This is a genomic window from Halomonas beimenensis, from assembly GCF_002549795.1.
In the GTDB taxonomy this organism is placed as follows: Bacteria; Pseudomonadota; Gammaproteobacteria; order Pseudomonadales; family Halomonadaceae; genus Halomonas; species Halomonas beimenensis.
This window is the reverse complement of record NZ_CP021435.1, coordinates 3934297-3990298: the sequence shown is the minus strand read 5'-3', so window position 1 is coordinate 3990298 and position 56002 is coordinate 3934297. Positions and strand designations below refer to the sequence as shown.

Annotated in this window: 53 protein-coding genes and 1 tRNA gene (1 of these 54 cut by a window edge); 32 read left to right on the top strand and 22 right to left on the bottom strand. The window is 67.6% G+C overall.

The window, feature by feature from the left end; translation table 11 throughout:
* The first annotated feature begins 103 nt into the window (after positions 1–103).
* The 3 genes from BEI_RS18540 to BEI_RS18530 all read left to right on the top strand — a co-directional run bounded on the left by BEI_RS18540 (position 104) and on the right by BEI_RS18530 (position 2130).
* A complete protein-coding gene (locus tag BEI_RS18540; protein ID WP_097790887.1) occupies positions 104–1264 on the top strand; it encodes an NAD(P)/FAD-dependent oxidoreductase in 1161 nt (386 codons plus the stop codon).
* A 139-nt stretch (positions 1265–1403) separates the two neighbouring features.
* Positions 1404–1709 (top strand): HU family DNA-binding protein, encoded by a 306-nt coding sequence (locus BEI_RS18535; RefSeq protein WP_379802359.1) that lies wholly within the window; start codon positions 1404–1406, stop codon positions 1707–1709.
* Between the two features lie 64 nt (positions 1710–1773).
* The gene (locus BEI_RS18530; protein ID WP_097790886.1) at positions 1774–2130 is read left to right on the top strand and encodes a hypothetical protein; all 357 of its coding nucleotides are present in this window, start codon (positions 1774–1776) and stop codon (positions 2128–2130) included.
* Between the two features lie 145 nt (positions 2131–2275).
* Here the strand turns inward: BEI_RS18530 and recG are convergent, their stop codons facing one another.
* Both recG and BEI_RS18520 read right to left on the bottom strand, forming a co-directional pair.
* Complete coding sequence (recG, locus tag BEI_RS18525) at positions 2276–4357, bottom strand: ATP-dependent DNA helicase RecG (RefSeq protein WP_097790885.1); 2082 nt, start codon at positions 4355–4357, stop codon at positions 2276–2278.
* Positions 4354–5274: a hydrogen peroxide-inducible genes activator gene (locus tag BEI_RS18520; protein WP_097790884.1), complete on the bottom strand. Its 921-nt coding sequence runs from the start codon at positions 5272–5274 to the stop codon at positions 4354–4356. Before BEI_RS18520 ends, recG begins: the two co-directional genes overlap by 4 nt.
* A gap of 101 nt (positions 5275–5375) precedes the next feature.
* Between BEI_RS18520 and BEI_RS18515 the strand changes: the two genes are divergently transcribed.
* Complete coding sequence (locus BEI_RS18515; protein ID WP_097790883.1) at positions 5376–6248, top strand: SDR family oxidoreductase; 873 nt, start codon at positions 5376–5378, stop codon at positions 6246–6248.
* Between the two features lie 21 nt (positions 6249–6269).
* Here the strand turns inward: BEI_RS18515 and BEI_RS18510 are convergent, their stop codons facing one another.
* From BEI_RS18510 to BEI_RS18455, 12 genes are all read right to left on the bottom strand, one after another.
* On the bottom strand, positions 6270–6770 hold the full coding sequence (locus BEI_RS18510; RefSeq protein WP_097790882.1) for an acyloxyacyl hydrolase: 501 nt from the start codon (positions 6768–6770) through the stop codon (positions 6270–6272).
* Positions 6752–7294: an RNA 2',3'-cyclic phosphodiesterase gene (thpR, locus tag BEI_RS18505; RefSeq protein ID WP_097790881.1), complete on the bottom strand. Its 543-nt coding sequence runs from the start codon at positions 7292–7294 to the stop codon at positions 6752–6754. Before thpR ends, BEI_RS18510 begins: the two co-directional genes overlap by 19 nt.
* A gap of 68 nt (positions 7295–7362) precedes the next feature.
* Positions 7363–7752, bottom strand: coding sequence for a RidA family protein (locus BEI_RS18500; RefSeq protein ID WP_097790880.1), 390 nt, complete (start codon positions 7750–7752; stop codon positions 7363–7365).
* Positions 7753–7833: 81 nt separating this feature from the next.
* Positions 7834–9966, bottom strand: coding sequence for a RelA/SpoT family protein (locus BEI_RS18495; protein WP_097790879.1), 2133 nt, complete (start codon positions 9964–9966; stop codon positions 7834–7836).
* 66 nt (positions 9967–10032) lie between these two features.
* Positions 10033–10293: a DNA-directed RNA polymerase subunit omega gene (gene rpoZ, locus BEI_RS18490; RefSeq protein ID WP_097790878.1), complete on the bottom strand. Its 261-nt coding sequence runs from the start codon at positions 10291–10293 to the stop codon at positions 10033–10035.
* 85 nt (positions 10294–10378) lie between these two features.
* Positions 10379–11011: a guanylate kinase gene (gene gmk, locus BEI_RS18485; protein WP_097790877.1), complete on the bottom strand. Its 633-nt coding sequence runs from the start codon at positions 11009–11011 to the stop codon at positions 10379–10381.
* A gap of 129 nt (positions 11012–11140) precedes the next feature.
* Positions 11141–12136: a glutaminase B gene (glsB, locus tag BEI_RS18480; protein WP_227644523.1), complete on the bottom strand. Its 996-nt coding sequence runs from the start codon at positions 12134–12136 to the stop codon at positions 11141–11143.
* Between the two features lie 52 nt (positions 12137–12188).
* Complete coding sequence (locus BEI_RS18475) at positions 12189–13655, bottom strand: alanine/glycine:cation symporter family protein (RefSeq protein WP_097790876.1); 1467 nt, start codon at positions 13653–13655, stop codon at positions 12189–12191.
* 334 nt (positions 13656–13989) lie between these two features.
* The gene (locus BEI_RS18470; RefSeq protein ID WP_097790875.1) at positions 13990–15423 is read right to left on the bottom strand and encodes a sigma-54-dependent transcriptional regulator; all 1434 of its coding nucleotides are present in this window, start codon (positions 15421–15423) and stop codon (positions 13990–13992) included.
* A complete protein-coding gene (locus tag BEI_RS18465; RefSeq protein WP_227644522.1) occupies positions 15420–17141 on the bottom strand; it encodes a transporter substrate-binding domain-containing protein in 1722 nt (573 codons plus the stop codon). The genes BEI_RS18470 and BEI_RS18465 overlap by 4 nt, the downstream gene beginning before the upstream one ends.
* A gap of 207 nt (positions 17142–17348) precedes the next feature.
* Positions 17349–18992, bottom strand: a complete 1644-nt coding sequence (locus tag BEI_RS18460; RefSeq protein WP_097790874.1) for an RNA-binding domain-containing protein — start codon at positions 18990–18992, stop codon at positions 17349–17351.
* A gap of 147 nt (positions 18993–19139) precedes the next feature.
* A complete protein-coding gene (locus BEI_RS18455; RefSeq protein WP_097790873.1) occupies positions 19140–20003 on the bottom strand; it encodes a YicC/YloC family endoribonuclease in 864 nt (287 codons plus the stop codon).
* Between the two features lie 283 nt (positions 20004–20286).
* Here BEI_RS18455 and rph point away from each other — a divergent pair, with 283 nt between their 5' ends.
* Complete coding sequence (gene rph, locus BEI_RS18450) at positions 20287–21024, top strand: ribonuclease PH (RefSeq protein WP_097790872.1); 738 nt, start codon at positions 20287–20289, stop codon at positions 21022–21024.
* 73 nt (positions 21025–21097) lie between these two features.
* On the opposite strand, the gene BEI_RS18445 is transcribed toward rph, so the two are convergent.
* Positions 21098–21865, bottom strand: a complete 768-nt coding sequence (locus BEI_RS18445) for an exodeoxyribonuclease III (protein ID WP_097790871.1) — start codon at positions 21863–21865, stop codon at positions 21098–21100.
* Between the two features lie 91 nt (positions 21866–21956).
* On the opposite strand from BEI_RS18445, the gene pyrE reads away from it, so the two are divergent.
* From pyrE to rep, 4 genes are all read left to right on the top strand, one after another.
* A complete protein-coding gene (gene pyrE / locus BEI_RS18440) occupies positions 21957–22637 on the top strand; it encodes an orotate phosphoribosyltransferase (RefSeq protein WP_097790870.1) in 681 nt (226 codons plus the stop codon).
* An 81-nt stretch (positions 22638–22718) separates the two neighbouring features.
* Positions 22719–23273, top strand: a complete 555-nt coding sequence (locus tag BEI_RS18435) for a YfaZ family outer membrane protein (RefSeq protein WP_097790869.1) — start codon at positions 22719–22721, stop codon at positions 23271–23273.
* 85 nt (positions 23274–23358) lie between these two features.
* Complete coding sequence (gene trmL, locus BEI_RS18430) at positions 23359–23916, top strand: tRNA (uridine(34)/cytosine(34)/5-carboxymethylaminomethyluridine(34)-2'-O)-methyltransferase TrmL (protein ID WP_227644520.1); 558 nt, start codon at positions 23359–23361, stop codon at positions 23914–23916.
* The gene (rep, locus tag BEI_RS18425) at positions 23913–25970 is read left to right on the top strand and encodes a DNA helicase Rep (RefSeq protein ID WP_097790868.1); all 2058 of its coding nucleotides are present in this window, start codon (positions 23913–23915) and stop codon (positions 25968–25970) included. The genes trmL and rep overlap by 4 nt, the downstream gene beginning before the upstream one ends.
* 185 nt (positions 25971–26155) lie before the next feature.
* On the opposite strand, the gene BEI_RS18420 is transcribed toward rep, so the two are convergent.
* A complete protein-coding gene (locus BEI_RS18420; RefSeq protein ID WP_227644519.1) occupies positions 26156–26914 on the bottom strand; it encodes a c-type cytochrome in 759 nt (252 codons plus the stop codon).
* Positions 26915–27148: 234 nt separating this feature from the next.
* Here BEI_RS18420 and BEI_RS18415 point away from each other — a divergent pair.
* Positions 27149–27225 (top strand) — tRNA-Arg (locus BEI_RS18415).
* Positions 27226–27308: 83 nt separating this feature from the next.
* A complete protein-coding gene (locus BEI_RS18410) occupies positions 27309–28052 on the top strand; it encodes a sulfite exporter TauE/SafE family protein (protein WP_097790867.1) in 744 nt (247 codons plus the stop codon).
* A gap of 67 nt (positions 28053–28119) precedes the next feature.
* On the opposite strand, the gene iolB is transcribed toward BEI_RS18410, so the two are convergent.
* From iolB to BEI_RS18395, 3 genes are read right to left on the bottom strand one after another with little or no spacing between them, the layout of a single operon-like run.
* Positions 28120–28923 carry a 5-deoxy-glucuronate isomerase gene (iolB, locus tag BEI_RS18405; RefSeq protein WP_097790866.1) on the bottom strand — a complete coding sequence of 268 codons (804 nt, stop codon included), beginning with the start codon at positions 28921–28923 and terminating at the stop codon, positions 28120–28122.
* A gap of 39 nt (positions 28924–28962) precedes the next feature.
* On the bottom strand, positions 28963–29958 hold the full coding sequence (gene iolG, locus BEI_RS18400; protein WP_097790865.1) for an inositol 2-dehydrogenase: 996 nt from the start codon (positions 29956–29958) through the stop codon (positions 28963–28965).
* A gap of 48 nt (positions 29959–30006) precedes the next feature.
* Positions 30007–30870, bottom strand: coding sequence for a MurR/RpiR family transcriptional regulator (locus BEI_RS18395; RefSeq protein WP_097790864.1), 864 nt, complete (start codon positions 30868–30870; stop codon positions 30007–30009).
* 203 nt (positions 30871–31073) lie between these two features.
* Between BEI_RS18395 and BEI_RS18390 the strand changes: the two genes are divergently transcribed.
* The 11 genes from BEI_RS18390 to BEI_RS18340 all read left to right on the top strand — a co-directional run bounded on the left by BEI_RS18390 (position 31074) and on the right by BEI_RS18340 (position 46392).
* Positions 31074–32012, top strand: coding sequence for a sugar ABC transporter substrate-binding protein (locus BEI_RS18390; protein ID WP_097790863.1), 939 nt, complete (start codon positions 31074–31076; stop codon positions 32010–32012).
* Between the two features lie 53 nt (positions 32013–32065).
* Positions 32066–33196, top strand: a complete 1131-nt coding sequence (locus BEI_RS18385; protein ID WP_097790862.1) for an ABC transporter permease — start codon at positions 32066–32068, stop codon at positions 33194–33196.
* 1 nt (position 33197) lies between these two features.
* Positions 33198–34052 (top strand): ATP-binding cassette domain-containing protein, encoded by an 855-nt coding sequence (locus BEI_RS18380; protein WP_097790861.1) that lies wholly within the window; start codon positions 33198–33200, stop codon positions 34050–34052.
* A 64-nt stretch (positions 34053–34116) separates the two neighbouring features.
* Entirely contained in the window at positions 34117–34914 is a 798-nt protein-coding gene (locus BEI_RS18375) for a TIM barrel protein (protein WP_097791153.1), read from the top strand.
* A gap of 97 nt (positions 34915–35011) precedes the next feature.
* A complete protein-coding gene (locus BEI_RS18370; protein WP_097790860.1) occupies positions 35012–36964 on the top strand; it encodes a bifunctional 5-dehydro-2-deoxygluconokinase/5-dehydro-2-deoxyphosphogluconate aldolase in 1953 nt (650 codons plus the stop codon).
* The gene (gene iolD / locus BEI_RS18365; protein WP_097790859.1) at positions 36961–38808 is read left to right on the top strand and encodes a 3D-(3,5/4)-trihydroxycyclohexane-1,2-dione acylhydrolase (decyclizing); all 1848 of its coding nucleotides are present in this window, start codon (positions 36961–36963) and stop codon (positions 38806–38808) included. The genes BEI_RS18370 and iolD overlap by 4 nt, the downstream gene beginning before the upstream one ends.
* Before the next feature lie 80 nt (positions 38809–38888).
* Positions 38889–39791: a myo-inosose-2 dehydratase gene (iolE, locus tag BEI_RS18360; protein WP_097790858.1), complete on the top strand. Its 903-nt coding sequence runs from the start codon at positions 38889–38891 to the stop codon at positions 39789–39791.
* Between the two features lie 57 nt (positions 39792–39848).
* On the top strand, positions 39849–41351 hold the full coding sequence (locus BEI_RS18355; protein WP_097790857.1) for a CoA-acylating methylmalonate-semialdehyde dehydrogenase: 1503 nt from the start codon (positions 39849–39851) through the stop codon (positions 41349–41351).
* A gap of 78 nt (positions 41352–41429) precedes the next feature.
* Positions 41430–42554, top strand: a complete 1125-nt coding sequence (locus tag BEI_RS18350; protein ID WP_097790856.1) for a Gfo/Idh/MocA family protein — start codon at positions 41430–41432, stop codon at positions 42552–42554.
* 144 nt (positions 42555–42698) lie between these two features.
* Complete coding sequence (locus BEI_RS18345) at positions 42699–44447, top strand: formate--tetrahydrofolate ligase (RefSeq protein ID WP_097790855.1); 1749 nt, start codon at positions 42699–42701, stop codon at positions 44445–44447.
* A gap of 214 nt (positions 44448–44661) precedes the next feature.
* Positions 44662–46392, top strand: coding sequence for a GGDEF domain-containing phosphodiesterase (locus BEI_RS18340; RefSeq protein WP_097790854.1), 1731 nt, complete (start codon positions 44662–44664; stop codon positions 46390–46392).
* Positions 46393–46512: 120 nt separating this feature from the next.
* Here the strand turns inward: BEI_RS18340 and BEI_RS18335 are convergent, their stop codons facing one another.
* The 3 genes from BEI_RS18335 to flgA all read right to left on the bottom strand — a co-directional run bounded on the left by BEI_RS18335 (position 46513) and on the right by flgA (position 47997).
* On the bottom strand, positions 46513–46962 hold the full coding sequence (locus BEI_RS18335; protein ID WP_097790853.1) for a flagella synthesis protein FlgN: 450 nt from the start codon (positions 46960–46962) through the stop codon (positions 46513–46515).
* Entirely contained in the window at positions 46959–47249 is a 291-nt protein-coding gene (gene flgM, locus BEI_RS18330) for a flagellar biosynthesis anti-sigma factor FlgM (protein ID WP_097790852.1), read from the bottom strand. The genes BEI_RS18335 and flgM overlap by 4 nt, the downstream gene beginning before the upstream one ends.
* A gap of 100 nt (positions 47250–47349) precedes the next feature.
* Positions 47350–47997: a flagellar basal body P-ring formation chaperone FlgA gene (gene flgA, locus BEI_RS18325; RefSeq protein ID WP_227644518.1), complete on the bottom strand. Its 648-nt coding sequence runs from the start codon at positions 47995–47997 to the stop codon at positions 47350–47352.
* Positions 47998–48218: 221 nt separating this feature from the next.
* On the opposite strand from flgA, the gene flgB reads away from it, so the two are divergent.
* The 10 genes from flgB to flgK form a co-directional block, all read left to right on the top strand.
* Positions 48219–48632: a flagellar basal body rod protein FlgB gene (gene flgB / locus BEI_RS18320; RefSeq protein ID WP_097790850.1), complete on the top strand. Its 414-nt coding sequence runs from the start codon at positions 48219–48221 to the stop codon at positions 48630–48632.
* 15 nt (positions 48633–48647) lie between these two features.
* The gene (gene flgC, locus BEI_RS18315; protein ID WP_097790849.1) at positions 48648–49055 is read left to right on the top strand and encodes a flagellar basal body rod protein FlgC; all 408 of its coding nucleotides are present in this window, start codon (positions 48648–48650) and stop codon (positions 49053–49055) included.
* Positions 49056–49059: 4 nt separating this feature from the next.
* A complete protein-coding gene (flgD, locus tag BEI_RS18310) occupies positions 49060–49758 on the top strand; it encodes a flagellar hook assembly protein FlgD (RefSeq protein WP_097790848.1) in 699 nt (232 codons plus the stop codon).
* A gap of 60 nt (positions 49759–49818) precedes the next feature.
* Positions 49819–51084 carry a flagellar hook protein FlgE gene (flgE, locus tag BEI_RS18305; protein ID WP_097790847.1) on the top strand — a complete coding sequence of 422 codons (1266 nt, stop codon included), beginning with the start codon at positions 49819–49821 and terminating at the stop codon, positions 51082–51084.
* Positions 51085–51100: 16 nt separating this feature from the next.
* Complete coding sequence (locus BEI_RS18300) at positions 51101–51847, top strand: flagellar basal body rod protein FlgF (protein WP_097790846.1); 747 nt, start codon at positions 51101–51103, stop codon at positions 51845–51847.
* A gap of 23 nt (positions 51848–51870) precedes the next feature.
* Entirely contained in the window at positions 51871–52653 is a 783-nt protein-coding gene (flgG, locus tag BEI_RS18295; RefSeq protein WP_097790845.1) for a flagellar basal-body rod protein FlgG, read from the top strand.
* A 28-nt stretch (positions 52654–52681) separates the two neighbouring features.
* Complete coding sequence (locus BEI_RS18290) at positions 52682–53371, top strand: flagellar basal body L-ring protein FlgH (RefSeq protein ID WP_097790844.1); 690 nt, start codon at positions 52682–52684, stop codon at positions 53369–53371.
* A gap of 10 nt (positions 53372–53381) precedes the next feature.
* On the top strand, positions 53382–54494 hold the full coding sequence (locus BEI_RS18285; protein ID WP_097790843.1) for a flagellar basal body P-ring protein FlgI: 1113 nt from the start codon (positions 53382–53384) through the stop codon (positions 54492–54494).
* Positions 54494–55516: a flagellar assembly peptidoglycan hydrolase FlgJ gene (gene flgJ, locus BEI_RS18280; protein ID WP_097790842.1), complete on the top strand. Its 1023-nt coding sequence runs from the start codon at positions 54494–54496 to the stop codon at positions 55514–55516. Before BEI_RS18285 ends, flgJ begins: the two co-directional genes overlap by 1 nt.
* A gap of 83 nt (positions 55517–55599) precedes the next feature.
* Positions 55600–56002 carry the 5' end (the start) of a flagellar hook-associated protein FlgK gene (flgK, locus tag BEI_RS18275; RefSeq protein ID WP_097790841.1) on the top strand. Its footprint extends 1256 nt past the window's final position, so only the first 403 of its 1659 coding nucleotides appear in the window; it begins with the start codon at positions 55600–55602; its stop codon lies off the right edge, out of view.

The following is a 56002-nucleotide window of genomic DNA, read 5'->3' as shown; positions in this document are numbered from 1 at the left end:
CATCCAATCCAGGGGGCGGCTAGTGTACCATGTCGCGCCGAGACGCCATCCCGTGGCGGCCGTCCGATAACGGCCCGTCGCGTCCCTCTCAGCGAGGAAGCCCATGACCGCTCCCCTGACCATCATCGGCTCCGGCATGGCCGGGCTTGGCCTGGTGCGCCAGGTCCGGGCCCTGCAGCCCGAGCGCCCCATCACCCTGATCACCGCCGACGGCGGCGAGGACTATTCCAAGCCGCTGCTCTCCACCGGCTTCGCCAAGCGGCTGCCTCCCGAGCGCCTGGCCGCCCGGGATGCCCTGGAAGTCGCCGAGACGCTCCGGGTGGTGATGCGCACCCACACGCGGGTCGACGGCATCGACCCCGTGGCGCGAACGCTCGCCATCGGCGCCGAACGACTGCCCTATGGCGAACTGGTGCTGGCCACCGGCGCCGTCCCCGAGCCGCCCTTCGCGATTCCCGAGGCGGTGGCCGACCGGGTCCATACCATCAATGACCTCGACGATTACCGGACCTTTCACGGGGCCCTGGCGGCCCTGGGACGTCCGGCGCGGGTCGCGATCGTCGGTATCGGGCTGGTGGGCTGCGAATTCGCCAACGACCTGGCCGCCGGAGGTCATCGGGTCGAGCTGGTCGCCCCGGAAGCGGCCCCCCTGCCCAGGTTGTTGCCCGAACCCTTGGGACGTGCCCTGGGCGAGGCCTTCGTCGAGGCCGGCATCCGGCTCCATACCGGCCGCCTGGTCCAGGAGCTGGCGGCCATCGGCAGTCGGGTCGGGCTGGCCCTGGACGACGGCACGGCCCTGGAGGCCGATCTGGTGCTGGTTGCCACCGGCCTGAGACCCCGCAGCCAGCTGGCGGCGGCGGTGGGCGTCGCGGTGGGGCCGGCGGGGATTCACACCGACCGCCATCTCGCCACCTCCGTGCCCGGCATCCATGCCCTGGGGGATGTGGCCTGCGTCGACGGTCTCAATGCCATGTACGTCCAGCCGCTTCAGGCCGGCGCCAAGGCGTTGGCCCGGACCCTGGCAGGCACGTCGACCCCGGTGAGCTACGGTCCCTGGCCGGTGCTGGTCAAGACCCCGTTGCTGCCGGTGGTCTCGCTGCCCCCGACCTCGCCCCCGGACCGCTGGCGGATCGAGGGGGAGGGGCGGGACCTGAGCGCCCTGGCCGAGGATCAGGACGGACGTTTGATCGGATTTGCGTTGACAGGCGCCTGCGTACGTCGGAAAGTCGAACTGGCGCGGGCTGCACCGCCGTTGCTAGGCTAGTGTCGTCAACGACGGCGCCCCCGGCGTTGCCACGTCATTCGCATATCGCCGCGACCTGGGCCTGGCGGCCATGGCAAGGGGCCGTATGCGAGTGATGTCTCATCTCCGACCCAGCGAACAACAAGCGGCCGATGGGACCATCGGCCGGAAGTCACACCAGGAGGGCTGTATGCGCAAACCAGAACTCGCCGCGGCGATCGCCGAGCGTGCCGATCTTTCCAAGGACAAGGCCAGCCAGGTGCTGAACGTCATCCTCGACGAAATCACCGGCAGCGTCTCCGATGGCAAGGACGTGTCACTGATCGGTTTCGGCACCTTCACCGTGCGCGAGCGTGCCGCCCGCACCGGCAAGAACCCCCAGACCGGCGAACCCCTGACCATTCCGGCCAGCAAGACCGTGGCCTTCAAGCCGGGGAAAGGGCTCAAGGACGCCGTCACCAAGTAGGACGACCCGCGGCCCGCCCGGGCGGGCCGTGATGATCACTTCCCTTCCCACGGACGGAATCGCGATGAAGCTGCGACTGATGCTCTGGGTGCTGGGCGTGCTGCTCAAACGGGCCCTGAAGCGCAAGGCCGCCTTCCGCGAGCGCCTCGCCGAACTGCGCTCCCTCGACTGGGGCATCGGCACCGAGGACCTCCGCATCGCCCGACACTACCGGATGGCCCCCCAGGGCATCGAGACGGGGCCCGGCCTGCCGGTGGACCTGGACCTGGAATTGCGCTTCGAGGACGTCGACAGCGCGATCCGCATACTTCGCAAACCCACCCAGAAGGCCTTCCTCGACGGCATGATGGCCGGCCACGTGCGCCTGGTCGGCGACGCCGGCGACCTGCAGAAGCTGCAGAGCCTGCTGCGGCATCTGTAGCGCTGAGCTACAAGCTACAAGCGCCGAGCTACAAGGAATCCCCTTGTAGCTTGCCCCGGTCGCTTACACTGCTTTGCAGCTTGCAGCTTGCAGCTTGCAGCTTGCAGCTTGCAGCTTGCAGCTTGCAGCTTGCAGCTTGCAGCTGTCAGACCTGTCCATACCGCCCCGCTTCCTCGCCCAGCCAGCGGCGAATCAGCGGTCGGCTGGCCTCGGGATGCTGAGCCAGCAGGGCCTCGGCCAGCGGCGAGACCCGGGGCAGTAGGTCGGCGTCGCGTTCCAGGTCGGCGATCTTCATCTGGGCCAGGCCCGTCTGTCGGGTGCCCAGCACCTCGCCGGGCCCGCGCAGAGCGAGATCCTCCTCGGCGATGCGGAAGCCGTCGGTGGTCTCGCGCATCACCGTCAATCGCCGCCGGGAGGATTCCGACAGGGGCGGATGGTAGAGCAGCACGCAGAAGCTCTCGGTGGCACCGCGGCCCACCCGGCCGCGCAGCTGATGGAGCTGGGAGAGCCCGAGACGCTCGGGGTTTTCGATGATCATCAGGCTGGCGTTGGGCACGTCCACCCCCACCTCGATGACGGTGGTGGCCACCAGCAGGTCCAGCTCGCCTTCCTTGAACGCCGTCATCACCTCGGCCTTCTCGCCGGGTTTCATGCGGCCGTGAACCAGGCCGATGGCCAGCTCCGGCAACGCCTCGACCAGCTCGTCCCGGGTCGCCTCGGCGGCCTGGCACTGCAGGGCCTCGGATTCCTCGATCAGGGTGCACACCCAGTAGGCCTGGCGGCCCTCGGCACAGGCATGGCGGATGCGGGACACCACCTCGGGGCGGCGCTCGTCGGGCACCACCACCGTCTTCACGGGGGTCCGGCCGGGCGGCAGCTCGTCGATCACCGACACGTCCAGGTCCGCATAGGCGCTCATCGCCAGGGTGCGGGGAATGGGGGTGGCGGTCATCACCAGCTGGTGGGGGGTCAGTCCGCCGGCCTCGCCCTTCTCCCGCAAGGCCAGGCGCTGGTGGACGCCGAAGCGGTGCTGTTCGTCGATGATCGCCAGCCCCAGTCGCTGGAAGTGCACGTCGCCCTGGAAGAGCGCATGGGTGCCCACCACCATCTGTGCCCGGCCGTCGAGGATCGCCGCCTTGGCGTCGAGCCGAGCCTTGCCCTTGAGCTTGCCGGCCAGCCAGGCCACCTCGATCCCCAGTGGTGCGAACCAGGCCTGGAAGGCCCGGTAGTGCTGTTCGGCGAGGATCTCGGTGGGGGCCATGATGGCCGCCTGGCAACCTCCGGCGATGGCCGACAATGCCGCCATGGCCGCCACCACCGTCTTGCCCGACCCCACATCGCCCTGGACGAGGCGCAGCATGGGGCGCTCGCTCGCGAGGTCGGCGCGGATCTCGTCCAGCACCCGGCGCTGGGCGCCGGTCAGCGAGAAGGGCAGCTGGGTCAGGAAGCGGGCCTGCAGGCCGCGGCCATCGGGCAGCGGCGGGGCACCATCCTCCTGGATGCGCAGTCGGACCTCGCGCAGGCTCAGCTGGTGAGCCAGCAGCTCTTCCAGGGCCAGGCGCCGGCCGGCCGGATGACGACCCTCGGCCAGGGCCGTGGGGTCGGTCTCCGGCGGGGGATGGTGCAGCACGCTCAGGCAGTGGTGCAGCTCGGGCAGCTCGAAACGGCGCCTCAGCGACTCGGGAAACCACTCCGGCAGCGCCTCGGGGGCCGCCTCGAGCCGGGCCAGGGCCTGGTCGATCAAGGCGCGCAGGCGTGCCTGGTGCAGCCCCTCGGTGGTCGGGTAGATCGGGGTGAGGTGATCCTCCATCGGTGGCGCGCCCTCGCCGATCAGCCGGTATTCCGGGTGGTACAGCTCCAGGCCGGTGGCGCCGGCCCGGGCCTCGCCGAAGGCGCGCACCCGCGTCCCCGCACGGAACTGCTGCTGCTGGGCCGGGGAGAAGTGGAAGAAGCGCAGGCTCAGGATGCCGGAGGCGTCGCGCAGGCGCACCAGCAGGCTGCGTCGGCGGCCATGGACCACCTCGGCGGCCATCACCTCGCCCTCCAGCACGGCCTCGTCGCCGGACCGCAGGGTGGCAATCGGCGTGATGCGGGTGCGGTCCTGGTAACGCAGCGGCAGGTGGAACAGCAGGTCGGCGACGCTGGCCACGCGCAACCGGGCCAGCTTGGTGGCCAGCGCCTCGCCGACGCCCTTGAGGTCCGTGACGGGGGCGTCGAGGTCGCTCATGCCGATTCGGGCTCGGCTGCGCGGCAGTGCGCGATGGCCTCGGTGACGGCGTCGATGGCCTGGGGGCGCGGAAAGCTCGCCCGCCAGGCGATGGCCACGGTGCGGCTCGGCCCCGGGGGCGAGAAGGGGCGGCTGATCAGCAGGCCGCTCTCGTAGTGGCCGGTGCCGACGGCCGAATGCGGCAGCACGGTGATGCCCAGGCGCGAGGCCACCATGTGGCGAATCGTCTCCAGCGAGCCCCCCTCGGCGGTGAGGGTGTTGTGGGGGCTGTTGAGCTTGTGGCTGATCGCCGGGCAGGCCTCGAGGATCTGGTCGCGGAAGCAGTGGCCCTCGCCGAGCAGCAGCAGCCGCTCCTTGAGCAGGTCCTCCTTGTCGATGCTCTCGCGCGCCGCCCAGGCATGGTCGGCCGGCATCAGTACCTCGAAGGGCTCCTCATAGAGGGGCTTGGTCACCACGTCGGTCTCGGTGAAGGGCAGGGCCACGATGATGGCGTCGAGCTCCCCGCTGCGCAGCTTGCGGCGGAGGTCGCCGGTGAAGCCTTCCTCGATGTACAGCGGCATCTGCGGAGCGAGGCGCGTCAGCTCCGGCACCAAGTGCGGGAAGAGGTAGGGGCCGATGGTGTAGATGGCGCCGAGGCGCAAGGGGCTCGCCAGCTGGTCGCGGCCGGCGGTGGCCAGTTCCTTGATCACGCTGCTCTGTTCCAGCACCCGCTGGGCCTGCTCGACGATCTTCTCGCCGAGCGGCGTGACCTGGACGGTGGACTTGGAGCGCTCGAACAGCGCCACGCCCAGCTCCTCCTCGAGCTTCTTCACCGCCACCGACAGGGTCGGCTGGGAGACGAAGCAGCGTTCGGCGGCGCGCCCGAAGTGGCGCTCCTGGGCCAGGGTTACGATGTAGCGGAGTTCTGTTAGAGTCATCTCGGTGCCGGGGCTTCCTCGATTGTGCGTTGCGTCGCGGGCCCCAAGAGACAGGGCACCCCAAGGGTAATAGGGACTTTTTATCAGGGGGCGAAGGAAAGGTGAAGACGACGACGCTGATTCTGGGCTGTGGAGATATCGGAACGACCCTGGGCCAGGAACTCCTGGCGGCCGGCCAGCGGGTCATCGGGGTGCGCCGGCAGGCGGGCAAGCTGGACGGCAGCGGTCTCGAGGGGGTAGCGGCGGACCTGGGCGATGCCGCCGCGCTCGCCGAGCTGCCGGATGCCGACATCCTGGTGTACGTGGTCAGCGCGGACCGTTTCGAGGAGGCCGCCTACCGAGCCGCCTATCCCGACGGGCTCAAGGCGATCCTGGGCGAATACGGGGCGCGGCAGCGCCCGCCCAAGCACGTCTTCTTCGTCTCCTCGACCAGCGTGTATGCCCAGCAAGGCGGGGAGGTCGTCGACGAGACCAGCCCCACCCAGCCCACCGGTTTCTCCGGGCAACTGATGCGCGAGGCCGAGCAGGCGCTGATCGAGCATGAACTGCCGGGAACGGTGGTGCGCTTCTCCGGGATCTACGGCCCGGGGCGTGATCGCCTGATCCACCAGGTCGGCGAGGGCCGTATCGCCCCGGCGACCCCGGCGATGTACTCGAATCGCATTCATCGCGATGACTGTGCCGGGGTGCTGGCCCACCTCATCGAGCAGGCGCTCGCCGAGGAGGCGCTGCACCCGCTCTACCTGGCCAGCGATTGCGAGCCGGCGCCCCTGCACGAGGTGATGGCCTGGCTGGCCAAGCAACTCAAGGTCGAGGCCACCGAGACCATCCAGTCGCCGCTGCGGCGTCGGGCCAGCAAGCGCTGCGACAACAGCCGCCTGCTCGAGAGCGGCTATCGGTTCCGCTACCCCAGCTACCGCGAAGGTTACGCACAGGTGCTGCGTGAGCAGGGCTACCTGCCGGCGACCACTTGACCCGGGCCGTCGGACCCTTGTTCAGAGGGCCTGGCGATAGACCAGCGAATAGATCTCGAAGCCGTCGTTGGGCCAGTCCATGTGGGCATTGGAGTGGTGCACGGCGGCGACGCCCATTTCGCTGCCCTGGCCCAACCGGATGCCCAACGCCAGGCGGTTCTCGAACTGGAAGGCGTTGGACAGCGCCTGCCCTCCCAGCTCCGTCTCCAGGAAGAGGGCGCCCCCTACGCCGGCCTCGAGGAAGACCGGCCCGCCGACGGCGTAACGCAGGGCAGGAGTCAGTCGCCAGGCGGCGTTGTCGTCGCCGTCGTCCCCGGGCAGCAGGAGCAGGCCCGTGCCGAGCCGCAGGGCGAGGCCGGGGTGCCAGTGATCGAGATCGACCAGGGTGTCGAGGTTGACGCTCAGGGCGAGGCTGCCCTCGCTGGTGGAGCCGAGTTCCAGGCTGGGGGCGGCGGCCCCTGGCGGGGCGACCAGCAGGGCCAGGCAGGCCGCGAGCGGCGGGACTAGCGGCTTGGGAGACATGGCGACTCCTCGGGGATGGTCGTCCGGGCCAGAGAAGCGTAATGGCTGCCTCCCGGCGTGGTGACCGACTGTATTAGCTCAACCCGAGTATAGTCCCATGTCAGGGAGGCGTCCGGCAGCCCGGGTCCCGGCGGACGCGGCGCCCGGCGCAGCAGGGTGATGTGGGGGGCGAAACGCGCGGGGCGTCCCGACACTCCCATCCCTTCCAGGCCCTCCCAGAGCTGGCCCTGCAGGTCTCTCAGGGCCGCTTCTCCCTCGGCCCCGCCGACCCAGACGATGCCCCGTCGCCGGAAGCACCCCCAACGATCCAGCCGCCATTGCCCGGGCAGGATCGAGAAGCGTGCCAACCAGTCACCGATCTCCGTGGCTCGGGTTTCCGGTTGCTCGCCCAGGAAGGCCAGCGTCAGGTGAAAGCTGTCGTCGGGCATCCGGCGACCGCCGCAGCGGGTGCGGGCGGCATCCGCGAGCTCGCCGAGCCGCCGGCGCAGCGCCGGCGGCGGGACCAGGGCCAGGAAGAGGCGCATGGGATCGATGCCTTAGATGCTCGGAGGAAAGCGTGGATTCATGTCGCGAGCGATGAATCCGCCTTTCCTTAGTCGCCGATGACCAGCACGGCCTCCGCCTCTACCTGGCTGCCCTTGGGCAGCGCCTTGACGCCGACGGCGGCGCGGGCCGGGTAGGGGGCCTGGAAGTACTCCTCCATCACCCGATTGACGATGGCGAAGTTGTCCAGGTCCACCAGGTAGAGATTGAGCTTGACCACGTCCTTGAGGCCGCCGGCCGCTTCCTCGCAGACCGCCTTGAGGTTGCTGAACACCTGGCGGGCCTGGGCCTCGAAGTCGTCGGAGACGATCTCCATGGTGGCCGGGTCCAGGGGAATCTGGCCGGAAAGGTAGACGGTGTTGCCGGCCTTGATGGCCTGGGAGTAGGGGCCGATGGCGGCGGGAGCCTGATCGGTATTGATGACGGCCTTGTTGCTCATGGTGGTCTCCGTATTGTTGGCGATGGATATCCAATGACGTCCCGGCCCGCCGCGGCCACGGCGGGCCGGGACGGGAAGGGGTCAGTTGCTCAGGCGGGTGATCCTGCCGACGTGGGACAGGTTGCGCAGGCGCTTGATGATGCGGGCCAGGTGCACGCGATTGCGCACGGACAGGGTCAGGTTGACGATCGACAGCCGGGCGTCGCGCTCCTCGATGCCGATGCGCTCGATGTTGGCGTCGGCGTCGGTGACCAGGCTGGCCAGTTCGGCCACCAGGCCGCGACGGCTCTCGATCTCCAGGCGCAGCGGCACCGGGAAGTCCTCGTCCGACTCGTCGGACCACTCCAGGGCGAACAGCTTGTCCGGGTCGCTCTTCAGCTCGGCCAGGTTACGGCACTCCGCCCGGTGCACCACGATGCCCTTGCCCACCGAGAGATGGCCGATGACGGGATCCCCGGGCAGCGGATGGCAGCAGCGGGCGAACTTGATCACCATGCCCTCGGCCCCGCTGATCACGATGGGACCTTGCCGGTGCTTGCCTCCCGGGGCCGGCGACTGCTCGCCGTGCTGGAGGTCCACCAGCCGCCGGGCCACGACATGGGCGACCCGGGTGCCCAGGCCGATGGACTCCAGCAGGGCATCCTCGTTCTTCAGCCCCAGTTCGGCCAGCAGGGCGTCCAGCGGCTTGGCCGGAAGCTCCTCCAGGCTGGTCTCGAACTCCGCCAGGGCCTTGTTGAGCAGGCGGCGGCCCAGCTGCACCGCCTCGGTGTGCTGCTGGTGCTTGAGGGCGTGGCGAATCGCCGAGCGCGCCTTGGCGGTGACGACCACGTTGAGCCAGGCCAGGTTGGGGCGTGCCCCGGGGGCGGTGATGATCTCCAGCGTCTGGCCGCTCTGCAGGCGGGTGGAGAGCGGGGCCAGGTGGCGGTCGATGCGGCAGGCGATGCAGCTGTTGCCGATGTCGGTGTGCACGCTGTAGGCGAAGTCGATGACCGTGGCGCCCTGGGGGAGCTCCATGATGTCGCCCTTGGGCGTGAAGACGTAGATGTCGTCGGGGAAGAGGTCGTTCTTGACGTGCTCGATGAACTCCAGCGAGTCCCCGGCATGGCGCTGCATCTCCAGCAGTCCCTTGACCCAGGCGCGGGCCCGGGCATGGCTGCCCTCGGCGATGGGGTGCTCGGTCTGGCCGGCCTTGTAGAGCCAGTGGGCGGCGATGCCGTTGTTGGCCATGGCCTCCATCTCTCGGGTGCGGATCTGCACCTCGATGGGCATGCCGTTCGGCCCGAACAGGGTGGTGTGCAGGCTCTGGTAGCCGTTGGCCTTGGGGATGGCGATGTAGTCCTTGAAGCGACCCGGTACCGGCTTGTAGAGGTTGTGGACCACGCCGAGGATGCGATAGCAGCTGTCGACGTCCTCGGCGATGATGCGAAACCCGAAGACGTCCATGATCTCGGCGAACGACTTCCGCTGGTCGCGCATCTTCTTGTAGATCGACAGGAGGTGCTTCTGGCGGCCCACCACGGAGCCCGACAGGCCATCGTCGTCGAGGCTCTGCTGCAGGCTGTTCTGGATCTGGCGGATCGCCGAACGCCGGTGTCCCCGGGCGCTGGCGACGGCACGCTTGATGCGCTCGGCGCGCATCGGATGCAGCGCCTGGAAGGACAGGTCCTCGAGCTCGACGCGAATGGTGTTGATGCCCAGCCGATTGGCGATCCGGGCATAGATCTCCAGGGTCTCGCGGGCGATGCGACGCTTCTTCTCGGGGCGCAGTGCGCCCAGGGTGCGCATGTTGTGCAGGCGATCGGCGAGCTTGACGATGATCACCCGGATGTCCCGGGACATCGCCAGCACCATCTTCTGGAAGTTCTCCGCCTGGGCGACCGCCTTGTCCTCGAAGGTGATCTGGGTCAGCTTCGACACGCCGTCGACCAGCTCCGCCACCGCCTCGCCGAACTGCTCGCCCAGGGCTTCCTTGGAGACGCCGGTGTCCTCGATGACGTCGTGCAGCATGGCGGCCATCAGGCTCTGATGGTCCATGTGCATGTTGGCCAGGATGTTGGCGACCGCCAGGGGGTGGGTGACGTAGGGCTCGCCGGAACGACGGCGCTGGCCGTCGTGGGCCTGCTCGGCGTAGTAGAAGGCACGCTTGACCTGCCGGATCTCGTCCGGGGGAAGGTAGCCGCCGAGGCGGTCGGCCAGGTCATCGATGGTGAACATGCGGCGCGCCCTGAAGGTTACGTGATGGCCCGGAAGATGGCGTCGACGGCACGACGTAGCGCGGCATCACTCCTCGGCGGGGATGCCCGGCTCGCCCTCGGCCCGGTGCCGTGCCGGTGCCTCCAGGGGTTCATCCAGTACGCTGGAATCCACCAGGCCCTCGGCGATCTCGCGCAGCGCCATCACGGTGGGCTTGTCGTTCTCCCAGGGCAGCAGCGCATCGCGGGAGCCGCGAGCCAGCTGGCGGGCACGCTGGGTGGAGATCATCACCAGCTTGAAGCGGTTTTCGACGTTTTCCAGACAATCTTCGACTGTGACTCGCGCCATGGATGCCTTCCTGAATGCTGACGGGCGAAACCCCGGTCGACGCCGCTGCGCCCCGGGGGTTCCGCCGATGAATAGATCGAATAGGTTACTCGACGCCCGGTTCCCCTGACAAGAGCGCCGCCAGCAGCGGGGCGTGGCGCTCGCGCATGCGCTCGCGGGTCAGGCGTCGGGCGATCACCAGCGACTGCAGCTCGCGCAGGGCGGTGGTGAAGTCGTCGTTGATCACCAGGTAATCGTACTCGTCATGATGCGACATCTCGGCGACCGCCTCGCGCATGCGCGAGGCGATGACCGCGTGCTCGTCGGTGCCCCGTCCCGACAGCCGGCGCTCCAGCTCCTGCCGGGAGGGGGGCAGGATGAAGATCGACACCGCCTCGGGCAGCTGCTCGCGGACCTGGCGGGCCCCCTGCCAGTCGATCTCCAGGATGACGTCCTGGCCGGCGGCGAGCAGGTCCTCCACGGCGCGACGGGACGTGCCGTAGTAGTTGTCGAACACCCGGGCGTGCTCGAAGAAGTCGCCCCGGGCGATCATCTCCTCGAAGGCCGCCACGTCGACGAAATGGTAGTTCACGCCGTCGACCTCGCCCTCGCGACGCGGCCGGGTGGTGTGGGAGACCGAGACCTGGATGCCGTCGAGGCTTTCGATCAGTTCGCGCACCAGGCTGGTCTTGCCGGCACCGGAGGGAGCGGAAACGATGAAGAGCGTACCTTGGGGCATGGCGAGTCCTGAGCTGACAAGGGTGAGCGACTGCGGGAAAGGCCGGAGTATCGCACAACTGGCGTGCCGCCCGCAGCACCCGGGCTCGGGGGGCGAGGCCCGGGCGATGGGGATGTCGGCGCCGGGGGGTCAGCAGGAAGTCGGGGCGTCGTCGGAAGGGGAGGGGGCCGGGTGCCATCGCCCCAGGTCCTCGGCGATGAGCTCCAGGGCGTACTGGGCCGCCACCGAGTTGCCGCTGGCGTCGAGGGCCGGCGACCAGGCGCAGATCGACAGTCGCCCCGGGACGACGGCGACGATGCCTCCGCCCACGCCGCTCTTCGCCGGCAGGCCCACCCGATAGGCGAAGTCGCCCGCGGCGTCGTACATCCCGGAGGTGAACATCAAGGCATTGATGCGTTGCGCCATGGCGGGCGGGATGAAGCGCTCCCCGGTGGTCAGGGCGCGGCCGTCCGCCGCCAGGTAGTTCAGGGCGACGGCCAGGTCGCGACAGCTCATGCGCAGCGCGCAGCAGGCGAAGTAGGCGGTCAGGACCTCGTCGACCTCGTTGTCGAGGTTGCCGAAGGCCTTCATCAGGTAGGCGGCGGCCGCGTTGCGGGCGCGATGGCTCCACTCCGACGCCAGGACCTCGTGATCGATCAGCACCCCGGGATTGCCGGACAGCGTCCGGGCGATGTCCTGCAGGTGCTTCGCCGGCGTGGCGAAGGCGCCGACCAGGTGATCGGCGACCACGATGGCGCCGGCGTTGATGAAGGGGTTGCGGGGCTTGCCACGCTCCGTCTCGAGCTGCATCAGCGAATTGAAGGGCATCCCCGAGGGGTTGAGCCCCACCCGCTGCCACAGCGCATCGCCATGGGTGCGCAGGGCGAGGCTCAGCAGCAGGACCTTCGACAGGCTCTGGATCGAGAAGGGCGTCTCGGCGTCGCCGGCCGTGTAGAGCTGGCCGTCGTTGGTGCACAGGGCGAGACCGAAGCGCTCGGGATCCTGGTTAACCAGGGCCGGGATGTAGTCGGCGATCCGGCCCGTGCCGAGTCGCGACCTGGCCCGCTCGGCGATCTCGTCCACCCAGGCCTGCAGCGTCGGCGAGTGGCCGGGCCGCGGCCGCGGGGCAGGGAATGAGGTGGGCATCCTGGGACCTCGACAGGCGAAAGGGCCCGGACGGTGCCGGGCCCGGGTCGGTTCATCGGGGGGCCGGTGCGGCCTCGGCGGCCCGCTGGGCCCGCTCGCGGTCCTCGGGCTCGATCTCCCAGGCGGCGGCATCCACGTTCAGGTCCTCGAAGCGGGCGGCGTCGAAGATCGGCTGCTTCACCCCGTCCCGGATCTGGCCGTCGAAGTCCCGCATGAAGCGCAGCCCCGGCTTGAACAGCAGGATCAGGGCGACGAGGTTGGCCAGGGCCAGCAGCCCCATGGTGGTGTCGGCGAAGGCGAAGACGGTGCCCAGGTCGGTCATCGCCCCCCAGGTGCACAGGCCGATGATGGCGATGCGGAAGGCATTGAACAGGGTGCGGTTGCGGTGGCTGAAGAAGTCGAGGCTGTTCTCGCCCAGGTAGTAGTTGTAGAGGATGGTGCTGAAGCCGAAGAGCAGCAGCGCGATGCTGACGAAGCTGCGGCCCCACTCCCCCACATGGTCGGCCAGGGAGGCCTGGGTCAGGGCGATGCCGTCGATCCCGGCGCCGGCGGCCGGATCATAGGCCCCGCCGAGCAGGATGATGAAGGCGGTGGCGGAGCAGATGATCATGGTGTCGATGAACACCGAGAACGCCTGGACGATGCCCTGGTTGACCGGGTGCGGCACGTAGGCGACGGCGGCGACGTTGGGCGCGCTGCCCAGGCCCGCCTCGTTGGAGAACAGCCCGCGCTTGACTCCCATCAGGATGGCTGCGCCGATGCCGCCGCCGATGGCCGGCTCGAGGCCGAAGGCGCTGTTGACGATCAGCATGACGACGTCCGGCAGCCGGCCCAGGTTCAGCGCCAGGACCACCAGGGCGATCAGCAGGTAGCCGCCCGCCATCACCGGGACCAGGACCTCGGTGACCCGCGCGATCCGCTTGACGCCGCCGAAGACGATCAGTCCCACCAGCAGGGCCAGGGCGAGGCCGGTGACGTGGGCCGGGATGCCGAAGGCATCGTCGAAGGAGGTGGCCACGGCATAGGACTGCAGGGCGGTGAAGGCGAAGCCGAAGGTGGCCAGCAGCAGCACCGAGTAGAGGGCGGCCAGCCAGTTCCAGCGGCGGCCGAGGCCCCGGGCGATGTAGCGCGCCGGGCCGCCGCGGTAGGTGCCGTCGGGCTCGGCGGTCTTGTAGGCCTGGGCCAGAGTGCACTCGAGGAAGCTGGTGGCCATGCCCATCAGGCCGACCACCCACATCCAGAAGACGGCCCCCGGGCCGCCGAGGGTGATGGCCACGGCGACGCCGGCGATGTTGCCGCCGCCGACCCGGCCGGCCACCGACAACAGCAGGGCCTGGAAGGAGCTCAGGTGGCCGTGCCGGTCCTTCTTGAAGGCCTGGCTGGCGCTGAGGATGCGGAACATGCGTCCGAAGTAGCGGAACTGGACGCAGCGCGAGGCCAGGGTAAAGCCGATGCCGACGGCGATCAGCAAGGCGATCAGCACCTTGCCCCACAGCAGGTCATTGATCAGATCCAGCATCCGGCACCTCCCTGCTTGGCGCTTGTGGTGGTGCGGGGTGCGGTCGCGGCCATGCCGGCCGCCTTCGTTGTTGTTGGCATGGGTCGTCGAACCTCTTGCTCTTGAAGGATGGCGACTCCCGTCGGGGAGCCGTCCTATCCAGAGCAAGGCGCGTGCCAGTCGGGCGAATCTCTCTTGGGTGGTTGAATAAAAAGGGGATTCTTATGATGCCGGCGGCGAGGCAGGGCGACGAAGGGCTATAACCCGGGACCGGACAGTGTCGGAGTTCTCATCTTAAGGTATTGAAATAAAAGGATTATTCGAGGCTATAACCTAGGTTATGGCCACCGCGAGGTTATAGGGGTTCCGGGCCGCTCTCGCGCATCTTCTTCAGCCGCTTGCTCAACGCCGGCTGGGAGATGCCCAGCAGCCGCGAGGCGATGGACTGATTGCCCTCGGCCCGGCGCATGGCCTCGTGCACCAGCAGGTCGGCCACCTCGTGCAGCGTCGGCAGGGGCTCGTCCGGGGCGAAGACCGCGCGCTCCGTCGCGCCGTTCTCCGTCGGCGAGGGGGGCGCCTGGGACGGGTCGATGGCGCGCTTGAACACCTCCATGGACAGCGTCCGCGAGCGGTGGACGCTCATGGCGTCGTAGGCCATGGCGCGCAGCTCCCGCACGTTGCCGGGGAAGGCGTAGTTGGCCAGCAGCACCGGCAGCTCGGGGGGGTAGGTGGGCCGGGCCTTGCCGAGTTCGTCGGCGGCCTCGGCGAGGAAGTGATCCAGCAGCAGCGGGATGTCGCCCTTGCGCCTGCGTAGCGGGGGGATCTGGACCTGGTGGGTGCGCAGCCGGTAGTAGAGGTCCTTGCGGAAGCTCCCCTCCCGCTGGCGGGCGTCGAGGTCATGGTGGGTGGCCACCACGATCCGCGCCCGCATCCGCTTGGGCCGGTCGCTGCCCAGGGGGTAGTACTCCCCTTCCTGGAGTAGCCGCAGCAGCTTGACCTGGGAGGCCATGCTGAGATCGCCGATCTCGTCGAGGAAGAGGGTGCCCTCGGCGGCCTGCTCGATCATCCCGGCGCGCGCCTGGTCGGCCCCGGTGAAGGCGCCCCGCTGGTGGCCGAAGAGGGTGTCGGCGAAGACGTTGTCGTCCAGGCCCGCCACGTTGACGCAGACCAGCGGGCCGGGGCGCTCGCTCAACTCATGGGCCGCGCGGGCGATGAGTTCCTTGCCGACCCCGCTCTCCCCGCCGATCAGCAAGGGCTGACTGCTCGGGGCCACCGACTCGAGGTACTGGAAGACCGAGCGCATGCCCTTGTCGTCGGTGACGAGGCGAGCGAAGGCCTCGGGGCGCTCGAGGGTATCGTTGAGGAAGCGCCGGCGCAGCTCCTGGTTCTCGTGGCGCAGCTCCTGCAGGCGGATGGCACGCTTGATGCCCTCGATCAGCCGGTCCTGCTCGTCGGTCTTGACGAAGTAGTCGAAGGCGCCGAGCTTGATGCAGTCGACGGCGGTCTCCACCTGGTTCAGGCCGCTGATCACGATGACCCCGACGTCCGGATGCTCCTCGACGATGCGACGGAGCAGCTCTTCTCCGGACAGGTGGGGCATGGTCAGGTCCAGGGTCACCAGGCCGATGTTCTCCCGGGCCAGGATGTCCATCACCTCGCGGCTGTCCTGGCAGCGATGGAGGTGGGTGATGCCACCGCTGCGCTCGAGCGCGATGCTCAGGCTGCGCAGGAAGGAGGGTTCGTCGTCGACCAGCAGGAGGCCGAACGAGGGATAGAGGTTCATGCTCATCGGTCCGCTTGCATCCAGGGGGTGTCGGTCGCCGGCCCGGCAGTGTCTGCTGCCGGGGCCACGGGCAGCGTCAGGGTGACGGTCGTGCCCTCGCCGGGGGACGAGTCGAAGGCCAGCCGGCCCTGGTGCTCGCGCACGATGCCGGCGGAGACGGACAGGCCCAGGCCGGTGCCGCCGCACTCGCGCCGGGTGGTGAAGAAGGGATCGGTCAGCCGGTTGATCGCCTCGGGATCGATGCCCCGTCCCTCGTCGCGTACCTCCAGGGCCACCTCCTCGTCGCCGGCCAGGTAACGGGTCGTCAGGCGGATGCCCTGGTCGCGCCGCTCCAGGGCCTGGCAGGCGTTCAGCACCAGGTTGATCACCACCTGTTCGATGCGCTGGGCATTGCCCTGGATGTCGGGCAGGTCGTCGGCGTAGTGCGGCTCGAACCGGTCGGTGGCCTTGCGGATCGAGTTGTCCACCAGGCGCACCGCCGTCCCGACCACCTCGTTGAGGTCGAGACGCTCGCCGAGGTCGCTGTCGCCCTGTCGCGCGAAATCCTTGAGGTCGCCGACGATGCGCTTGATGCGCTGGGTGCCCTCCAGCATCTCGTCGAGCATGGAGGGAATCTCGTCGCGCATGCGCGAGTAGGGCAGGCCGCCGAGCGGGAAGTCCCCCTGCTGGCGATGGTGCTCGTCGAGCACCGGTCGGGCGTCGGCATAGGCGTCGCGCAGCACCGGCAGGTTCAGCAGCAGCAGGCTGCTGGGGTTGTTGATCTCGTGGGCGACGCCGGAGACCAGGATGCCCAGGGACGTCATCTTGTCGGCCTGGATCAGCTGTTGCTGCTGTCGGCGCAGCTCCTCGGTACGGCTGGCCACCTCCCGCTGAAGCATGCGGTTCCAGACCACGATGCCCCCCAGGATCAGCAGCAGCAGGCCGGAGGCGATGGCCCCGACCAGGCCGATGCGTTTCCAGGGGATGCCGTCCGCCTGTTCCAGGGGGCCCAGCCACTTGTCGTAGATCGCCTGGTGGCGGCCGGTGTTCTTGAGGATGGCCAGGCCCTCGCTGAACTGGGCCAGCAGGTCGGCGTTGCCCTCGCGGACCGCATAGCCGTAGCGCAGCGAGAAGGGCCGGGCGACGGGTGCCAGGTTGGTGAGCCCCAGTTCCCGGCTCAGGTAGAGGGCCGGCAGGTTGGCCACCAGGGCATAGTCGTGCTGGCCGGCGGCCAGCGCGCGCATCGCGTCGGCATGGGTGTCGGTGGTGACCAGCTCGGCCCCCACCGCCTGGTCGATCAGGTAGTCGTGCATGATGTCGCCGCGCTGGACGATGACCTCCTTGCCGCGCAGCGCCTCCAGGTCCTGCACGGGCGGCGTCCCACGCCGGGCGAAGATCGACTGATGGACGATGGCGTGGGGCGGGGCGAAGTCGAAGGTGGCGTCGCGCGGCTCGGAGTAGGACATGCCCTGGAGCACGTCGATCTCGCCGCTCTCGAGCCCCTGGCGCATCTCGTCCCAGTCGCCCAGCGCGATGCGCACCTCGATGCCCATCACCTCGGCGATGGCCCGGGTGAGCTCCACGTTGTAGCCGGCGGGACGGCCGTCCTCGTCGAGGAACTCGTAGGGCGGGTGGTAGCGATCCCCGCCGACCACGATGGTCTTGTCGTCGTCCTGAGCCAGGCCGGTGGCCGGCAGGGCGAGGAGGCAGGCGAGCACCAGGGAGGCGAGCCGCCACTGCATCATCGCGGTAAGCATCCCCCCACGAGACAAATCAATCCAGTTTGCTTTCATCTGCAACCTATTCGCGCCCGGTAACGGGGAGGGAGTCCTGAGCTGCGGTAACTTGGGGCCACTCTCATAGGCAATTCGGTAAGGCAAAGTACCACGTCGTCAAGAGGCCTTTTCGTCCCCTCGCCAGCTTCCGCCCAAATGTCTAGAAATGTCTAAGGCTCAGCCCTTAGACATTCTCCATCTCTTGCCTTCTGGCTCTATAACACCTTGATTTTTAAGGGATTGAAGAAGGTTTTTGACCTTGTGGCTCTTCTGGTGTTCGTCTAGGATATCCGGCAGTTTGTCTAGCAGCAGCGCATCGATATCCTTGCGCCGGGCCTCGCCGAATTCCTCGAGGTAGTCGCAGATGAGCTGCTTGTAGGGCTGGTCATCAAAGCCTCGATTGCGGATGTATCGGGCCTTCTCATCACTGTGGCGGGCCACGTGCGCAGAGATGTGGAAGTTGGGCTTCCTGCCTTCGATCAGCCCCTGTCGCTTCAGGTGCCTGGCTTGTTCATCCGTCAACGGCTTTCGTTTCTGCACCCGGTCGAGCAGGATGATGTCGTCCAGCGTCAGGTCCGGCAGCTCGGCCAGCTTCCTGGCGTAGTTGAGATCGACGACACGCCCGGTGATGGTCACCTGGACTCGATCCTGGTCGAGCTGGTACTCCGGCAAGGGGAAGAAGCGGTTCTTCTGGATGACGAACATCTTGCGGATGCCGCTGCCGATGGTGTCGATCATGTTGAGGTTGACCATGGCATCCGTCAGGAAGCGATTCCGGTAACGTGACTCTGGTGCGTCCGCCTGGATCACTCTCTCCACGGACCCGGGAATGAAGCGTCCGGGGTTGCTGAAGCACAACCTGCCATCCTCGAATTCCACCACCGCGATCTTGCCGCCCAGCTCGTAATCCTGATGCGCGATGGCGTTGTTCAGTGCCTCGCGGATGATGAAGGGATCGTACTGATCGACTTCCTCGGGGAACAGGCTGCCATCCGCCATGTAACGGTACTTCAGATTGCGGATCTTGCGGAACACCTGTTCGGCGCTCATGAGCAGCGGGCAGGTGAAGTGCTCGTAGTCCCGCTCCAGCCCATCCCGATCCTTCAGGATCCAGGTGATGGTGGGGGAGGCAGGGTTGAGCCAGTGGGAGGCTTCCGGCTTGCCCAGCAGCAAGATGGCGGCTCGGGTGACCTGCCCCTGGATCGTGATCTTGGCCTTGTTCAGGAAAGTCGCATCGTCCCAGAGGTAGGCTTCCTCGGCGAGTCTGGGATGCTTGGTGGCGTATTCCTGGCGTGCCAGGGCGATCGCCTCCTCGCTGAGGTCGTCGAGGGTGGCGCCCTGGCAGATTTCGGCGCTCCAGTCGTGCTGGCGATTCTGATGACGGATGCGCTCGATCTCTTCGATGGAGAGTGGACCGAGGGATTCCCCATCGCGGCCGTAGTAGCGTCCGTCCCAAGCCACCGGCATGCCCCGCGGCGCCGCCGGTATCTCGAACAGCAATACCCGGCCATCCCGATGTCGTACGGTGTGAATCTCGATAAAGGTCAAGCGATGGGTGGTCTTGTCGGCGACTTCCTTCTTCAATGACTGAAGTTCCTTGGGACTCTCCCGGAAGCGGGTGCCGATCACGCGATGATTGTCCTTGACACCGAAAACCAGCCAGGCGCTCGTGAGGCCCTGGAGGTTCGCCTCATTGCTCAATGCCGAGACGTACTTGCCAAGCTTGTCGAAACTGAAGGTGTTCTTGGCTTCCTTGAACTCGACGATCTCGCTTTCACCGGCTCCGGCGAGTAGGCGTCGTAGCAGATATTCGGGTTGCATCAGGCGACTTCCCCTTCCCTGACGGCGGGCTCGAGGTCCGCCCTGACGCACTTGCGTTCGCTGGTCCAGCTCTGGCCGTAGAGAAAGGCAACAAGGCGGTCATGGACGGAGTGATTCACGTTGGCGGAACCTTGATCTGTCCGGCCATCACTCGATGTTCTGGATCTGCTCGCGCATCTGCTCGATCAGCACCTTGAGCTCCACGGCGCAGCGAGTGGATTCGGCGACCACCGACTTGGACGACAGGGTGTTGGCCTCGCGGTTGAGCTCCTGCATCAGGAAGTCCAGGCGCCGGCCGATGGGGCCGCGCTGGGTCAGCTGGCGCTCCACCTCGTCGACATGGGTCTCCAGGCGATCGAGCTCCTCGGCCACGTCGGCCTTCTGGACGAGCAGCACCAGCTCCGCCTCCAGGCGCTGGGGGTCGAGCTCGGTGCGCATCTCCGCCAGGCGCTCGAGCAGCTGGTGGCGCTGGCGCTCGAGGATCTCGGGCAGCAGGCGGCGCACCTCGGCGACCTGGTCGCGCACGCCATCCAGGCGCTCGCGGATCAGCGCGGCCAGCTTGTCGCCCTCCCGGGCGCGCCCGGCGACCAGGTCGTCCAGGGCCTCCTGGAACAGCGCCCTCGCCTCGGCCTTGACGGTCTCCAGGTCGGGGGCGGGGGCCTCGAGCACGCCCGGATGGTCGAGCAGCGCCAGGGCGTCGGGAAGGGGCGCCTGGGGCACCTCATCGTGGATCTGGGCGAGGGCGTCGATCAGGGCATCGAGGCGTGCCTGGTTGACCTGGAGGGTGGTGCCGGTCTCGGCCGGGTCGAAGCGTAACTGGCACTCCACCTTGCCCCGGGCCAGGCGCCCTCGCAGGGCGTCCCGGAACTCGGGCTCCAGGTCGCGGAGCGCCTCCGGCAGGCGGAAGTGGGGCTCGAGATAGCGCTGGTTGACCGAGCGCAGCTCCAGCTGAAGCCGGCCCCAGTCACCGTCGCGGTCCTGCCGCGAAAAGGCCGTCATGCTGTGGACCATGGGAAGACTCCTGGGATGCCGTCGGTGAAACAGTAGGGGTATCGCAGTTAGCGTTGTCGTGCGGGGCTGATCCGTCGACAGGTCTGCGAGGGGGCGCTGTGAACCCCTCCCTGGGCGCTACCGACGCCGTCCATGGCGTAGGACCCCCTCTTCGACCTGTCCCCGGCGCCCCTCGCCAGATCCGACTGCGATTGCCCTGAGTGAGACAGGCAGTGTAAACGATTCCGCCCCCGGACCGTGTAGAATGGTCGCCATTCCATCCCCCGACTTCGAGAGAGGTGCCATGTCCTCGGACATTCGGCGTCCCAGCGGACGCGCCCCCGACCAGCCCCGTGAGATCCGCCTGACCCGCGACTATACCCGCCACGCCGAGGGCTCGGTGCTGGTGGAGTTCGGCGACACCCGCGTGCTGTGCAACGCCAGCGTCGAGGCCGGCGTGCCGCGCTGGCTGCGCGGCAAGAAGCAGGGCTGGGTGACCGCCGAGTACGGCATGCTGCCCCGGGCCACCCACACCCGCGGCGGCCGCGAGGCCACCCGAGGCAAGCAGGGCGGCCGCACCCTGGAGATCCAGCGGCTGATCGGCCGCTCGCTGCGGGCGGCGGTGAACCTCAAGAAACTCGGCGAATTCACCATCACCGTGGACTGTGACGTCATCCAGGCCGACGGTGGCACCCGCACCGCCTCCATCACCGGCGGCTGCGTGGCCCTGGTCGACGCCATCCGCTACCTGCAGCGCGAGAAGCTGATCAAGGGCGATCCCTTCCACCAGCTGGTCGGCTCGGTCTCGGTGGGCCTGTTCAAGGGCGTGCCCGTGGTCGACCTGGACTATCCGGAGGACTCCAGTGCCGATACCGACATGAACGTGGTGATGGCCGAGGGCGGCGGCCTGATCGAGGTGCAGGGCACCGCGGAGTCGGGCACCTACGATCGGCAGCAGCTCAACGCCATGCTCGACCTGGCCGAGCGGGCCGGCGAGTCGCTGTTCGCCCACCAGCGCGAGGCCCTGGGCATCCGCGGGTAGCTTCAAACGCAACACGCCGGCTCCAGGCCGGCGTGTTGCGTCGCGGGGCGCGACGGCGACGAAGGGAGGCGTGTCAGAGCGTCAGGTCGTACTCCACGATCAGCGGCGCGTACTCGGAGAAGGTCGCATCGTAGTCGATCCAGGCGTCGATCACGTGGCGACGGAAATTGGGGCCGACCAGCTGGTAGTCGATGCGCCAGCCCTCCTGGCGTTCCCGGGGCTGGTCCTGGTCCAGCGCCGGCCACCAGGTGTACTCGCCGGCGTCGCGGTTGATCTCGCGGAAGGTGTCGATGAAGCCGGTCGGGCCGAGCACCTGGTCCATCCAGGCGCGTTCCTCGGGCTTGAAGCCCGGGGTCGTCTGGTTGTCCGCCCAGTTGGCCAGGTCGATGGTCTTGTGGGCGATGTGCCAGGTCCCGCAGATGATGTATTCCCGGCGCTTGCGGGCCATCTTGGCCAGGTATTCCTGGTACTGGGCCATGAAGGCCTGCTTGGCGGCGGGATCGCTGCCGTCGGGCATCAGGAAGCTGGCGATGCTGAAGCGATCATAGTCGGCCTGCAGGAAGCGGGCCTCGTGGTCGCACTGGGGGAAGCCCAGGCCATACATGATCGCCTTGGGGATCTTGCGGCAGTACAGCCCGACCCCGGAGAACCCGTCCTGTTCGGCGTCGAGGAAGTAGCCCTCGTAGCCTTCGGGATAGAGGATGCTGTCGTCGAGTTCGAAGCTCTTGGCCTTGAGATTCTGCACGCAGACGACGTCGGCATCCTGGTTGGCCAGCCAGTCGAGGAAGCCCCGACCCACCGCCTCGCGGATGCCGTTGACATTGATGGTGGCGATTTTCATACATGGTCCCTTTTGCGTCGCGCGTGTATGATACCCGACGTTTCGACGTTTGGGTAAATGGCGTCAGTCGATAAACGTGATAGGAGGCTCCGTGGCCGCATCGACCCTGCAACCCTACCAGCAGGCCTTCATCGAGTTCGCCATCGAGCAGGGCGTGCTTCGCTTCGGCGAGTTCACCCTCAAGTCCGGGCGAGTCAGCCCCTACTTCTTCAACGCCGGGCTGTTCAAGACCGGCCGTGCCCTGGCCCAGCTGGGGCGCTTCTATGCCCAGGCCATCGCCGACAGCGGCCTCGAGATCGACGTCCTCTTCGGCCCGGCCTACAAGGGCATCCCCCTGGCGGCCTCCACCGCCGTGGCCCTGGCCGATCACCATGATCGTGACCTGCCCTATGCGTTCAACCGAAAGGAGGCGAAGGCTCACGGCGAGGGCGGCAACATCGTCGGTGCCGATCTCGCGGGGCGCATCCTGATCGTCGACGACGTCATCACCGCCGGGACCGCCATCCGCGAGGTGATGGGGCTGATCGAGGCCGCCGGAGCCCGCGCCGCGGGCGTGGTGGTGGCCCTGGATCGCCAGGAGCGCGGCGGGGACGACGCCGATCCGCGCAGCGCCATCCAGCAGGTGGAGGCGAGCTACGGCATGCCGGTGGTGAGCATCGTCACCCTGGACATGGTGCTCGAGTACCTGGAGCTCCACGCCGGCGAGGCGCTGCGTGGCCATGCCGAGGCGATCCGCGCCTATCGCGACCGCTACGGCGTGCAAGGAAGCTGAGAGCCGGCCGGTCTTGACCGAGATCCACCGCGACGCCCGGTCAAGCCCGACAGGCTCCCGATCGAGACGAGGAGTGCGATGATGAAAGTGATGACCCCGGTGCTGGCGGGCCTGAGCCTGGCCCTGTCCACCCTGAGCTGCCAGGCCGGCAGCCTGGACCTCAACCTGAGCGACGAGGCGGTGCAGTTCGCGGCCAGCGGCGAGCTCGCCCAGGGCATCGCCGTGGGCGGCGGCCTGCTCGACAGCGAGGATCGCGTCGACACCAGCGCATTGCATGCCCAGGTGCTCGGCGTCGAGCGCAACCGGCGCTACGATATCGGCGTGGGCGCGCGCTGGACCCAGCTGGACACCGATGCCGGCGACGGCGGCGGTCTGGGCCTGGGCGGTTACGGCTATGCCTACGTGCCGCGGATGCCGGCCCTGTCCCTGGGGGGCTACGGCTTCTACACGCCGAGCGTGGTGACCACCAGCGACCTCGACCATGGCCTGGAATACGGCCTCCGGGCCCGCTACGGCTTCACGCCCAACGTGGACGCCTACGTGGGCTATCGCCGGCTGCGCGCCGACTTCGACCATGCCGGCGGGACCCGCACGCTGGACAGCGGGGCCCATGCCGGGGTTCGCCTGGTCTTCTGAGGCCGCGGACACCGCCGACCAATCACGACTCGGGCCCCGTCAGGGGCCCGAGTGCGTTACCGCCCCGACATATCAGGAACTCCCGATGCTCGACGTGGTGCTCTATCAGCCCGAGATCCCGCCCAACACCGGCAACCTGATCCGCCTGTGCGCCAACACGGGGTTCCGGCTGCACCTGATCGAGCCCCTGGGCTTCACCCTGGACGACAAGCGCCTGCGTCGAGCCGGACTCGACTACCACGAGTGGGCGCGGGTGCGGGTCCATCCGGACTGGACGGCCTTCCTCGAGACGGTGGCACCGGCGCGGGTCTTCGCCGTTTCGACCCGGGCCCGCACCGGCTATCATGAGCCGGCCTATCGGGAAGGGGATGCCCTGGTGTTCGGTCCCGAGACTCGTGGCCTGCCCCAGGCCATGCTGGATGCCCTGCCCGAGGGGCAGCGCCTGCGCATCCCCATGTTGCCCGAGAGCCGCAGCCTGAACCTGTCCAATGCCGCCGCGGTGCTGGTCTTCGAGGCCTGGCGCCAGCAGGGGTTTCCCGGGGCCGGCCATCCGGGGGCCGGCCTGCCGGGAGCCGGTCATCCGGAAGCCGATCCGAGGCGCCCCGAGGCCACCCGCGAGACCGTTCCGAGGGAGAGCGAATGACCCCCAGCATCGCCGGCCGCCTGGCCAAGCTCAATCCCCGCCAGCAGGAGGCCGTGCGGGCCATCGACGGGCCCTGTCTGGTGCTGGCCGGCGCCGGCTCCGGCAAGACCAGCGTGATCACGACCAAGATCGCCTACCTGGTCCAGGAGTGCGGCATGAGCGCCCGGCGCATCGCCGCGGTGACCTTCACCAACAAGGCCGCCCGGGAGATGAAGGAACGGGTCGGCAAGATGCTCCAGGGCCGCCAGGGCCACGGCCTCACGGTCTCCACTTTCCATACCCTGGGGCTCAACATCATCCGCGGCGAGCTCAAGACCCTGGGCTACAAGCCCGGCTTCTCGCTGTTCGACCCGGAAGACGCCAAGGCGCTGCTGCGCGACCTGATGAACAAGGACGCCCAGGTAGATGCCGAGGCGATCAACCAGGTCCAGGGGATCATCTCCAACTGGAAGAACGACCTGGTGCTGCCGGGGCAGGCGCTGTCCCATGCCGGCAGCGAGGACGAGCTGTTCGCCGCCCGGGTCTACGAGGCCTATGTGCGCCACCTCAAGGCCTACAATGCCGTGGATTTCGACGACCTCATCCTGCTGCCGGTGACCCTGCTGCGCGACGATCCCGAGGCGCTGGCCCGGTGGCGGCGCAAGATCCACTACATGCTGGTGGACGAGTACCAGGACACCAACGTCAGCCAGTACCAGCTGGTGCGCCTGCTGATGGCCGAGCGCCAGACCTTCACCGTGGTGGGCGACGACGACCAGTCGATCTATGCCTGGCGGGGGGCCCGGCCCGAGAATCTGGTGACCCTCGGCGAGGACTTCCCGCGGCTCAACGTCATCAAGCTCGAGCAGAACTACCGCTCCACCGGCACCATCCTGCGCGCCGCCAATACCTTGATCAGTAACAACCCCCACGTCTACGAGAAGACCCTGTGGTCGGAGATGGGCCAGGGCGAGGCGATCCGGGTGGTGGTCAACCGCCACGAGGAGGCCGAGGCCGAGCGGGTGGCCAGCGAGATCCTCACCCGGCGCATCAAGGAACGGGCCGAGTGGCGCGACTTCGCGGTGCTCTACCGGGGCAACTTCCAGGCCCGGCTGCTGGAGCTCAAGCTCCAGCACTACCAGATCCCCTACAAGCTCTCCGGCGGCACCTCCTTCTTCTCGCGCAACGAGATCAAGGACGCCATGGCCTACCTGCGGCTGCTGATCAATCCGGCCGACGACAACGCCTTCCTGCGCATCGTCAACGTGCCGCGCCGCGAGATCGGGCCGACCACCCTGGAGAAGCTGGCCAACTACGCCACCGAGCGGGGCGGTTCGCTGTTCGCCGCCTGCCAGGAGATGGGGCTGGCCGAGCAGCTTCCGACCAGAGCCGTCGAAAGGCTCGGGAGATTTACCCACTTCATCGAGGGGGTGCGCCGGCGCATGGACGGCGGTGACGCCATCGCCGCCATCCGCGAGATGCTGCGCGAGATGGACTACGAGGCCTGGCTCTACCAGAACGCCAGCGCCCCGACCATCGCCGAGCGGCGCATGGCCAACGTCTGGACCCTGGTCGACCAGCTCGAGAAGTCGATGCAGGCCGACCCCGAGGACAACACCGCCAGCACCGATACCGAGACCGACGACGTGGAGGCGGCGATCTCGCGGCTGGTGCTGCGCGACATCCTCGAGCAGCAGGCCGAGGAGGACGACTCCGACCGGGTGCAGCTGCTGACCATGCACGCCTCCAAGGGCCTGGAGTTCCCGCATGTCTACCTGATGGGGCTCGAGGAGGAGCTGTTGCCCCACCGCAATGCCATCGAGGTGGGGACCGTGGAGGAGGAGCGCCGCCTGGCCTACGTGGGCATCACCCGGGCGCGACGCACCCTGACGCTGACGCTGGCTCGCCAGCGCAAGGCCTACGGGGAGCTGATGGACTGCACTCCCAGCCGTTTCCTCGACGAGCTGCCCGAGGACGCCCTGGAGTGGGAGGGCCGCGCCGATCGCGAGGACCCGGAGAAGAAGCAGGCCCGGGGGCAGGACGCCATCGCCGGGTTACGCTCGCTGCTGGGATGATCCGGCCGCCAAGCGCCAAGTGACAAGTGAGCAGAGGCGGGAGACGAGGGGCGTCGAATCCCTTGCGACTCGCAACCTCGGCTTGGCCGCTGATGGTGGATGCGCTATCGCTTATCGACACCGATCGCCGGAAAGCAAGCGGGGCGCCCTTGGGCGCCCCGCTGTCGTGTCGGCTCGTCGCCGCCTTACTGCACGGAGCCGACCAGATGATCGACGGCCGCCTTGACCTCGGCATCGGACAGGCCGGGGTTGCCGCCCTTGGCGGGCATGGCGTTGAAGCCGTTGATGGCATGGTCGTAGAGGGTTTCGGTGCCCTGCTCGAGCCGCGCGGCCCAGGCCTCGGCATCGCCCTTCATGGGCGCGCCGGCGGCGCCGGTATCGTGGCAGGCCATGCAGACGCTGTTGTAGATGGCGGCGCCGTCGATGCCGGCGGTGGCGGGCTCGGCACCCTCGCCCCCGGAAGCGGCGGCCTGGGCCTCACCGCCGCCGGTGGCCTCGGTGGGCACCTCCATGACCGGCTCGACCAGGTGGGCCACGGCGGCCTGGACTTCCTCGTCGGAGAGGTTGGGATTGCCGCCGCGGGCCGGCATGGCGTTGTAGCCGTTGATGGCATGGCTCACCAGGGTCTCGAAGCCCTGGTCGGTGCGGTCGCCCCAGGCCGCCTCGTCGCCGCGCACCGGCGCACCGGCGGCGCCGGTCTCGTGGCAGGCCATGCAGACGCTGTCGTAGATGCTCGCGCCATCGACGGCGCCGGAGGAGGCGCTACCGCCACCACCGCTGGCCGCCATGGCGGTCCCGCAGTCCTCGCCCTGGAGGCACAGCTCGCCCACCGGTTCGAGACGTTCGGCGATGGCCTCCCGGTCCACGTCCTCCTGGGCGAACGCCATGCCCGTGGTCAGGCCGAGGGTGGCCAGGCACCCCATGATCAGCTTGCTGGATTTCACTCTCACCACCTCTTGACGGTCTTGTCATCGAATCACGGTCGGCATCACGACAGCCGGAGGACGCCATGACGCGCACAATGCGCGCCAGTATACCGGCATCGCCAACCGCTGGAAAATGCCGCGAGTCAACTCGCCCGGGTCCGGACAGGGGCCGAACGCCTCGGGTGTCTGGACAGCGCGAAGGCGGCACGGTAGGATGTGCCACGCCTGATGGCGATCCCCATCGGGCACCGCGCGCCCTTAGCTCAGCTGGATAGAGCGTCGCCCTCCGGAGGCGAAGGTCAAAGGTTCGAATCCTTTAGGGCGCGCCAAGCTTCCCGGGGCCCGCGAGACATCGCGGGCCCCTTTCTTTTCCGGATCCGCTCACTGCCTCGTGGCCGGCCAGGGTGTTGCCATGCTGCCCGACTACTCCGGGGTCGCCTGGACCCTGATCGTCCTGTCCACCTACCTCACCGGGATCTCCAAGGGCGGCTTCGCCGGGGGCTTCGGTTCGCTGTCCGTGCCCCTGATGGCGCTGGCCATCGGGCCCATCGAGGCGGCGGGGCTGCTGCTGCCGCTGTTGCTGGTGATGGACTTCCTGGCGGTGAAGGCCTGGCGGGGGCATCAGGACGTGATCGAGGTGAAGCGGCTGGTGCCCGGCATGGCCATCGGCGTGGTGGCGGCGACCCTGGTGGCGGGCAGCCTGGACGAGGACCATGTTCGCCTGCTCCTCGGCGTGATCTCGCTGCTGTTCGTCGCCTACATGATCCTCAAGCCCGCCGCGTCCCGCCCGATCCCGGCGTTCTGGGCCTGGCCCGCGGGAATCGCCACCGGCATCACCAGCTTCATCGCCCATGCCGGGGCGCCGCCGATGAACCTTTACCTGGTGCCCCGGCGACTGCCCAAGATGGCCTTCATCGCCACCACCACCCTGGTGTTCGCCGCCGTCAACGTCATGAAGCTGCCGCCCTACCTGTGGCTCGGCGAGATCAACCTGACCAGCCTCTGGGCCTCGGCGGCCCTGGTCCCGGTGGCCTGGGCGGGGGTGCGCAGCGGCCTGTGGCTCCAGCATCGGGTCAACGAGCGGCTCTTCTATCGCCTGGTGGTGCTGGTCATGGCCATCGTCGGCGTGCAGTTGATCATAAAGGCCTTTCCCTAGTACGAAAAAAACCCCGCTCAAGCGGGGCGAAGAGACGTCAGGACGCCTTTACTTGCAGGGAAACCGGTTACTGCTTGACGATCCACTCATGAGCCGGGTCGTTCTGGAATTTCCATTCGCGTTTGGGCCCGGCCATCACGTTCAGGTAATAGAGCTCATAGCCGTGCGGCACGCCGGCGGGATGATAGCCCCGCGGCACCATCACGCAGCAACCATCCTCCACGCTCATGGTCTCGTCCAGGGAGCGGTCGTCGGTATAGACCCGCTGGAAGGCGAAGCCCTGGGACGGGTTCAGTCGGTGATAGTAGGTCTCCTCGAGGATCGACTCCTCGGGGAGGTTGTCCACGTCATGCTTGTGGGGCGGATAGCTCGACCAGTTGCCCGCCGGCGTGTAGACCTCGACCACCAGCAGGCTGTCGGCCGGTTCGGAGTCGGGCAACACGTCCTGGATATGGCGGGTGTTGCTGCCGGTGCCGCGTGTACTCTGCTTGATCTGGTCGGGGGTGATCAGCCGCGGCGCATGGTTGCCATGTCCCGGGGCGCTGCATACCGCCAGCTCCATGTCGGTGGTTGCCTCGACGCTGAAGCTGACGCCGTCGGGCAAGTACACCGCATAGGGAGGCACCTTCTCGAAGATGTCCATGCGCTCGCCGATGTCTGCCCAGCGGTGGTCGCCACTGGACACGGTGGCACGACCGGACAGGATCACCAGGCAATGTTCACGGTCGCCGGTATGGCCTTCGATCTGTTGGCCCTTGCTGAGCTTGTGCACACGGAAGCCGACATGCTCCCAGCCGGCGGATTCCGGGGTCACCTCGAGGACCTTGCCTTGTTCATCGGGCGGCGTGGGGCGAACCAGTAGCGAAGTCATGGCTGTCCTCCTCTGATTGAGTCGATGACGTAGCGGGCCTCAACGAATCTCGTCGAGCGCCACGGGACGCCGCTCCTGCAGCGAGCGTTGCGCGGCCTCGGCCAGCCGCAGGGCCTCCAGGCCGTCATGAGCACCGGCCAAAGGGGGACGCTGCTCTTTCCAGGCAGCGACGAAGTCGTCGATCTCGTTGCTGTAGGCCTGGGCGTAGCGTTCTAGGAAGAACCACTTCGGCTTGTCCTCCACCTGGCCGGGTTCGCCGGTGAAGCGCAGCCGGGTTTCGGTCTCATTCTGGGCCTGGAGCATGCCGGCGCTGCCGAAGGCCTCGATGCGCTGGTCATAGCCGTAGCAGGCACGACGCGAGTTGCTGATGTGGCAGAGTCGACCACTGGCCGTCGCCAGGGTGACCATGGCGGTATCCACATCCCCGGCTTCACCAATCGCCGGATCGATCAGGCAACTGCCATGCGCTTGCACTTGAACGATCGGTTCATCGAGCAGCCAACGGGCCATGTCGAAGTCGTGGATCATCATGTCGCGAAACAGGCCGCCGGAAGCACTGACATATTCGGCAGGAGGCGGCGCAGGGTCCCGACTGATGATGGTCAGCGTCTCCAGATCGCCGATCCGTCCATCCGCGACGGCTTGTTTCAGGCCGGCGAATTGGGGGTCGTGGCGGCGATTGAAGCCCAGGGCGCAGGTCACCGGGTGTGCCTCCAGCACCCTCAACGCCTCTGTTGTGCGTGCCAGGTCGAGGGCAATCGGCTTCTCGCACAACACCGCCTTGCCGGTCCGAGCGGCCCGCTCCAGATAGTCGGCATGAGTGGGCGTACTGGAAGCGATCAGCACGGCATCGATGTCGTCATCCTCGAAGATGGCCTCGGCCTCGATGGCCCGCGTTCCGTACTGATGGGCGAGGGTCTCGGCAGCGTCGGCATGGAAGTCGGACACGGCGGCCAGGGTGACATCGGGGCTGCGGTCGATGGTCTGGGCGTGAACCTTGCCGATGCGACCGGCACCGATCAGAGCGAGTCTCATAGTGGTTCCTCCACCAAGTGGGTGATTGATGTTGTTGTTCCGGCAGTATCAGGCGCGTTCCTCGTCGTCGGGTCGGGAGGCTTGCTCCCGGGCCTTGTCCTTGCGCATACCCAGCGCGATGGCCAGCGTTTGGGCCAGGCAGAGTGATGCCGTCAAGCCCCGGAAGCTCTTGACCTCCGCCTCATGGACGACCAAGGCAACGTCGGCAAGGCGCGCCAGGGGACTGAGGCTCGAGTCGGTGATGACCACCATCGGAACGCCACGGTGACAGGCCTGCTCCGCTGCCTGGCGGCTCTCCTCTGCATAGGGCGAGAAGCTGACGGCGATGAGGGCATCCTCCGGACCGATCGCTCGCACCTGCTCGCCGTACATGCCTCCCAATCCATTGACCAGGAAGGCGCGCTTTTCGATGTGGTGCAGCGCATAGGTCATGTAGCTGGCCACGACGAAGCTGCGGCGAGCCCCCAGCACATGAATGGCAGAGGCCTGCTCGAGGATCTCCAGGGCCTGTTCCAGGTTCTTCGGATCGATACGTCCCGGCAGCTGCTCCAGCGCCTCCCGATTCGCCTCCGCGAACTCCCATAGCAACTGGGTACTGTCCGGCGTCTCGCCGGTGGCCGAGCGCACGGCTCGAATTCGCTCGGTGTAGTTGGGGAGTTCATCCACCAGGCGCGAGCGAAAGAGCTGCTGCATCTCGGAGAACCCCTTGAAGCCGCAACTGTTGGCGAAGCGGATCAGGGTCGAAGGCGTCACCTCGGCCTCTTGTGCCAGCTTGGCCACGGTGGCAAAGGCGACCTCCTGGGGGTGATCGAGCAGGAAGCGGGCCGTCTGCTGCAAGCGGCGGCTCAGTGACGGGTAGTCTGCCGTGATGCGGGCTTCGAGCTCCTCGAAGTTCTTGGGTGTCTGATTCATTGGAGGTTCCTCGCCATTGCCGGGCCATGGAAGGTGGCTCTCACATGCTCCCGAACAGTCTAGTCATTATGGAATGAATATTCCATTCATACCAAAGTATAGAATGTTCCATTTGTCTTTTTCGTGAAATGGAATCTATATTTCATTTTGCCAGCGCCCTTCGCGCAGTCGACACCACAACCATAAACACGAGGACATTTCTCATGGCACGTCTTTCCCACTGGTTGCTCGCCTCGACCACCGCAGCCCTCCTGGCCGGGCCGGCCCAGGCGCAAGAAGACAACAATCGCTTCGTCATGGTCACGCACGGTGTCCCCTCCGACCCCTTCTGGTCCGTGGTCAAGAACGGTGCCGAGGATGCCGCCGATCTGGTGGGCGCCGACTTGGAGTATCGCGCTCCCTCGACCTTCGACATGGCCAAGATGCAGCAACTGGTCGACGCAGCCGTCGCCTCGAACCCCGATGGCCTGATCGTGTCCTTCACCGATGAGGACGCCCTCGGCGGTATCGTTCAGCGTGCGTCCAACAACGGCATTCCGGTTATCACCATCAATTCGGGTGGCGATGTTGCCAGCCAGTACGGAACCCGCCTGCACATCGGCCAGAGCGAGTACGAGGCGGGCAAGCAGGCCGCCGAGCGCATGCAGGAGATGGGTGTCGAGAAGGCGGTTTGCATTAACCATGAGCAGGGCAACCAGGGGCTCGACCAGCGATGCGATGGGTTCCTCGAGGGCTTCGACGGCAATGCCGAGCAGTTGGCGACGACGTACGACCCCACCTCGATTCGTAATGCCATCGTGGCGTATCTCAATCAGAACAGTGATGTGCGTGGCATCCTGACCCTGGGAACGGTGTCCTCTGAACCGATGTTGCAAGCCATGCGCGAACAGGGCGCTACCGATATGTTCACCCTGGGCACCTTCGACCTGTCGCCCAGCATCCTGGAGGCCGTGGCTGCCGGGGAGCTGAACTTCGCCATCGACCAGCAGCAATACCTGCAGGGCTACCTGCCGGTCATGTTCCTGGACCAGTACGCCGAGCATGGCCTGCTGCCCGCCGGGGACGTGCCCACCGGTCCCGGCTTCGTGACCCAGGACAATGCCGAGCAGGTCATCGAGTTGAGCAAGCAAGGCATCCGCTGATCACCACCTAACCGCAAGGGCCCGGCTTTCCCGGGCCCTGGGAGTCGACCATCATGCAGTCCAATACTTCCCCTCAACCCTCATCCCCGGCGGCGGCACAGCAGGATGAGCGTATCCAGAGGGTCCCCTTCTGGAAGAAGGCTCTGAGCCGTCCCGAACTGGGCGCCTTGGCCGGCACCGTGCTGGTGCTTGCCTTCTTCATCGTCGCCGCAAGCGGCACCGGCATGTTCACCCCGGCCGGTATCGTCAATTTCCTCGAGGTGGCAGCCCAGCTGGGCATCATCGCCACTGCCGCCGCCCTGTTGATGATCGGCGGCGAGTTCGACCTCTCGATCGGCTCCATGATCGGCCTGGCCGGCATCCTGATCGCCATCCCCGCCGTGGAATACGGCTGGCCGCTGTGGTCCGCCATCCTGCTGGCCTTCGCCTGCGCGGGCCTGGTGGGCTGGATCAACGGCAATCTGGTCAACAAGACGGGTCTGCCATCCTTTATCGTGACCCTGGGCTTCCTGTTCATCCTGCGTGGTCTGGCCATCGGCATCAGCCGCCTGCTGACCGGTCGCACCCAGATCGGCGGTGTTCATGATCATATCCCCGGTGACTGGTTTGCGTCCCTCTTCTCGGGTGAGGTGGCCACGGGGCTCTTTGCCTGGATGGCCGAACAGGGCTGGATCGCCACCAACTTCGCCGGTAACCCGCTCGTCACTGGTATCCCGGTATCCATCGTCTGGTGGCTGGGCCTGACCGCAGTGGCGACCTGGGTGCTGCTATGCACGCCTTATGGCAACTGGATCTTCGCCAGCGGTGGCGATGCCAACGCGGCACGTAACTCCGGCGTGCCGGTTCACCGGGTCAAGATCTCGCTGTTCATGTTCACCGCCTTCTCCGCAACCATCTTCGCTTGCCTCCAAGTGATGGACACCGGCTCGGCCGACACCATCCGGGGTCTGCTCAAGGAACTCGAGGCGATCATCGCGGTGGTCATCGGGGGCGCCTTGCTCACCGGCGGCTATGGCTCGGCCATCGGCGCGGCGCTCGGCGCGCTGATCTTCGGTCTGGTGCAGATGGGCATCTTCTACACCGGTGTCAACACCGACTGGTTCCAGGTCTTCCTCGGCGTGATGCTGCTGGTGGCCGTGCTGTTCAACAACTTTATGCGCAAGAAGGCGATGGAGGCCAAGTGAGATGAGCGAACGTACGCCCATGATCGAGATGCGCAACGTCAGCAAGCACTTCGGCAGTGTCATCGCCCTGAGCGACATCTCGATGAAAGTCTTTTCCGGCGAAGTCATGTGCCTGCTGGGTGATAACGGCGCCGGCAAGTCGACCCTCATCAAGACACTTTCGGGAGTGCATCGTCCTACCGAGGGTCAGTTGCTGCTGAACGGCGAAGAGGTGCGCTTCAAGTCCCCTGCCTATGCTCTCGATGCCGGTATCGCGACTGTCTTTCAGGACCTGGCGATGATTCCCTTGATGTCGATCACCCGGAACTTCTTCATGGGTCGCGAACCCACCATCGGCTGGGGCCCCTTCAAGCGTATCGACTGGAAGCGTGCCGACCGTATCGCCAAGCAGGAAATGGCCAAGATCGGTATCGACGTTCGCGATCCCAGCCAACCGGTGGGCACTCTGTCCGGCGGTGAACGCCAATGTGTAGCCATTGCCCGAGCGGTCTATTTCGGCGCCAAGGTGCTGATTTTGGATGAGCCGACCTCGGCACTGGGCGTCAAGCAGGCCTCGGTGGTGCTGCGCTACATCGCCAAGGCACGGGCCGACGGCCTGGCGGTGATCTTCATCACACACAACGTCCATCACGCCTACCCTGTCGCGGACGCCTTCACATTGCTGAAACGGGGCGGAAGCCTCGGCTCCTTCCGCAAGGAAGACATCAGCCGAGAGGAAGTGCTGAACATGATGGCCGGTGGCGCCGAGCTGGAGAGCCTGGATGCCGAACTGGCCGAGTTCCAGCGCAGCGACCAGCAGGACCAGCAGGCCTCGAGTGCCAATACGACACCCCTGAGTCGGGCGTCAAACGCATGATCGCAGACGGAATGACCGGCCAGGATGGCGGCCAAGCCACTTCGTTTTCCCAAGGGTAATGCTGATGAACGAGAGCAAGAAGACGTCCCCCTTCACGATGGCAGTCTGCGCCGAGATGGTCTTCCTGGATCGGCCCATCGCCGAGCGAGTGCGCAAGATCGATGCCCTGGGTTTCCAGGTGGAAATCTGGGACTGGACGCGCCACGACATCGATGCACTGGCAAACACCGGAGCCACCTTCTCCTCCATGACCGGCTATATCGAGGGAACCCTGGCGGACAAGGACGGCGCCGATCGCCTGGTCGAGACGGCCAAAGAGTCGATCTCGGTGGCCAAGCGCCTGGGCATTCCTCGCCTCAACCTGCATGGCACCGGGCTCGATGGAAAAGGTCTGCCGGTCAAGCCGGCCACCCAGGTGTCGGGAGCGATGTGGATTCGTGCTCACGACACGCTCAACCGCCTGGCTGACCTGGGAGAGGAGCATGACGTGACCTTTGTGCTGGAGAACCTCAATACCCAGGTCGACCACCCCGGAGTGCCCTTCGCCCGTGCCGAGGACGTACTGGAGTTGCTGGCCAGCGTCGATCGCCCGGAGGTGCGGATGATGCTGGATCTCTATCACGCCCAGATCGGCGAGGGGAACCTGATCGAACTGTTGCGTCGCGCCGCTCCCTATATCGGCGAGATCCAGGTCGCCGATGTGCCGGGCCGCTGTGAGCCCGGTAGCGGGGAGATTCACTACCCGGCCATCGCCCGGGTGCTGAACGAGATGGGCTATCGGGGCACCGTCGGCCTGGAAGGGTGGGCATCACAAGAGGATGAGCTGGCCCTTCAGCGTTTCAAGGATGCCTTCACCCTTTGACCATCAATGGAAAACAGCGTCGTAGCGCCACGGTAGTGTTCCACCCAGTCACCTTTTCGGGATGAGGCGCGAATCAACTGCGACGCGGAGAGACGATATGCAAGAAGCCAACACCAACAACAGACCGCTGGATCTGATCTGCCTGGGCCGCGTCGCCGTCGATCTCTATGCCGAACAGATCGGCAGCCGTCTGGAAGATGTCTCGAGCTTCGCCAAGTACCTGGGCGGCAGCTCCGGCAACATGGCCTACGGCACCGCCCGGCTGGGCCTGAAATCGGCCATGCTGTCGCGGGTCGGTCACGAGCAGATGGGCAACTTCGTGCGCGAGGAGCTCGATCGTGCGGGCGTCGATACCAGCGCCCTGCAGACCGACCCCGACCGCCACACCGGCCTGGTGCTGTTGGCGCTCAAGGATCGCGATAGCTTCCCGTTGCTCTTCTACCGCCGCGACTGCGCCGACATGGCCATCGATGCCGAGGCCATCGACCCGGCTTTCATCGCCCGCGCCAAGGCGCTCGCCATCACCGGCACCCACCTGTCCAGCGAGACCACCGCCAGGGCCTGTCGCAAGGCCCTGGACGCCGCCACCGAGCACGGCGTCGAGCGGGTGCTGGACATCGACTACCGTCCGGTGCTCTGGGGCCTGACCACCCCCGGCGACGGCGAGACCCGTTTCATCGCCGACGAGAAGGTGACGGACGACCTGCAGAAGTGGCTCGGCGACTTCGACCTGATCGTCGGCACCGAGGAGGAGTTCCATATCGCCGGTGGCAGCACCGATACCCTGGCCTCCCTTCGCGCGGTGCGGAGTGTCAGCGACGCCACCCTGGTATGCAAGCTCGGTGCCCTGGGCTGCGTGGTCTTCGAGGGCGAGATCCCGGCGCGCATCGAGGAAGGCATCCTGGTCGAAGGGGTCAAGGTCGAGGTGCTCAACGTCCTGGGCGCCGGCGATGCCTTTATGAGCGGTCTGCTGCGTGGCTGGCTGAGGGGGGAAAGCTGGGAGACCAGTGCGAGCTACGCCAACGCCTGCGGCGCCCTGGTGGTCTCGCGCCATGGCTGCGCCCCGGCCATGCCCACCGAGGAGGAGCTGTTCGACTACCTGGGCCGTCGGGCCACGGTGCCACGCCCCGACCAGGACGCCCACCTCAACCACCTGCATCGGGTGACCACCCGTATCCCTGCCGATTGGCCTGAAGTCTGCGGCCTGGCCTTCGACCACCGTCGTCAGCTCACCGACATGGCCCGCGAGGTCCATGCCGACCCGGCGCGTATCCCGGCGCTCAAGCGGCTGCTCGTCAGAGCCGCCGAGGAAGGGGCAAGGCGCACCGGAATCGCGAAGCCGGCCATCCTGGTCGACGACGTCTTCGGCCAGGATGCGCTGAACGATGCTACCGGCAAGGGCTGGTGGATCGGTCGCCCGGTAGAATTGCCGAGCTCGCGCCCGCTGCGCTTCCAGCATGGTGATGACCTGGGCAGCCGTCTGCGTCACTGGCCGCGCGAGCACATCATCAAGTGTCTGGTGTTCTATCACCCGGACGATCCGGTGACCCTGCGGCTCGATCAGGAGGCGCATCTCCGCCAGCTCTACCAGGCGGCCTGCGACAACGGACTCGAGCTGTTGATCGAGGTGATCCCGCCCGATCAGCGTGACGTCGACGATCACACCCTGGCCCGCGCCGTGCAACGGCTCTACCACCTGGGGATCCGCCCAGACTGGTGGAAGCTGCCGACGATGTCGGATGCCGCCTGGGACGAAGTGAGCCAGGCCATCGAGACACAGGACCCGCACTGCCGTGGCGTGGTGCTGCTGGGGCTGGACGCGCCCATGGAGGACATGAAACGCGGCTTCTCCGCCGCCGCCCGCAATGGCCAGTGCAAGGGGTTCACCGTAGGTCGCACCCTCTTCGCCGGCCCCAGCCGCGAGTGGCTCGCCGGCAGTATCGATGACGCCGAGCTGGTCGATCAGGTGGCGAGCAACTATGCGGAACTGATCGAGGCATGGCGCCGGTTGCGCCAGTCCCAGCCCATTAGCGAGGAAGTCCTGTCATGAGCACCATTCGACTCACCATGGCCCAGGCTCTGGTCAAGTATTTGGCCGCCCAACGCATCGAGCATGACGGTGCCGAGGTGGCGCTGTTCGAGGGTGTCTTCGCCATCTTCGGCCACGGCAACGTGGCCGGTCTCGGTGAAGCGCTCTATCACGCCCAGGAGGACCTTCCCACCTTCCGCGCCCATAACGAGCAGACCATGGCCCACGCGGCCATCGCCTTCGCCAAGGCCAACGGTCGACGCCGGATGATGGTGGCCACCAGCTCTATCGGCCCCGGGGCCACCAACATGGTCACCGCCGCCGGCCTGGCCCATGCCAACCGCCTACCGGTTCTCCTGTTGCCCGGCGATACGTTCGCGACCCGTGCCCCTGATCCGGTGCTCCAGCAACTGGAGCACTTCGGTGATCCCTCAATCACGGTCAATGATTGCTTCCGGCCCGTGTCGCGCTACTTCGATCGAATCACGCGACCCGAGCAGCTGATGACCAGCCTGCCTCAGGCGCTGGCAACCCTGCTCGACCCGGAACATTGCGGCCCGGCGACCCTGGCACTGCCCCAGGATGTGCAGACCTTCGCCTATGACTACCCGGTGAGCTTCTTCGCGCCCCGGGTACACCGCATTCGACGTCCCCAGCCGGATTCTCGCGAGCTCGAGGAAGCCATTGCGGCACTCATCCGCGCCGAGCGTCCGTTGCTCATCGCCGGCGGCGGGGTTCATTACGCCGGTGCCTGCGAGCGACTCGCCGAGTTCGCCCGTGCTCACGGTGTACCGGTCGCCGAAACCCAGGCCGGCAAGGGGGTTCTTCCCGATGATCATCCTTGTGCCGTCGGTGCGATCGGCGTCACGGGCAGCGCTGCCGCGAACCGGCTGGCCGAGCAGGCGGACCTGATACTGGCTGTGGGGACCCGCCTGCAGGATTTCACCACCGGGTCCCGGGCGTTGTTCGAGCGTGACGACCTGGCCCTGGTGACGCTGAACGTGGGTCGCTTCGACAGCCTGAAGCACCATGCGCTGCCACTGACAGCCGATGCCGAGGATGGCCTGGCGAAGCTGGCCGACGGACTCGGCGACTGGCGGGCCAGCGATGCCTGGCGCGAACAGGCGGGGAGCCTGAAACGCGACTGGGACGAGGTCGTCACCCGGGTCACCTCGGACGAGGGGCGCGACCTGCCCACCGACGCCCAGGTGATCGGCGCGGTGAACCGTCAGGCCGGTGAGGATGGCACCGTGGTTTGCGCCGCCGGCGGCCTACCGGGCGAGCTGCATAAGCTCTGGCAGTGCGCCGGGCCTGGGAGCTACCACGTGGAATACGGCTACTCCTGCATGGGCTACGAGATCGCCGGCGGGCTTGGCGTCAAGATGGCCCGGCCCGAGCGGGAGGTGTTCGTGATGGTGGGAGATGGCTCCTACCTGATGCACAACTCGGAGCTTGCCACCTCGGTGATGCTGGGCCACAAGCTGGTCGTGGTGGTGCTCGACAACCGGGGCTTCGGCTGTATCAACCGCCTGCAGCAGGCCACCGGCGGCGCCGGCTTCAACAATCTGCTCGAGGACTGCCGCACTGTCCCCGAGGGGGCGCCCAAGACCGACTTCGCCGCCCATGCTCGCGCACTGGGGTGCCAGGCCGAACGCGTTCGGGGCATTGCCGAGCTCGAACAGGCCCTTCAGCGCGCCCGCCAGTCCAGCACGACCTACGTGATTGCTTTGGATACCGACCCTCTGCCCAGCACCGACGAAGGTGGTGCCTGGTGGGAGGTGGCCGTGCCGGAGGTGTCCTCTCGCGAGCAAGTGCAGAAGGCCTACCAGGGGTATCTCGAGGCCAAAGGGCACCAGCATCGCTGAGTGGTCAGCGCCTCTGCCGATCCTACCCATTTTTCGAATCATCGAGGCGGGCCTTGGGTCCGCCCAACAGGAGCATGCCCATGTCCACCGTACGCCTGGGGATCAACCCCCTGACCTGGACCAATGACGATCTGCCGAGCCTGGGCGGCGACACGCCGCTCGAGGTCTGCCTCGAGGAAGGACGCGAGGCCGGCTTCAGCGGCTTCGAGCTGGGCCACAAATTCCCTCGCATGCCGGAGGCGCTGTCCAGGGTGCTGGGTCGTTATGACCTGTCGCTGGTCTCCGGCTGGTACTCGAGCCGGCTGCTGGAACGCAGCCCGGAGGAGGAGATCGCCGCAGTCGAGGAGCATCTCCAGCTGCTCAAGGCCTGCGGCGCCAAGGCGATGGTGTTCTGCGAGGTGTCCCACTGCATCCATGGCGATCAGGGGACCCAGCTGTCCCGGCGCCCCCTCCTCAGCGACACGGACTGGCAGCGCCTCACGGAGGGGCTGGACGTGGTCGGTGACTACCTCAAGGAGCAGGGCGTCCACATGGCCTACCACCATCATCTGGGCACGGTGGTGGAAAGCCAGGCCGACGTCGAGCGGTTGATGGAGAACACCCGCGACTCGGTGGGACTGCTGCTCGACCTCGGTCACCTGGTGGGCGCCGGCGGCGACCCGCTGGCCATCGCCCGGCGATACGCCTCGCGCGTCAAGCACGTGCACTGCAAGGACGTGCGTTTCCCGGTGCTGGACGAGCTGCGCAACCGGGACAAGAGCTTCCTGGACGGGGTGCTCGACGGGCTGTTCACCGTGCCCGGCGATGGCGACATCGACTTCCTGCCCACCCTGACGCAGCTCCGCGAGAGCGGCTACCAGGGGTGGCTTGTGGTGGAGGCCGAGCAGGATCCCAAGGTCGCGCATCCGCTGACCTACGCCCGCCTGGGCTATCGCAACCTGCGGGCGCTCGCCGAGCAGGCAGGCTTCACCATTACCGAATGAGCGGGTGAGGACACCCCACATCTTACGATCGATACCGGACACATCGAGGCTTACCCCATGAACCAGATCCATCATTATCTCAACGGCCGCATCGTCCAGGGCGGTAGCGACCGCTTCGGCCTGGTCTATAACCCCGCTACCGGTGAACAGAGCGCCGAGGTAGCCCTGGCCAGCGCCGATGAGACCCGCGAGGCGGTGCGCCTCGCCGATGAGGCCTTCGCCACCTGGTCGAAGGTCACGCCCCTGAAGCGTTCGCGCATCCTCTTCAAGTTCAAGGCGCTGGTCGAGGCACATGCCGACGAGCTGGCCCGCCTGATCTCCCAGGAGCACGGCAAGGTGTTCTCCGACGCCAAGGGCGAGGTGACCCGCGGCCTGGAGGTCGTCGAGTTCGCCTGCGGCATCCCGCATCTGCAGAAGGGCGAGCACTCGATGAACGTCGGCACCGGCGTCGACAGCTACTCGATGATGCAGCCGCTGGGCGTCTGCGCCGGGATCTCGCCGTTCAACTTCCCGGCCATGGTGCCGATGTGGATGTTCCCCATCGCCCTGGCCTGCGGCAACACCTTCGTCATGAAGCCGTCCGAGAAGAACCCGTCCACCCCGATGCGCCTGGCCGAACTGCTCAAGGAAGCCGGTCTCCCCGACGGTGTGTTCAACGTGGTCAACGGTGACAAGGAAGCGGTGGATGTGCTGCTCACCGATGAGCGGGTCGAGGCGGTGAGCTTCGTCGGCTCCACGCCAATCGCCGAGTACATCTACGCCACCGGTTCGGCCCACGGCAAGCGGGTCCAGGCCTTGGGCGGGGCCAAGAACCACATGGTGATCATGCCCGACGCCGATCTCGACCAGGCCGTCGGTGCGCTGATGGGCGCCGCCTACGGCTCTGCCGGCGAGCGCTGCATGGCCATCTCGGTGGCGGTGCCGGTGGGCGAGGAGACCGCGAGCAGACTGCGCGAAAAGCTCGTCGCCGAGCTCGACAAGCTGCGGGTGGGCCCGGGGCTCGTCGATGGCCCGGACAACGACATGGGGCCGCTGGTCACCCGGGAGCACCTGGAGAAGGTTCGGGGCTATATCCAGACCGGCGTGGACGAGGGCGCGGAGCTGGTGGTCGATGGCCGCGAGGCGACCATCGAGGGCGCCGGCGATGGCTTCTTCCTCGGCGGATCGCTGTTCGACCACGTCAAGCCGGGCATGCGCATCCATAGCGAGGAGATCTTCGGCCCGGTGCTGGCCATCGCTCGAGCCGCGAGCTTCGACGAGGCCGTGTCGATGATCAATGCCCACGAGTTTGGCAACGGCACTGCCATCTTCACCCGTGACGGCGATGCCGCCCGCCAGTACTGCGAGCAGATCCAGGTGGGCATGGTTGGCGTCAACGTGCCGATTCCCGTGCCGATGGCCTTCCACAGCTTCGGCGGCTGGAAGCGCTCCCTGTTCGGCCCGCTGCACATGCACGGCCCCGACGGTGTGCGCTTCAACACCCGCATGAAGACCATCACCCAACGCTGGCCCAGCGGCATCCGGGAGGAGACCAACCACTTCACCATGCCCACCCACTGATCCATACCCTTGCCAGCCACTTCCAGCGCCGGACCTTTCGGTCCGGCGCTGAAGGATCCGCACTAAGGAACCACCATCATGAAGGCACTCAATATCGGCCTGATCGGCACCGGCTTCATGGGCAAGGCCCATGCCATCGCCTTGAAGGCCGCCCCCACCGTCTTCTCCCTGCCGGCCCTCCCGGTGTGCGATCTCCTGGCCGAGGTCGATGACGAGATGGCCGCCCGCAAGGCCCGTGAGCTGGGCTTCGCGCGCTCCACCGGCGATTGGCGCGCACTGGTCGCCGATCCCGAGGTGGATGTGGTGGATATCTGCGCCCCCAACTTCCTGCACCAGGAGATGGCCCTGGCAGCCATCGCCGCCGGTAAACACGTCTACGCCGAGAAGCCGCTGGCCCTCTCCGCCGCTGATGCCCAGCAGATGGTCGAAGCAGCGGAAAGGGCCGGGGTGAAGACCCTGGTCGGCTTCAATTACATCCGCAATTCGGCCACCCGGCTGGCCCGCGAAATCATCGCCAGCGGCGAGATCGGCGAGTTGATCCACTTCCGTGGCCGCCACAACGAGGACTACCTGGCCGACCCGGCGAAGCCCCACGACTGGCACACGCGCCGCGCCACCGCCGGGGCGGGGGCGCTGGGCGACGTGGGCTCGCATATCCTCAACATGGCGGAGTACCTCACCGGCCGACGCATCCAGGAAGTCTTCGGTCAGTTGCAGACGGTGATTCCCAAGCGCCCGCTTGCCGACGGCAGCGCCGGCCTCGGCGAGGTGGAGAACGACGATCAGGCCCAGGCGCTGCTGCGTTTCGACGGCGGCCTGATCGGCAACATCGAGACCTCTCGGGTGGCCGTCGGGCGCAAGATGGGCCTGGCCTACACCGTCACCGGCACCAAGGGGACCATCGCCTTCGACCAGGAGCGAATGAGCGAGCTTCAGCTCTACAAGAGCGAGGGGCCCGAGGGGCGTCGGGGCTTCCGCACCCTGTTGATCGGCCCTGAGCACCCCGATTATGCGGCCTTCAGTCCCGCTCCCGGTCACGGCCTCGGCTACAACGATCAGAAGATCATCGAGATCCGCGATCTGGTGGAAGGCATCGTGACGGGTACTCCCCTCTATCCCGATTTCCGTGAGGCCTGGCGGGTCAACCGGATGATCGATGCCATCGAGACTTCTCATGCCGAGGGATGCTGGCTTCCGGTCTAGAGCGTTACCGGCTCCAGGGGGGCATCGATGTCCCGTTCGACTATGCGGATGTCGTTACCGGAATGCCGCCTCCCCCTGATGCGTTCCACGCTGCTCTTGAGGCCATAGGCGAGGTGCCCCGTGGCGGGCAGCGAAGGGGGGGAGATGACCGACTATATCCCGTTCGGCAACGACGAGTCGCTGACCCGTGAAGCTCTGCCGCTGGAGGGCCGCGACGAGGCGAGCCTGCCGCCCCCCGGCTCCCCGGACATCGTCATCGCCCGGGCCGTGCCGCCGCGACCGATCACCGAGGTGGCCGAGCGGCTCGGCATCGAGCCCGACCAGCTGCTGCCCATCGGCCACGACAAGGCCAAGCTGCCCCACGATTTCACCGCGAGTCTGGCCGAACGCCCCCAGGGCAAGCTGGTGCTGGTCACCGCCATCACCCCCACCCCCGCCGGGGAGGGCAAGACGACCACCACCGTGGGGCTCGGCGACGGCCTGAGCCGCCTGGGCCACAAGGCGGCCATCTGCCTGCGCGAACCGTCCCTCGGCCCCTGCTTCGGCATGAAGGGGGGCGCGGCGGGCGGCGGCAGGGCGCAGGTGATTCCCATGGAGGACATCAACCTCCACTTCACCGGCGATTTCCACGCCATCACCAGCGCCCACAACCTGCTGTCGGCGCTGATCGACAATCACCTCCACTGGGGCAACGAGCTGGGCATCGACCCGGAGCGGATCACCTGGAAGCGGGTGATGGACATGAACGACCGGGCGCTGAGGCATCTCACCGTCGGCCAGGGCGTGCCGCGTCAGGACGGCTTCGACATCACCGCCGCCTCGGAGATCATGGCGATCCTGTGCCTGGCGTCCGACCTGGCGGACCTCCAGCGCCGCCTGGGCGAGATCGTCGTGGCCCGCAACCGGGACGGCGCGCCGGTGCTGGCCCGCGACCTCAAGGCCGATGGCGCCATGGCGGTGCTGCTCAAGCAGGCCCTGGCCCCCAACCTGGTACAGACCCTGGAGCATAACCCGGCCTTCGTTCATGGGGGCCCCTTCGCCAACATCGCCCACGGCTGCAACTCCGTGATGGCGACCCGCTCGGCGCTGTCGCTGGCCGACATCGTGGTCACCGAGGCCGGCTTCGGGGCCGACCTGGGGGCCGAGAAGTTCTTCAACATCAAGTGTCGCCAGGCGGGGCTCGTGCCCGGCGCCGTGGTCGTGGTGGCCACCCTGCGCGCACTCAAGATGCACGGGGGCGTGGCGCGGGAAGCGCTGGGCGAGCCGAACCCCGCCGCCGTCCGTCGTGGGGCCCGCAACCTGGCCCGCCATGTCGAGAACATGCGGGACTTCGGCGTGCCCCTGCTGGTGGCGGTCAACCAGTTCGACCAGGATTCGCCGGCAGAGCACGCGGTGCTGCGCGAGGCCTGTGATGCCCTGGGGGTCGAGATGGTGGTCAGCAGTCACTGGCGAGATGGCTCTCGGGGCAGCGAGGCGCTGGCCGAACGGGTGGCGGCCTTGCTCGACGCACCGGCGACCCGGCTGTCCCTGACCTATGGAGACGATGTCCGGCTGGAGGACAAGGTCCGGGCCATCGCGACCCGGCTCTATGGCGCCTCGGACATCAGCCTCGAGGACAAGGCGCGTCGCCAGCTCGAGGAATACGAGGCCATGGGCTATGGCCATCTTCCGGTGTGCATCGCCAAGACCCAGTACAGCTTCGCCGCCGACCCGGCCATGACCGGCCTGGCCGCGGGGCATGTGCTGCCGATCCGCGAGACCGAGCTGGCCGCCGGAGCCGGTTTCGTGGTGGTGCTGTGCGGCTCGATCATGCGCATGCCGGGCATGCCCCGACGACCGGCCAGTGCCGGCATCCGGCTCGACGATCACGGCGAGATCGAGGGGCTTTCCTAGGAACCCCGACGGGCTCCTGGCCCTGCCATCGGCGATGAGCGGCGCGCGCCTGGTATACTGAAGGCGTGAGCAGGTCGGTGCCAGGTCGCCCGCTGGGGTAATGCCGGATCGAGAGTGGTTTGCTGAAGGAGTACGGTCGACACCCTGTTCGCGCTAAAGAACGCCTTGGCCTGGCCGACATCCAGTCCAGGCCAAGCACTTCGAGACGGCAGCGATGACGGGTGACGGTACACCACCAGTAGACGAGCGGCACGACGCCGGCACCGGACGGCATCCTCCCCTTGGGCGGCTGCCGGGCGCGCTGTCGCATCTTGCCGCCGAGCAGTCACCGGTGGGCATGGTGTTGCTGGACGACGAGCACTGCATCCGCTGGATGAATGCCGGCTTTCGCACCCTCCTGGACGGCATCGAAGGCGATCCCCTGGGCGCGCCCATCGGCGAATTCGTCACTCGCCCTCTCTTCCTGAACCCGGATCGCGCAGAGGCGCCCGACGCTCTGGGGGATGGTTGGCAGCAGGTTCGCCTCGGCGCCCCGGGGCGCCTGGTACTGGTGACCGCCAGCCCTCCCCGGGAGGCGGGGCTGCGCCTGCTGACCTTCGTCGATCCCCATGTCGCCTCGGGAACGGGATCGTCCGGCCTCGCCCGTCCGGGCGATCCGGTCACTCGACTGGCCAGCGTCTGGCTGTTCGAGGACCGCCTGCGCCATGCCCTGGAACGGGCACGACGCCCGAGCCACCGCGTGGCCCTGCTGCTGTTGCGACTGGATCACCGCGCATCGCTGCGCCATCGGCTCGGCGCGGAGGGCGTCGAGGCCCTGGTGCGGCAGGTAGAGCGTCGATTGACCCAGACCCTGCGCCAGGAGGACAGCCTCTCCCAGCTGGGGGATGGGTGCTGGGGAGTGTTGATCGAACACCCGTTGTCCCCCGAAGGATTGCAGGCGACGGCGTTACGTTGCCTGGAGGCCATGGATCCGCCCTTCCGGCTGGACGGCTGCCCCCAGCTGTTGAGCCTCTCCGTGGGGATCGCCATCGCCCCCGAGGACGGCGATACCGCCGAGGAGCTCCTGTCTGGTGCGGAGGCGGCGCTCGAGCGTGCCGGGCCCTCGCGTCACGCCTTCTTCGATGATGGCCTCAAGCGGCGGCTGGCGCGCGACATGGCCTTTCGCCAGGAGCTCCAGGAGGCGCTGCTGGACCCCGATCGCCACTTCCGGGTGCTCTACCAGCCGCAGATCGACCTGCGCTGCGGCCGCTGCGTTGGGCTCGAGGCGTTGGTGCGCTGGGAGCATCCCCGGCACGGTCTCCTCGCGCCCCACGACTTCCTGCCGGTGGTCGAGGAACTGGGTCAGCAGGTGCGGCTGGATCGCTGGGTCATCGCCGCTGTCGTCGCCCAGCATGCCCGTTGGCGCGCGCAAGGCTCATGGCTGGCTGACATGGGCGTGGCCGTCAATGCCGGCGTCGGCCTGCTCGACCAGGCGGCCTTCGATCGCCGGCCACTCGACGTCTTCCTCCGCCAGCAAGCCATTTCGCCCGGCTTCCTGACCCTCGAGCTGGCCCAGCAGGATCTCGCCGCCCAGGCCCAGGCCCAGGTTCACCTGCTGCATCGCCTGGCGTCGCTGGGCGTGGACCTGGTGGTCAACGACTTCGATGCGGCCTCCCTGGATCTCCCCGGCCTGGCGGCGCTGTCGGTATCGCGCGTCAAGCTCAGTCGAGGACTGAGCGATGCCCTGGTAGCGGGCGGGTCACGGGATCGGGTCGCCCTCGAGGCGCTGCTGCAGTGCCTGGCGGCGCTGCGTCTCGAGGCGGTGCTGGTTGGCGTGGAAACCGCGGCCCAGCTGAATGCCGCGGTCGCGCTGGGGGTTCCTCTGGCCCAGGGCAACCGTCTGGGTGAGCCACAGTCGGCGGAGGCCCTGGAATGCAGGCCCCAAGGCAGGCAGCTGCCGCTGTAGGGGGAGGGGACGGCCCGTGTCGGTCGATCGTCGCGAGCCAGGGGATCGAGCCGATGAGGCGAACGGCCCGTGTCGGTCCGATTCGATCAGTACGACATCGGCCGGAAAGCCGACAGATGCCTAAGCGCGGGCGTTCAGTCGTCGGGGTTGCAGTCCGGTACGCCCGTCGGCGGCATAGACGTCGGGATCGGCGAGGCGGTGGATGTAGTCGAGCATCTGCTGGTTGTGGGTCATGCGGAGTTCCAGCAGGCGGCCGTTGCGCTCGTTGAGCCGCGATATCTCGGCGGCGCTGGCCAGCAGGGTTTCCCAGTGGACCAGGCAGCCGGCATCCTCGGCGGCCTTCCCGGCACCTTCCGGTCCCTCGGCGTAACCGAGCCTTCCCTGTACCCTGGCCCGGAGCGTCTCGGTGGACTCGAGCTCGGTCTGCAGCCGAGTCTTCTCTTCGGCGATGGTCTGGAGGCGTTTGCCGTCGACTTCCCCCGCGACCAGCAGGCCCTGTTCCTCCTCCAGCAGGCACCTGAGCTCGTTCAGTCGCCCGACTTGTTCCTTGAGCAGGCGTTCCAGGCTCACTCCCGGTTGCCCCCCTGGGCCAGCAGGTCCTTCACGCTGTCGATCAGGCCGTCCGCGATACGATCCGGCTTGATCTCCAGGCGTCCTTCGCGGATGGCGTCGCGAACCTCGGCGACCCGGGCGGCATCGATGTCCTGGCTGGCGTTCGCGGCGCCCTGGCTCAGGTGGGTCATGGCCGCGGGGCTGCCGGCATCCTTCGTCGGAGCCTCGCTCCCGTCGGGCTTGCGAGCCGGCTGACGCTGCTCCAGCTGGCCGGAACGTAGCGGCTGATGGTTGTCGACTTTCACGTGAAGGGCCTCGTGACCGGTGCGTTACCTGGACTATCGGCGTCGGGGGCGAAAACTTTAATGGCGTCAGGCCGAGACTTCCAGTCTGGGCGGAGCGGTGTCAGTTGTCCACGACCAGTCGGCCAGGACCGACGATGCGCGCCTCGAGGATCCGGCGGTCCTCCAGCCGAACGCGGATCCGCTCGCCCCGACCGCCGGGGGCCAGCGCCTCGCCCTTTCGAGTCACGCGAAACCCGTCCCCGCGGGCCTCCAGGGTGACTCGATCGCCGCGATCCACCAGCCGGGGCGCGCGCAGTTGATGCGACAGCAGGGGACGGCCCGCGGCCAGGGGGCGGCGCGTGACCTGGCCGATCGCCGCCTGGGGGGCTCGCAGGGTGCCATGGGGCAGCCGGTGGAGCTCCCCGCGGCGTTCGGCGAGGTGGGCGAGGGTCAGTCGTTCGCCCGCCTCGAGGGCGGTGGCCGTCTCCAGGTAGCGGCCGATCACCACCACCTCGGCCTGGAGGTAGCGGGTCCGCCGGTCTGTCTCGCCGCACTTCACGCCGACCGACAGGCGGCCCAGGGGCGGGCGGGAGGAGGCCGGGAGGAAGGGTTCCGGCTGGCGGCATTCGGGAAAGTGCGCGCCGGGCGGGTAGAGGGTGACCTCGACATCGTCGCCCAGCCCGCTGGCCTGCTGCGTCAGGAAGGCTCGGGCCCTTTCCAGCCACTCTTCCTGGCCGAAGACCGGCAGGGCCTGGGCGCACAGCAGCATGGCCAGGCAAGAAGCCAGGAGTGTCGTGCGGCGAGGTCTGGGTGTGGTCCTTGGCGTCATGGCGTCGGAGCCTTCGGGAAGTCATCGGCGAGTCTAGCGCCGGGATGGCGTCGGGAATCCGGGAAATGGCCCAGATTACGTCGGCTGTTCATGCCTTTGGGGTGACGGGGTCCTGGCTATTCTCCACCCTCGACGAATTTCCATTTTCCGGGGAGCGCCGGATGATCGACCAGCTCGAAGCCGCCTTCAACTTCCACCAGCAGGCGCTGGGGCTGCGCCAGGAGCGCCAGAAGGTGCTGGCCAGCAACATCGCCAACGCCGACACCCCGGGCTACAAGGCCCGCGACATGGACTTCGCCAGCGAGCTCGACAAGGCCGTCCGGCATGGACGCGCCTCGGGTGGCGGGCTGTCGCTTTCGCGCACCGACGCGGGCCACCTGCCCGGCCAGGCGCTCATGGCGCCGAATCGCGAACTGCTCTACCGGGTGCCGGACCAGCCGAGCCTCGACGGCAATACCGTCGACATGGATCGCGAACGCACCGCCTTCGCCGACAACTCGGTGCGCTATCAGGCCGGCCTGACGATCCTCAACAGTCGCATCCAGGGCCTCAAGAAGGCCATGCAACCCGAATAAGCCAGGAGCGGCCCCATGTCGATGTTTTCCGTGTTCGATATCTCCGGCTCGGCGATGAGCGCCCAGTCGCAACGCATGAACGTCACCGCCAGCAACCTGGCCAACGCCGACAGCGTGGCCGGCCCGAACGGCGAGGCCTACCGCGCCAAGCAGGTGATGTTCGAGAGCCGGGCTCGCCATCAGACCGGCATCGGCGGAGTGGGCGTGCGGGAGGTGGTCGAGGATCCCTCGCCGCTGCGCCAGGAATACCGTCCCGAGCACCCGCTCGCCGACGACCAGGGCTATGTGAGCCTGCCCAACGTCGATCCCGTGGCGGAGATGGCCAACATGATCTCCGCCTCCCGCGCCTACCAGGCCAACGTCGAGGTCATGAACACCAACAAGCAGTTGATGCTCAAGACCCTGACCCTGGGCGAGGGCTGATCCCATGGCCAACGGCATCGATTCCAGCGTCATCAATAGCGTCAATGCCGGGGCGTCCGCCGGTGCCAGCCTCGGCCCTCGGCAGTCCGCCGAGCTGCAGGACAGCTTCATGACCCTGCTGGTCACCCAGCTGCAGAACCAGGATCCCCTGAGTCCGATGAAGAACGAGGAGATGACCTCCCAGCTGGCGCAGATCAATACCGTCAGCGGCATCGAGAAGCTCAACGAATCCCTGGGGGCCATCAACGATCAGATCGGTGCCGGCCAGACGCTCCAGGCCAGTGCCCTGATCGGCCAGGGCGTGTTGGTGCCGGGCGAGCGGGTGCTGCTGAGCCAGGGCGAGGAAGGCGAGGCGACCACCACGCCCTTCGGCGTCGAGCTGGCGCAGCCCGCCGACGAGGTCGTCGTGACCATCACCGACCAGGCCGGCCAGGTCGTCAACCGCTACGAGATGGGCGCGGTGAAGGCCGGCGTGGAGTCCTTCAGCTGGGACGGCCAGACCAGCGACGGCCAGACCGCCGCGGAGGGCGCCTACCGCGTGCGCGTCGAGGCGCGGCGTGACGGCGAGCCGGTCGCGGTCGAGGCGCTCAACTATGCCGTGGTCAACAGCGTCACCCCGCCCACCGACGGCGGTGAGGTGCGGCTGGACCTGGGCGCCGTCTTCGGACGGGTCGGACTCTCCGACATCAAGCAGATCCTCTAAAGGGGCGGCGGCACGCACCGACGCACAGAACACCAACGTTGTCAGACGCAGGGAAGAGAAATGGGTTTTTCACAAGCGCTTAGTGGCCTCAACGCCGCCGCCTCCAGCCTCGACGTGCTGGGCAACAACATCGCCAACTCCCAGACCGTGGGCTACAAGGGCTCCAGCGCCCAGTTCGCCGACGTCTTCGCCGGCTCCACCGGCCTGGGCACCAAGGTCGCGGCGGTGCTCCAGGACTTCGAGACCGGGAACCTCGAGGGTACGGGGCGAGAGCTGGATCTGGCCATCAGCGGCCAGGGCTTCTTCCGCTACGAGCAGGCCGGCGAGGTGGTCTACTCCCGCAACGGCCAGCTGACCATGACCGCCGACGGCTACCTGGAGAACGCCACCGGCGCGCGCATCATGGGCTACGGACTGAGCGACCTGGGCACCGTCCAGACCGGCGGCCAGCCGGAGGTGCTGCGGGTGGACTCCGGCGCCATGCCCGCCAGTGCGACCACCGGTGTGGCGACCACCTTCAACCTGGATGCCCGGGAAGAAGCCGGCGGCGACCTCAAGCAGGTCACGGCGCTGACCGACATGACGGATGCGACCTCCGAGGTCGCGCTCGATTACCATTTCTCGAACAACTTCTCGGTCTACGACTCCCTGGGCAATGCCCGCAACGTCACCGTCTATTACGAGAAGACCGCCGACAACGCCTGGACCGGCCGGGTGGTGATGGACGGCCACTACAACGCCGCCAACGACTTCGATGTCACCTTCGACACCAACGGCCAGCTGGATGCCATCGACGGCAACCCGGCCGACGACGTCACCAACATGCCGACCATCGATATCGCCAATGCGGCCACCACCCCGCTTGGGACCGGCCCCGCCGCCCTGGCCTTCGACCTGGACATCACCGGCTCCACCCAGTTCGGCAACACCTCCACCACCAGCGCCCTGAGCCAGGATGGCTACACCTCCGGCACCCTGGTGGGCATCGACATCGAGGGGGATGGCACCGTGGTGCGCAACTACTCCAACGAGCAGTCGCGCCCGGCGGGACAGATCGCCCTGTCCTACTTCCGCAACCCGGAAGGCCTGACGCCGGAGGGGGATAACGCCTGGGCGGCCACCGAGGCCTCCGGCCAGGAACTGCTGGGTGAGCCGGGCACCGGCGTGCTGGGCTCCGTGCAGTCCCAGGCCATCGAGACCTCCAACGTGGACCTGGCCAAGCAGCTGGTCGACATGATCGTCACCCAGCGGGCCTACCAGGCCAACTCCCAGACCATCAAGACCCAGGACGAGGTCCTCCAGGCCTCCATCAACCTGAGCCGCTAAGCCCGGGAGCCAGGCCATGGATCGCATCCTTTACACCGCCATGAGCGGCGCCCGCCAGAGCATGGAGCAGCAGTCGGTGGTCAGCCACAACCTGGCCAACGCCTCCACCACCGGCTTCCGCGCCCAGCTCCATGCCATGCGCGCGGTGCCGGTGCAGGGCGAGGCCGCCCTGCCCACCCGGGTCTCGGTGGCGGCCTCCACCCCGGGGGCGGACTTCTCCCCGGGCCCCCTCCAGACCACCGGCCGGCCCCTGGACGTGGCACTGCAGGGGGAGGCCTGGCTGGCCGTCCAGGCCTCGGACGGCACCGAGGCCTATACCCGGCGCGGGGACCTGCAGGTGGACGGCGACGGCCTGCTGCGCAGCGCGGGGCGGCCGGTGATCGGCCAGGGCGGGCCCATCCAGGTGCCGCTGGGCGCCGAGGTGTCCATCGGTAGCGACGGCACGCTCAGCGCCATCGCTCCCGGTCAGGGACCCGAGGCGATGGCCGCGGTAGGGCGGCTCAAGCTGGTCACCCCCGGCGAGGCCGGCCTGGTGCGCGGCGAGGACGGGCTCTTCCGGGCCGGCGGCGCCGCGCCCGCGGCGCTGCCGGCCGACGAGGACGCCCGGCTGGCCAGCGGCACCCTGGAAGGCAGCAATGTCAGCGCCGTGGAGACCATGGTGGCGATGATCGACGTGGCCCGTCGCTACGAGATGCAGACCAAGGTCATGTCCACCGCCGACGAGAACGCTCAACGCGCCAACCGCCTGCTCTCGATGAGCTGAGGTCCCGATTTCGAGGAATTCCCATGATCAAGTCACTGTGGACGGCCAAGACCGGCCTGGAAGCCCAGCAGGTCAAGCTGGACGTCATCTCCAACAACCTGGCCAACGTCAACACCAACGGCTTCAAGCAGTCCCGGGCGGTGTTCGAGGACCTGCTCTACCAGAACCTGCGCCAGCCCGGCGCCCAGAACAATGCCCAGGACCGGCTGCCGTCCGGCCTGCAGGTGGGCACCGGCGTTCGCCCCGTTGCCACCGAGCGCCTGCATACCCAGGGCGGGCTCGAGCAGACCGGCAACTCCCGTGACCTGGCCATCCAGGGCAAGGGCTTCTTCCAGGTGCTGATGCCGGACGGCACCACCGCCTTCTCCCGGGACGGCAGCTTCCAGCTGGACGCCAACGGCCAGATGGTCACCGCCAACGGCTATCCCCTCGAGCCGGCGATCATCGTGCCCCAGAACGCCCTCTCGGTGACCATCGGCGAGGACGGTACCGTCTCGGTCAAGGTGCCGGGCGACAGCCAACCCCAGCAGATCGGGCAGATCACCCTGTCCACCTTCGTCAATCCCGGCGGACTCGAGAGCCTGGGGGGCAACCTCTACGCCGAGACCGGCTCGTCCGGGCCTCGCAACCAGGGCATTCCCGGGATGAACGACGCGGGCAAGCTCCTCCAGGGCTACGTGGAGACCTCCAACGTCAGCGTGGTCGAGGAGATGGTCAGCATGATCCAGACGCAGCGGGCCTACGAGATCAACAGCAAGGCGGTGAAGACCAGCGACGAGATGCTGGCGCGCCTCGCCCAGCTGTGACCTTGAGCGATTCCAGGAGGCGGAGGGCATGACGGTCGGAGCACTCGGAGGCATCACGCGCCATCGCTGGCTCATGGTGGTGGCCCTGCTGGTGCTGGGCGGCTGCGCCCAGATTCCCCGCACCTCCGTCGTCGAGGAGCCCGAGCGGCTCGAGGTGCCCGAGCGCCCGCTGGCCCGGGCCAACGGGGCCATCTATCAGGCCCAGCGGGGCTATCAGCCGCTGTTCGAGGACCGTCGCCCCCGCATGGTCGGCGATATCCTGACCATCGTCCTGGACGAGGAGGTCAGCGCCAGCAAGAACGCCCGCTCCAATGCCGATCGGGACGGTTCGGCGGGGCTGACCTTCGACCAGTTGCCCGATGCCCTGGATACGCTGGCCGAGTACGGCTTCGACGTCGCCGGCGAGAGCGACTTCGAGGGGGGCGGCGGTGCCCAGGCCAACAACTCCTTCACCGGCAAGATCTCGGTGCGGGTGGTGGAGCGGCTGCCCAACGGCAACCTGCGGGTGCGGGGCGAGAAACGCATCGCCATCAACCAGGGCACCGAGTTCATCCGTTTCGGGGGCGTGGTCGATCCGCGCTTCATCTCCGGCCAGAACACCGTGCCCTCCACCGCCGTGGCGGATGCCCGGATCGAGTACGTGGGCGACGGCTACATCAACGAGGCCCAGCACATGGGCTGGCTGCAACGCTTCTTCCTCAATGTCTCGCCCTTCTGATGGTGGTCGCATGACGGCGCGCAAGCCCTTTCTCTCCGTGGTGATCCTGGTCCTGTCCTGCGTGATCGCCTTGCCCGCCCAGGCTGAGCGGCTGCGCGAGATGGCCAGCTTCGCCGGGGTTCGTGACAACGCCCTGGTGGGCTACGGCCTGGTGGTGGGCCTGGACGGGACCGGCGACCAGACCATGCAGGCGCCCTTCACCGGCCAGAGCCTGACCAACATGCTCTCCCAGCTGGGCATCACCGTGCCCCCCGGCACCAACATGCAGCTGCGCAACGTGGCGGCGGTGATGGTCACCGCCGAGTTGCCGCCCTTCGCACGGCCCGGCCAGCGGCTCGACGTGGTGGTGTCCTCGGTGGGCAACGCCGACAGCCTGCGCGGCGGGACCCTGTTGATGACGCCGCTCAAGGGGGCCGATGGCGCCACCTACGCCCTCGCCCAGGGCAACCTGCTGGTGCCTGGAGCCAGCGCCTCGGGCGGCGGGACCAGCGTGCAGATCAACCAGCAGGCCGGCGGACGCATTGCCAATGGCGCCACCGTGGAGCGCGAGGTTCCCCTGGATCTGGGAGCCAACGGCGGCCTGCTGGAGCTGCAGCTCGAGTCGGACGACTTCGGCACCGCCCAGCGGGTGGTCAGCGCCATCAACCAGGAGTTCGGTCGCGTCGTGGCCTCGGCCCGCAACGCCAAGGTGATCGCCCTGGACGGGCCTCGCGACGCCAATTCGCGGGTCAACTTCATGGCCCGGGTCGAGAACGTCCGGGTCACCCCCACCGAGGAACCGGCCCGGGTGGTGCTGAACTCGCGGACCGGCTCCATCGTGCTCAACCGGGCGGTCACCCTGCAGGAAGCGGCGGTGGCCCATGGCAACCTGTCCATCGTCATCGACACCGAGTTCGGCGTCAGCCAGCCCAATCCCTTCGCCGAGGGCGAGACCGTGGTGGTGCAGGACACCGAGGTCAGCATCCAGCAGCAGCCCGGCACCCTCAAGGTCGTCGAGGGCGCCGACCTGCTCGAGGTGGTGAACGCCCTCAATTCCCTGGGTGCCACGCCCAACGACCTGATGTCGATCCTCGAGGCCCTCAAGGCCGCCGGATCGCTGCGCGCCGAGCTGGAGATCATCTGATGAGCCTGGACGCCCCCGATGGCATGAGCAACCAACTGGCCTGGGATCTCCAGGGCCTGCAGCGACTCAAGCACAGCGCCCCCGGCGAAGGGCTGCAGGGCGCGGCGCGGGAGTTCGAGGCGCTGTTCGTGCAGATGATGATGAAGAGCATGCGTGACGCCGTGCCGTCCTCCGGGCTGCTCGACAGCCGCCAGACCGGTTTCTACCAGGAGCTGCTCGACAAGCAATGGTCCCAGGCCGTGGCCGATCGGGGCATCGGCCTGGCCGAGCGGCTGATGGCGCAGCTCGAGGGGCCGGCAGGCGGCCCTCGGTCCGCGGACGAGTCGGACATCGAGGCCTTGATCGCCGGCATCCCCCGCGGCACCCCCCGGCCGCTGACCGGGGCGCTGCGCCCGGAAACGTCCTCGACCGAGGAGCCACCCGCGACCCAGGCGTCCCTGCCGGGTTCCTTCCTGGACGAGCTTGAAGTCACGCGCCCGAACGCCGAGTCGGCCATCGCTCGCGGTGAGCCGGCCGGGCGGGAGCGCCCCGCCCACGTGCGTGACTTCGTCGAGCGCCTCGCCGCCCCGGCCCGGGCGGCCAGCCGCGCCTCCGGCGTGCCGGCGGAGCTGATCCTCGCCCAGGCGGCGCTCGAGACCGGCTGGGGCCGCCACGAGATCGCCACCTCCGAGGGCGGCAACAGCCACAACCTCTTCGGCATCAAGGCCGGTGGCGGTTGGCAGGGCGAGACCACCGAGATCCTCACTCACGAGGTCATCGACGGCCGTCGCCAGCCGGTGCGCGACCGCTTCCGGGTCTACGGCTCCTTCGAGGAGGCCTTCACCGACTATGCGCGGCTGATCGGCGAAAACCCCCGCTATGCCGGAGTGGTCGGCGCGCCCGGCCCCGACCAGGCGGCCCGGGCCCTGCAGCGCGGCGGCTATGCCACCGACCCGGCCTATGCCGACAAGCTGATCGCGGTGATGGACACCCTGGGCCCGCTGCCGGACGGCGCCTGGCTGGCCCAGGCTCCGGCGCGATGATCGCCTGCCCGGCAGGGCGTTTCGGCCTCAAGTTCGGCCCGGCGCGGCCGATATGACGTCCATCGGCACAAGGGAATACCGACATGAGCATCTTCTCCACGGGCCTGAGCGGCCTCAATGCCGCCCAGAACGCCCTGGCCACCACCAGCAACAACATCAGCAACGTCTTCACGCCGGGCTACAACCGCGAGGTCACCCTGCTGGCCGAGAGCAGCACCGGCACCGGTGGGGTCCAGGTCGAGGACGTGCAGCGCCAGTTCAACCAGTACGTCGCCTCCCAGCTGAACGCGGCCACCAGCAAGACCAGCGCCCTGGAGACCTACCGCAACCAGGTGGAGCAGATCGACAGCCTGCTGGCCGACCGCGACGCCGGCCTGGCGCCCCTGATGCAGGGGTTCTTCTCCTCGCTGGAGGATCTGGCCAGCGCACCGTCCGACCCCGCGGCACGCCAGGGCGTGCTGGGTACGGCGGACACCCTGAGCGCCC

Coding starts and splice junctions, on each gene's coding strand:
- BEI_RS18540 (WP_097790887.1), top strand. CDS start 104: ATGACCGCTCCCCTGACCATCATCGGCTCCGGCATGGCCGGGCTTGGC.
- BEI_RS18530 (WP_097790886.1), top strand. CDS start 1,774: ATGAAGCTGCGACTGATGCTCTGGGTGCTGGGCGTGCTGCTCAAACGG.
- recG (WP_097790885.1), bottom strand. CDS start 4,357: ATGAGCGACCTCGACGCCCCCGTCACGGACCTCAAGGGCGTCGGCGAG.
- BEI_RS18520 (WP_097790884.1), bottom strand. CDS start 5,274: ATGACTCTAACAGAACTCCGCTACATCGTAACCCTGGCCCAGGAGCGC.
- BEI_RS18510 (WP_097790882.1), bottom strand. CDS start 6,770: ATGTCTCCCAAGCCGCTAGTCCCGCCGCTCGCGGCCTGCCTGGCCCTG.
- thpR (WP_097790881.1), bottom strand. CDS start 7,294: ATGCGCCTCTTCCTGGCCCTGGTCCCGCCGCCGGCGCTGCGCCGGCGG.
- BEI_RS18500 (WP_097790880.1), bottom strand. CDS start 7,752: ATGAGCAACAAGGCCGTCATCAATACCGATCAGGCTCCCGCCGCCATC.
- BEI_RS18495 (WP_097790879.1), bottom strand. CDS start 9,966: ATGTTCACCATCGATGACCTGGCCGACCGCCTCGGCGGCTACCTTCCC.
- rpoZ (WP_097790878.1), bottom strand. CDS start 10,293: ATGGCGCGAGTCACAGTCGAAGATTGTCTGGAAAACGTCGAAAACCGC.
- gmk (WP_097790877.1), bottom strand. CDS start 11,011: ATGCCCCAAGGTACGCTCTTCATCGTTTCCGCTCCCTCCGGTGCCGGC.
- glsB (WP_227644523.1), bottom strand. CDS start 12,136: ATGCCCACCTCATTCCCTGCCCCGCGGCCGCGGCCCGGCCACTCGCCG.
- BEI_RS18475 (WP_097790876.1), bottom strand. CDS start 13,655: ATGCTGGATCTGATCAATGACCTGCTGTGGGGCAAGGTGCTGATCGCC.
- BEI_RS18470 (WP_097790875.1), bottom strand. CDS start 15,423: ATGAGCATGAACCTCTATCCCTCGTTCGGCCTCCTGCTGGTCGACGAC.
- BEI_RS18465 (WP_227644522.1), bottom strand. CDS start 17,141: ATGATGCAGTGGCGGCTCGCCTCCCTGGTGCTCGCCTGCCTCCTCGCC.
- BEI_RS18460 (WP_097790874.1), bottom strand. CDS start 18,992: ATGCAACCCGAATATCTGCTACGACGCCTACTCGCCGGAGCCGGTGAA.
- BEI_RS18455 (WP_097790873.1), bottom strand. CDS start 20,003: ATGGTCCACAGCATGACGGCCTTTTCGCGGCAGGACCGCGACGGTGAC.
- rph (WP_097790872.1), top strand. CDS start 20,287: ATGTCCTCGGACATTCGGCGTCCCAGCGGACGCGCCCCCGACCAGCCC.
- BEI_RS18445 (WP_097790871.1), bottom strand. CDS start 21,865: ATGAAAATCGCCACCATCAATGTCAACGGCATCCGCGAGGCGGTGGGT.
- BEI_RS18435 (WP_097790869.1), top strand. CDS start 22,719: ATGAAAGTGATGACCCCGGTGCTGGCGGGCCTGAGCCTGGCCCTGTCC.
- trmL (WP_227644520.1), top strand. CDS start 23,359: ATGCTCGACGTGGTGCTCTATCAGCCCGAGATCCCGCCCAACACCGGC.
- rep (WP_097790868.1), top strand. CDS start 23,913: ATGACCCCCAGCATCGCCGGCCGCCTGGCCAAGCTCAATCCCCGCCAG.
- BEI_RS18410 (WP_097790867.1), top strand. CDS start 27,309: ATGCTGCCCGACTACTCCGGGGTCGCCTGGACCCTGATCGTCCTGTCC.
- iolB (WP_097790866.1), bottom strand. CDS start 28,923: ATGACTTCGCTACTGGTTCGCCCCACGCCGCCCGATGAACAAGGCAAG.
- iolG (WP_097790865.1), bottom strand. CDS start 29,958: ATGAGACTCGCTCTGATCGGTGCCGGTCGCATCGGCAAGGTTCACGCC.
- BEI_RS18395 (WP_097790864.1), bottom strand. CDS start 30,870: ATGAATCAGACACCCAAGAACTTCGAGGAGCTCGAAGCCCGCATCACG.
- BEI_RS18390 (WP_097790863.1), top strand. CDS start 31,074: ATGGCACGTCTTTCCCACTGGTTGCTCGCCTCGACCACCGCAGCCCTC.
- BEI_RS18385 (WP_097790862.1), top strand. CDS start 32,066: ATGCAGTCCAATACTTCCCCTCAACCCTCATCCCCGGCGGCGGCACAG.
- BEI_RS18380 (WP_097790861.1), top strand. CDS start 33,198: ATGAGCGAACGTACGCCCATGATCGAGATGCGCAACGTCAGCAAGCAC.
- BEI_RS18375 (WP_097791153.1), top strand. CDS start 34,117: ATGAACGAGAGCAAGAAGACGTCCCCCTTCACGATGGCAGTCTGCGCC.
- BEI_RS18370 (WP_097790860.1), top strand. CDS start 35,012: ATGCAAGAAGCCAACACCAACAACAGACCGCTGGATCTGATCTGCCTG.
- iolD (WP_097790859.1), top strand. CDS start 36,961: ATGAGCACCATTCGACTCACCATGGCCCAGGCTCTGGTCAAGTATTTG.
- iolE (WP_097790858.1), top strand. CDS start 38,889: ATGTCCACCGTACGCCTGGGGATCAACCCCCTGACCTGGACCAATGAC.
- BEI_RS18355 (WP_097790857.1), top strand. CDS start 39,849: ATGAACCAGATCCATCATTATCTCAACGGCCGCATCGTCCAGGGCGGT.
- BEI_RS18350 (WP_097790856.1), top strand. CDS start 41,430: ATGAAGGCACTCAATATCGGCCTGATCGGCACCGGCTTCATGGGCAAG.
- BEI_RS18345 (WP_097790855.1), top strand. CDS start 42,699: ATGACCGACTATATCCCGTTCGGCAACGACGAGTCGCTGACCCGTGAA.
- BEI_RS18340 (WP_097790854.1), top strand. CDS start 44,662: ATGACGGGTGACGGTACACCACCAGTAGACGAGCGGCACGACGCCGGC.
- flgA (WP_227644518.1), bottom strand. CDS start 47,997: ATGCTGCTGTGCGCCCAGGCCCTGCCGGTCTTCGGCCAGGAAGAGTGG.
- flgB (WP_097790850.1), top strand. CDS start 48,219: ATGATCGACCAGCTCGAAGCCGCCTTCAACTTCCACCAGCAGGCGCTG.
- flgC (WP_097790849.1), top strand. CDS start 48,648: ATGTCGATGTTTTCCGTGTTCGATATCTCCGGCTCGGCGATGAGCGCC.
- flgD (WP_097790848.1), top strand. CDS start 49,060: ATGGCCAACGGCATCGATTCCAGCGTCATCAATAGCGTCAATGCCGGG.
- flgE (WP_097790847.1), top strand. CDS start 49,819: ATGGGTTTTTCACAAGCGCTTAGTGGCCTCAACGCCGCCGCCTCCAGC.
- BEI_RS18300 (WP_097790846.1), top strand. CDS start 51,101: ATGGATCGCATCCTTTACACCGCCATGAGCGGCGCCCGCCAGAGCATG.
- flgG (WP_097790845.1), top strand. CDS start 51,871: ATGATCAAGTCACTGTGGACGGCCAAGACCGGCCTGGAAGCCCAGCAG.
- BEI_RS18290 (WP_097790844.1), top strand. CDS start 52,682: ATGACGGTCGGAGCACTCGGAGGCATCACGCGCCATCGCTGGCTCATG.
- BEI_RS18285 (WP_097790843.1), top strand. CDS start 53,382: ATGACGGCGCGCAAGCCCTTTCTCTCCGTGGTGATCCTGGTCCTGTCC.
- flgJ (WP_097790842.1), top strand. CDS start 54,494: ATGAGCCTGGACGCCCCCGATGGCATGAGCAACCAACTGGCCTGGGAT.